Annotated in this window: 41 protein-coding genes and 1 pseudogene; 15 read left to right on the forward strand and 27 right to left on the reverse strand. The window is 51.2% G+C overall.

The genetic code is table 11. From position 1 onward, the window contains the following. The 17 genes from AKG43_RS08235 to AKG43_RS08315 all read right to left on the reverse strand — a co-directional run. The coding region (locus tag AKG43_RS08235) for a type VI secretion system Vgr family protein (RefSeq protein WP_156300647.1) at positions 1-988 on the reverse strand (988 nt) is incomplete at its 3' end. A gap of 145 nt (positions 989-1,133) precedes the next feature. Further along, positions 1,134-2,111, reverse strand: coding sequence for a GTP 3',8-cyclase MoaA (gene moaA, locus AKG43_RS08240; RefSeq protein WP_054600092.1), 978 nt, complete (start codon positions 2,109-2,111; stop codon positions 1,134-1,136). Then, the gene (gene glp / locus AKG43_RS08245; protein ID WP_054600093.1) at positions 2,108-3,334 is read right to left on the reverse strand and encodes a gephyrin-like molybdotransferase Glp; all 1,227 of its coding nucleotides are present in this window, start codon (positions 3,332-3,334) and stop codon (positions 2,108-2,110) included. The genes moaA and glp overlap by 4 nt, the downstream gene beginning before the upstream one ends. A gap of 357 nt (positions 3,335-3,691) precedes the next feature. Continuing rightward, positions 3,692-5,074 carry a NarK family nitrate/nitrite MFS transporter gene (locus AKG43_RS08250; RefSeq protein ID WP_054600094.1) on the reverse strand — a complete coding sequence of 461 codons (1,383 nt, stop codon included), beginning with the start codon at positions 5,072-5,074 and terminating at the stop codon, positions 3,692-3,694. Positions 5,075-5,153: 79 nt separating this feature from the next. After that, positions 5,154-6,410: a nitrate/nitrite transporter gene (locus AKG43_RS08255; RefSeq protein ID WP_054600095.1), complete on the reverse strand. Its 1,257-nt coding sequence runs from the start codon at positions 6,408-6,410 to the stop codon at positions 5,154-5,156. A gap of 249 nt (positions 6,411-6,659) precedes the next feature. Further along, the gene (locus AKG43_RS08260) at positions 6,660-7,085 is read right to left on the reverse strand and encodes a molybdopterin-binding protein (protein WP_054600096.1); all 426 of its coding nucleotides are present in this window, start codon (positions 7,083-7,085) and stop codon (positions 6,660-6,662) included. A gap of 72 nt (positions 7,086-7,157) precedes the next feature. Continuing rightward, on the reverse strand, positions 7,158-7,823 hold the full coding sequence (locus AKG43_RS08265; protein ID WP_054600097.1) for a response regulator: 666 nt from the start codon (positions 7,821-7,823) through the stop codon (positions 7,158-7,160). Between the two features lies 1 nt (position 7,824). After that, a complete protein-coding gene (locus AKG43_RS08270; protein WP_369799572.1) occupies positions 7,825-9,723 on the reverse strand; it encodes a type IV pili methyl-accepting chemotaxis transducer N-terminal domain-containing protein in 1,899 nt (632 codons plus the stop codon). A gap of 312 nt (positions 9,724-10,035) precedes the next feature. Next, positions 10,036-10,719 carry a respiratory nitrate reductase subunit gamma gene (narI, locus tag AKG43_RS08275; RefSeq protein ID WP_054600099.1) on the reverse strand — a complete coding sequence of 228 codons (684 nt, stop codon included), beginning with the start codon at positions 10,717-10,719 and terminating at the stop codon, positions 10,036-10,038. Further along, positions 10,716-11,390, reverse strand: a complete 675-nt coding sequence (narJ, locus tag AKG43_RS08280; protein WP_054600100.1) for a nitrate reductase molybdenum cofactor assembly chaperone — start codon at positions 11,388-11,390, stop codon at positions 10,716-10,718. Before narJ ends, narI begins: the two co-directional genes overlap by 4 nt. Further along, complete coding sequence (gene narH / locus AKG43_RS08285) at positions 11,390-12,946, reverse strand: nitrate reductase subunit beta (RefSeq protein ID WP_054600101.1); 1,557 nt, start codon at positions 12,944-12,946, stop codon at positions 11,390-11,392. Before narH ends, narJ begins: the two co-directional genes overlap by 1 nt. A 356-nt stretch (positions 12,947-13,302) precedes the next feature. Next, positions 13,303-14,256 (reverse strand): nucleoside hydrolase, encoded by a 954-nt coding sequence (locus tag AKG43_RS08290; protein ID WP_054600102.1) that lies wholly within the window; start codon positions 14,254-14,256, stop codon positions 13,303-13,305. Between the two features lie 160 nt (positions 14,257-14,416). Beyond that, complete coding sequence (locus AKG43_RS08295) at positions 14,417-15,106, reverse strand: hypothetical protein (protein ID WP_054600103.1); 690 nt, start codon at positions 15,104-15,106, stop codon at positions 14,417-14,419. Between the two features lie 182 nt (positions 15,107-15,288). Beyond that, on the reverse strand, positions 15,289-15,792 hold the full coding sequence (gene hscB / locus AKG43_RS08300; protein WP_054600126.1) for a Fe-S protein assembly co-chaperone HscB: 504 nt from the start codon (positions 15,790-15,792) through the stop codon (positions 15,289-15,291). Between the two features lie 85 nt (positions 15,793-15,877). Further along, a complete protein-coding gene (gene nudB, locus AKG43_RS08305; RefSeq protein ID WP_054600127.1) occupies positions 15,878-16,324 on the reverse strand; it encodes a dihydroneopterin triphosphate diphosphatase in 447 nt (148 codons plus the stop codon). A 7-nt stretch (positions 16,325-16,331) separates the two neighbouring features. Continuing rightward, the gene (locus AKG43_RS08310) at positions 16,332-17,714 is read right to left on the reverse strand and encodes a mechanosensitive ion channel family protein (protein ID WP_054600128.1); all 1,383 of its coding nucleotides are present in this window, start codon (positions 17,712-17,714) and stop codon (positions 16,332-16,334) included. A 214-nt stretch (positions 17,715-17,928) separates the two neighbouring features. Further along, a complete protein-coding gene (locus AKG43_RS08315) occupies positions 17,929-18,474 on the reverse strand; it encodes an RDD family protein (protein ID WP_054600104.1) in 546 nt (181 codons plus the stop codon). A gap of 112 nt (positions 18,475-18,586) precedes the next feature. On the opposite strand from AKG43_RS08315, the gene AKG43_RS08320 reads away from it, so the two are divergent. Both AKG43_RS08320 and serC read left to right on the forward strand, forming a co-directional pair. Further along, positions 18,587-19,357: a TatD family hydrolase gene (locus tag AKG43_RS08320; RefSeq protein ID WP_054600129.1), complete on the forward strand. Its 771-nt coding sequence runs from the start codon at positions 18,587-18,589 to the stop codon at positions 19,355-19,357. Positions 19,358-19,680: 323 nt separating this feature from the next. Further along, positions 19,681-20,787: a phosphoserine transaminase gene (gene serC / locus AKG43_RS08325; protein WP_054600105.1), complete on the forward strand. Its 1,107-nt coding sequence runs from the start codon at positions 19,681-19,683 to the stop codon at positions 20,785-20,787. Between the two features lie 92 nt (positions 20,788-20,879). Here the strand turns inward: serC and recX are convergent, their stop codons facing one another. The 5 genes from recX to AKG43_RS08350 form a co-directional block, all read right to left on the reverse strand. Further along, the gene (recX, locus tag AKG43_RS08330) at positions 20,880-21,329 is read right to left on the reverse strand and encodes a recombination regulator RecX (protein ID WP_054600106.1); all 450 of its coding nucleotides are present in this window, start codon (positions 21,327-21,329) and stop codon (positions 20,880-20,882) included. A gap of 73 nt (positions 21,330-21,402) precedes the next feature. Beyond that, a complete protein-coding gene (locus tag AKG43_RS08335; protein WP_054600107.1) occupies positions 21,403-22,116 on the reverse strand; it encodes a phosphoglycolate phosphatase in 714 nt (237 codons plus the stop codon). 432 nt (positions 22,117-22,548) lie between these two features. Then, a complete protein-coding gene (locus AKG43_RS08340; RefSeq protein ID WP_054600108.1) occupies positions 22,549-22,959 on the reverse strand; it encodes a YidB family protein in 411 nt (136 codons plus the stop codon). A gap of 114 nt (positions 22,960-23,073) precedes the next feature. Further along, complete coding sequence (gene ruvX / locus AKG43_RS08345; RefSeq protein ID WP_054600109.1) at positions 23,074-23,544, reverse strand: Holliday junction resolvase RuvX; 471 nt, start codon at positions 23,542-23,544, stop codon at positions 23,074-23,076. Beyond that, on the reverse strand, positions 23,537-24,085 hold the full coding sequence (locus AKG43_RS08350) for a YqgE/AlgH family protein (RefSeq protein WP_054600110.1): 549 nt from the start codon (positions 24,083-24,085) through the stop codon (positions 23,537-23,539). The genes ruvX and AKG43_RS08350 overlap by 8 nt, the downstream gene beginning before the upstream one ends. A 266-nt stretch (positions 24,086-24,351) precedes the next feature. Here AKG43_RS08350 and ppx point away from each other — a divergent pair, with 266 nt between their 5' ends. Beyond that, positions 24,352-25,851 (forward strand): exopolyphosphatase, encoded by a 1,500-nt coding sequence (gene ppx, locus AKG43_RS08355; protein WP_054600111.1) that lies wholly within the window; start codon positions 24,352-24,354, stop codon positions 25,849-25,851. An 85-nt stretch (positions 25,852-25,936) separates the two neighbouring features. Next, positions 25,937-26,569, forward strand: a complete 633-nt coding sequence (pdxH, locus tag AKG43_RS08360) for a pyridoxamine 5'-phosphate oxidase (protein WP_054600112.1) — start codon at positions 25,937-25,939, stop codon at positions 26,567-26,569. 56 nt (positions 26,570-26,625) lie between these two features. Here pdxH and AKG43_RS08365 read toward each other — a convergent pair whose 3' ends face one another. Continuing rightward, positions 26,626-27,678 (reverse strand): histone deacetylase family protein, encoded by a 1,053-nt coding sequence (locus AKG43_RS08365; RefSeq protein ID WP_054600113.1) that lies wholly within the window; start codon positions 27,676-27,678, stop codon positions 26,626-26,628. 186 nt (positions 27,679-27,864) lie between these two features. Between AKG43_RS08365 and yajC the strand changes: the two genes are divergently transcribed. The 5 genes from yajC to rpiA all read left to right on the forward strand — a co-directional run bounded on the left by yajC (position 27,865) and on the right by rpiA (position 32,635). Continuing rightward, the gene (gene yajC / locus AKG43_RS08370; RefSeq protein ID WP_054600114.1) at positions 27,865-28,158 is read left to right on the forward strand and encodes a preprotein translocase subunit YajC; all 294 of its coding nucleotides are present in this window, start codon (positions 27,865-27,867) and stop codon (positions 28,156-28,158) included. Between the two features lie 68 nt (positions 28,159-28,226). Next, on the forward strand, positions 28,227-30,077 hold the full coding sequence (gene secD / locus AKG43_RS08375; protein WP_054600115.1) for a protein translocase subunit SecD: 1,851 nt from the start codon (positions 28,227-28,229) through the stop codon (positions 30,075-30,077). Between the two features lie 5 nt (positions 30,078-30,082). Continuing rightward, positions 30,083-31,021 (forward strand): protein translocase subunit SecF, encoded by a 939-nt coding sequence (gene secF / locus AKG43_RS08380; RefSeq protein ID WP_054600116.1) that lies wholly within the window; start codon positions 30,083-30,085, stop codon positions 31,019-31,021. A gap of 385 nt (positions 31,022-31,406) precedes the next feature. Beyond that, entirely contained in the window at positions 31,407-31,886 is a 480-nt protein-coding gene (ispF, locus tag AKG43_RS08385; RefSeq protein ID WP_054600117.1) for a 2-C-methyl-D-erythritol 2,4-cyclodiphosphate synthase, read from the forward strand. An 83-nt stretch (positions 31,887-31,969) separates the two neighbouring features. Beyond that, a complete protein-coding gene (gene rpiA, locus AKG43_RS08390) occupies positions 31,970-32,635 on the forward strand; it encodes a ribose-5-phosphate isomerase RpiA (RefSeq protein ID WP_054600118.1) in 666 nt (221 codons plus the stop codon). Between the two features lie 187 nt (positions 32,636-32,822). Here rpiA and AKG43_RS08395 read toward each other — a convergent pair whose 3' ends face one another. From AKG43_RS08395 to AKG43_RS08405, 3 genes are all read right to left on the reverse strand, one after another. After that, the gene (locus AKG43_RS08395; protein WP_054600130.1) at positions 32,823-33,380 is read right to left on the reverse strand and encodes a hypothetical protein; all 558 of its coding nucleotides are present in this window, start codon (positions 33,378-33,380) and stop codon (positions 32,823-32,825) included. Between the two features lie 383 nt (positions 33,381-33,763). After that, positions 33,764-34,678 carry a c-type cytochrome gene (locus tag AKG43_RS08400; RefSeq protein ID WP_054600119.1) on the reverse strand — a complete coding sequence of 305 codons (915 nt, stop codon included), beginning with the start codon at positions 34,676-34,678 and terminating at the stop codon, positions 33,764-33,766. Continuing rightward, entirely contained in the window at positions 34,671-36,023 is a 1,353-nt protein-coding gene (locus AKG43_RS08405) for a cytochrome c (protein ID WP_054600120.1), read from the reverse strand. Before AKG43_RS08405 ends, AKG43_RS08400 begins: the two co-directional genes overlap by 8 nt. Positions 36,024-36,209: 186 nt before the next feature. On the opposite strand from AKG43_RS08405, the gene AKG43_RS08410 reads away from it, so the two are divergent. The 6 genes from AKG43_RS08410 to AKG43_RS08435 all read left to right on the forward strand — a co-directional run bounded on the left by AKG43_RS08410 (position 36,210) and on the right by AKG43_RS08435 (position 45,402). Continuing rightward, on the forward strand, positions 36,210-37,934 hold the full coding sequence (locus tag AKG43_RS08410) for a PhnD/SsuA/transferrin family substrate-binding protein (protein ID WP_054600121.1): 1,725 nt from the start codon (positions 36,210-36,212) through the stop codon (positions 37,932-37,934). After that, the gene (locus AKG43_RS08415; protein WP_054600122.1) at positions 37,927-38,526 is read left to right on the forward strand and encodes a response regulator; all 600 of its coding nucleotides are present in this window, start codon (positions 37,927-37,929) and stop codon (positions 38,524-38,526) included. The genes AKG43_RS08410 and AKG43_RS08415 overlap by 8 nt, the downstream gene beginning before the upstream one ends. 220 nt (positions 38,527-38,746) lie before the next feature. Next, the gene (locus AKG43_RS08420; RefSeq protein WP_054600123.1) at positions 38,747-40,009 is read left to right on the forward strand and encodes a putative DNA modification/repair radical SAM protein; all 1,263 of its coding nucleotides are present in this window, start codon (positions 38,747-38,749) and stop codon (positions 40,007-40,009) included. A 106-nt stretch (positions 40,010-40,115) separates the two neighbouring features. Then, a complete protein-coding gene (locus AKG43_RS08425) occupies positions 40,116-40,880 on the forward strand; it encodes a TIGR03915 family putative DNA repair protein (RefSeq protein WP_054600124.1) in 765 nt (254 codons plus the stop codon). Positions 40,881-41,127: 247 nt separating this feature from the next. Further along, positions 41,128-43,416: a Tex family protein gene (locus AKG43_RS08430; protein ID WP_054600125.1), complete on the forward strand. Its 2,289-nt coding sequence runs from the start codon at positions 41,128-41,130 to the stop codon at positions 43,414-43,416. A gap of 96 nt (positions 43,417-43,512) precedes the next feature. Then, positions 43,513-45,402: an N-6 DNA methylase gene (locus AKG43_RS08435; protein ID WP_231718140.1), complete on the forward strand. Its 1,890-nt coding sequence runs from the start codon at positions 43,513-43,515 to the stop codon at positions 45,400-45,402. 135 nt (positions 45,403-45,537) lie between these two features. On the opposite strand, the pseudogene AKG43_RS12790 reads toward AKG43_RS08435, so the two are convergent. Next, positions 45,538-45,644 (reverse strand): annotated as a pseudogene (locus AKG43_RS12790) (IS5/IS1182 family transposase); the annotation flags it as partial.

A 45,644-nucleotide genomic window follows, 5' to 3' on the forward strand; every position in this document is an offset into this window, starting at 1 on the left:
GCGCTTCGCTGAAGCTCGGGGCCGTCTGAAACACTTGGCCGGGGCTGAGGGCGGTAATGTTGCCGCTGCCGGAGGCAACAATACGGCGGCTGTGGTTGAGCTGTTGCAGTAAGGCCGTCTGAAGTTGGGCTTCTGCGGGTGTCTTTTGATGCAAACCCCAATGGCTGTCGCTGCCGAGTAAGACGCTGCTATCGCTTTCCTTATCCTTCGCCGTTACTTGGGACGACAAATCGGTATCGGCATCGCGGTAGTTGTAATCGCCGACGCGGATGGATTCGAGAATCGGGTTGTGCTTCACCTGTAAGGCGAACACCGCTTCTTCGCCGATACTCTCCAACCCACCATGGGGGCGGTAGGGATACGGATGACGGTTGTCGCGAAAATAATGGGCGGCATCGTCACCGAATACCGCCACATCGCCATATTGAGCGTTCTGCTCGAAGGCGTACCAAATCCCTTCTTCTTCGCACAGCCGGTTGATAAAGGCGAAGTCGCTTTCCTGATACTGGGTCACATATTCGCGTACACCGTATTCGCGGGAAGTGTTGAAACGGAAATCGACGCCGGCAAAACCGTGGTGTTTCAGCAGCGATGAAATAATGTCGGGAACGTTTTGGTTTTGAAACAGCCGCGAAGTGCGATGGTGCTTCAATGCGGCGATGCGCGGTTCCAATACCATGCGGTAACGGGTTTCGTCGGCCGATACCGACAGCTTCTCGCAGGATGTGATGATGCCGCTCCATTCCTTCAACGCTTGGGGAGCCAACATCCCGTCAATCAAACCCAACGCATCAGAGCTTACCGGCGTTACCGTAAACTTAGCCGCTTGGTTGATGTACGACGACAGCGGTAGGTCGGCATCGGCGGAGGTGAGTTCGATGTCGAGACGGTAGGCGCTGTTGAGTGTCTCAGAAGCGGTGAAGGAGACGACGGAGAGGGGCGGGCTGAAGCGGGAGAAGCTGAGGTGGTAGGATTGGGTTTGAGTCATCGCAGGTGTTCCAAAGCGGTGTGTATAAAGGGAAATTATGTTTTAGAAATATAGCAGAACAGATATTTATTTTCCATTTGCATATGACAAAAGGCCGTCTGAAAGTTTCAGACGGCCTAACAACATGCTCTGCAGGGTATTGTTCCTATCCGCCAATCATTGAAAGGTCGCGTATCAAGCCGAATTTTTTGTTGTGCAGGAAGTGATGTTCCGGCTTTTCCACCATCAGTTCGTGCAAGTGCTGCTGCAATCCTTGTGTGTCACCGCTTTGTAACCATGGGCGGAGGTCGTAGGCGGTGCCGCCGAACAGGCACAGGTGCATTTTGCCTTGGGCGCTGACGCGCAATCGGTTGCAGCTGCGGCAGAAATCTTTGCTGTACGGGGCGATAAAGCCGATGCTGCCGGCAAAATCGCGATGCCAGTATTCGCGGGCAGGGCCGGCGTGTGCTTGGCGCGGCATCAGTTGCCAGCCTTGTGCCTGTAAATCGGCTTCCAATCCTGCGGCGGAAAGGTGTTGTGCGTTGAAGAGTGAAAAATTATCGCGGGTTTGCATCAGTTCGATAAAACGCAGCGTAACGGGGCGGTGGCGCACGAACTCTAGTGCGTCGGCGAGCGTTCTGTCGATGTAGCGGCGCATTAATAAGGTGTTCACTTTTATCGAGTAGAAACCTTCGGCCAAAATATCGTCTAATGCGCGCAAGATATTGCGGCATTCGCGCTTGCCGGTGATTTGGTAAAACACTTCGGGGTCGAAGCTGTCGATGCTGATGTTGAGTTTGTCTAAGCCTGCCGCGCGGTAGGCGGGGAAAAGTTTGGCGAGCTTGAAAGCGTTGGTGGTCAGGGCAACTTGTTCGATTTCGGGCTGTGCTTTGCAGATGGCAATGATGTCGGCCAAGTCGCGGCGCAAGGTCGGCTCGCCGCCGGTAAGACGGATTTTGCGCGTGCCGTTACGGGCGAATGTTTGCACCAGTGTTTCGATTTCGCGCAGGCTCAGTTCGTCGGGTTTAGCCTTGCCTTGATAACCGTCGGGCAGGCAATACACGCAGCGGTAGTTGCACAAATCGGTAACGGACAAACGCAGGTAAGTCAGACGGCGTTGGAAAGGGTCGGTCAGTGCGTTCATAAGAAAGCCTCCGTAAAAGGCTGGACGGTTACGAGCGTGCCGGCGGGCAAATCGCCTGCCTCACACGGCAGAATCATGTAGCCGTTGGCGCGGCTCACGCCCCATACGCGGTGGGAATCCTGTGCGCCGGAGGGTGAGGCCGACCAGCTTCCGTCGGCTTCTTGCTGCAAAAGCGCGCGCTGGATGTCGGTGCGGCCGGGCGATTTTTTCACGGGCTGGGTTAAGACGGCCGAAAAACGCAATGGCTGCGGCACATCTGTTGCGCCGCACAGCAGCCACAAGGCTTCTTTGATGAAGAGGTCGAAGCCCACAAAGCCGGACACGGGGTTGCCGGGCAAACCGAAATACCAAGTGTTTAGCATTTTGCCGAACACAAAAGGCTTTCCGGGCTTCACGGCCACTTTGTAATGATGAATGGCGCCCAAACGCAATACGGCTTCGCGAACGTAATCATAATCGCCCACGGATACGCCGCCTGAAGTGATGACCACATCGGCTTGCTGGGCGGCTTCGTCGAGCACATGCAGCACGCCTTCCAAATCGTCGGCGGCCTGCCCCAAATCGAGCACTTCCACCGGCAGCAGGTTCAGCCGCGCCATCAGCGTGTGGCGGTTGCTGTCGTACACTTGGTCGGGTCTGCCCACCGGTGTGCCGGGTTCGTGCAGTTCGTCGCCGGTGGATAACACCGCCACTTTGATTTTGCGGTACACCGGCACTTCGCCGACGCCCAGCGCAGCCAGCAGCATGATATCGGCCGTGCGCAGAATACGCCCAGCTTGCAGCACGGTATTGCCGATGGCGACTTCTTCGCCGCAATAGCGGATATTGTCGCCTGCGCGGGCGGTTTGGTTGAGCACGATGCTGTTTTCTTCGACGGTTACGTTTTCTTTCAATACCACGCACGCGCCGCCTGTCGGCACAACCGCACCGGTCATAATCCGAACGCATCCGCCTTCGGGCACATTGCCTGCAAACGGTTTGCCCGCCGCCGATTCTCCCGCCACCTGCCAACGGCTGCCCGCTTCGGCTGCGGCCGGCAAAGTGTAGCCGTCCATAGCGGAAATATCGGCACACGGAATATTCAAGGGCGACGTAATGTCTTGCGCCAAAACGCGTCCTGCGGCACGGGCAACGGCTACGGTTTCAATCTCGGGGCGGTATTTGCTTTTATCGATATGCGCCCGAATCAGGGTTTGCAGTTCGGTAACGGATGTGAGCGACATGGTTTATCCTTGATTGCAAAATAAAAATAACAGCGAGCGGTATGCCGGATGATATACCAAGACAGGTTGCGCTTTATATGTTTTTGGCGCAACGGCATACGGCGGTGTGATGCGGTGTGTACCCGCCCACTTGAGGGTTTGCGGGTAATGACATCATAAAGCCGTGATAGCGCATGCAGAATGCCCCTAAAGCATGAACCCAAACCGCAAAGGCATAGCCCGTATGCTACTTTGGGAGTATTTCCTCCCTATCCGAGGGATTAGTTGCCCGCTGCCGTGAAAAGTTTGCACAAGGCATTAAGGCCGCCTGAAAAAGGCCGTCTGAACTTTTTCAGACGGCCTCATATGCTTCATTGATCAGCACTTGGCTTCCGCACCTTTACGGGCGTAGTACCACCAGTTCAACACCAAACAAATAGCATAGAAAATGATGAAGCCGATCAAAGCCGCGTTCACGCCGCCGGTGAGGTCGATAGACGTGCCGTAGCTTTTCGGGATGAAGAAACCGCCGTAAGCCGCAAATGCCGCCGTAAAACCGATCACCGCCGCACCTTCTTTGGTAGCGTCCAGACGCGCCTGCTCTTCGCTGACCTTGCCTTCGTCGGCAAACTTTTGGTGCATATTGAGGAAAATTACCGGCACCTGCATAAAGGTTGAACCGTTGCCGATGCCCGTCAGCGCAAACAAGGCCAAGAAGCAGGCGAAGAAGCCCCAGAAATTGCCGCCCTGCCCGTTGCTCGGCAGAAAAGCGATCACACCGAACACGGCGATAATCATGCCTGCGAATACGATTTGGGTAACCGCCGCGCCACTCTTGATTTTATCGGAAATCCAACCGCCGAACGGACGTGCTAGCGCACCCACCAACGGCCCCAAGAAGGCGTATTTCACCGGGTCGATGCCGGTAAACTGGCTTTTAATCAGCAGCGGGAAACCTGCCGCGAAGCCGATAAACGAACCGAACGTGCCCAAATAGAGAATGCACATAATCCAGTTGTGCTTGCGGCTGAAAATAATGGCTTGGTCTTTAAAGCTGGCTTTCGCGCTGGCCAAATCGTTCATGCCGAACCATGCCGCCAAAGTGGAAAGAATGATAAACGGCACCCAAATAAAGCCCGCATTTTGCAGCCACATTTGCTTGGTAACGTCGCCTTTGACCCAAGTTTGCGGTTCGCCGCCAAACGCACCGAAAATGCCGGCGGTAATCACCAGCGGCACGACAAATTGAACGGTGGAAACGCCCAAATTACCCAAGCCCGCGTTCAAGCCCAGAGCTGTGCCTTTTTCCGCTTTGGGATAGAAAAAGCTGATATTGGCCATGCTCGACGAGAAGTTGCCGCCGCCGAAGCCGCATAGTAAGGCCAACACCATCATGGTGATGTAGTCGGTATCGGGGTTTTGCACGGCGAAGCCCAAGCCGATGGCGGGCAGCAACAGGCTGGCTGTCGATAAAGCCGTCCATTTGCGTCCGCCGAATATCGGCACCATAAACGAGTAAAAAATACGCAGGGTCGCGCCGGAAAGCGCAGGCAACGCCGCCAGCCAGAAAAGCTGGTTTTCGCTGTATTTAAAGCCGATATTGGGCAGGTTAACCACCGCCACGCTCCACACCTGCCAAATGGCAAAGGCCAGCAGAAGGGCGGGAATGGAAATCCACAGGTTGCGGGTGGCGATTTTTTTACCGGTTTTCTGCCAGAATGCTTTGTCTTCCGGCTGCCAGTGTTCGATCAAATGCGACATAACGATACTCCGTAAAAAGAAACCTGTTGAGGCCGTCTAAAAAAAAACCGCTGCGCTTTCAGACGGCCTGATATAAGGATTACGACTGTTTCTGATTCAAGGCTTTCAATTCTTGGTCGCGCTTGGCTTTAAACGAGAAGTGCATCCAAATCAGCGATACGCACACCGTGCCGTAAAGCAGCATGAACGATGTCGAACGGATGCCCGTCCAGTCTTCCAGCGCGCCAAACATAATCGGCAGCAGAAATCCGCCCATACCGCCGGCCAAGCCCACGATGCCAGATACTGCGCCGATGTTGTCGGGGTAGTCGTCGGCCACGAATTTGAACACCGAGGCTTTGCCCACCGCCGTCGCCACGCCCACGGTAAACATCAGCACGGTAAACAGGGTAACGCCCAAGCCGATGTGCATACTCAAGGGGCCGTTTTTGGTTTGGATAACCAAGTCGGTTTGCGGGTAAGAAAGCAGGAAGAAGCACACCCAGCACACCCACATCACCGCCCACGTTACCTTATACGCACCGAATTTGTCGGAAAGATAGCCGCCGAACGCACGCAGCACGCCGCCGGGCAGCGAGAAACACGCCGCCAGAAACGCCGCCGTTTTCAGCTCCATGCCGTATTCGCCCACATAATATTTGGTCATCCACAAGGCCAGCGCCACATAGCCGCCGAACACCACCGAATAATATTGGCTGTAACGCAGCACGCCGGGGTCTTTCAGCAAAGCAAGCTGCTCTCGAAGCGTCACGCTCGACGACACCAAATGCTTGGGATCATGATAGCTGGTGAACCAGAAAATAATTGCCATGGCCAGCATAATCGCCGAATACACGGTAGGCACGATCTGCCAAGTGCCGTAAGTGGTGATTAGCCAAGCGGCCAAAAATTTGTTAACGGCAGAACCCGCGTTGCCCGCGCCGAACACCCCCATCGCCATCCCTTGCTGATGTTTGGGAAACCAGCGCGCCACATAAGGCGTACCCACCGAAAACGAGCCGCCCGCCAAACCCATAAGCAGGCCGATAATCAGAAAATGCCAATATTGGTCGGCATAACTCATCAGAAAAATCGCCGGTACCGAAATCGCCATCAGCGCAAACAGCACCACGCGTCCGCCGTATTTATCGGTAAGAATGCCCAGCGGCACCCGAATCAGCGAGCCTGACAACACCGGCAGCGCAATCAAAATGCCGTATTGGGTTTGGTTGAAGCCCATTTCTTCCTGCACTTTGATGCCGACCACCGCCAGCATCATCCACACCATAAAACACACCGTAAACGAAAGCGTGCTGGATACCAGCACCGAGTAGCGTTTGTAAGTTTCCGAGGCCATCTCGCCGCCCCTCCCTTTCTTATTGAAGTGATCAAAGAAATTTTGCCTACGGTTAAGTTACTCTCTTGATACGCATGGCGCATTCACTTGAAGCATCGGGCATACAAAGCATTGGCATAGCCCCGTATCCGCCGAAATGGGCATCGGAGTAGTTATTTAGTCGTATCTCTTTTGCTGAAAAGCATCAGGCCGTCTGAAATATATTTTCAGACGGCCTGATATGCCCGAATGCGGCAAACGCTGCGGCGGCTAAACCAAAACGCCCAGCATCACTTGGTTGGCATTGAATACGGCAGCGGCCGGTTTGCCCGGCTGCAACGCCAAAGTTTCGCTGCTGTACAGCGTAATTGTGGCGCACAAATGATGGTCGCCGATATCCAGCGTAACCACATTGTTCACCGCGCCCTGCTCCACCCGCTTAACCTTGCCGGGCAAGCAGTTTTCCGCCGACAGCACCATCGGCGCCAAATCGGTGGCAATCACAATCGAAGCCGCCTTCACCATCACCACGACCATGCTGCCCGTTGCCAGTTTCAGACGGCGGCGGCTGAAGCTGCTGATCTGTGCCTGTATCTCGATACCCGAATCCGTTGCCACGGTAACCAAACAGCTGCCGCCCTCTTCTTCGAGCGCGGTCACTTTGCCTACCAATTGGTTGCGCGCACTGCTTTTCATCACATTTCCTTTATCGTTTCGCTAACAGCCCGACCGTTTTTCAGACGGCCTCAAGGCACGATTTGATTGTTTTTAATCGTTAGGTTGCGGCACATTATGCTGCACCGCATACACCGCCGCCTGCACGCGGCTGGTCAGCTCCAGCTTGCGCAAAATGCTCTGCACATGCACTTTGATGGTGGACTCGGCCAAATCCAGCTTGCGGGCAATGATTTTGTTGCTGTGTCCGGCAGCGAGGTGGCCGAGAATTTCCATCTCGCGCGGCGTGAGCGTATCCAAAGCCCCTGCGGCGGCGGGCGCGGCGGGGCGTATCAGCGACTGCACCAGCCGCGCGGTCATTTCGGGCGAAAACACGTTGTCGCCGGCGGCAGCTTTTTTGATGGCATCCACCAAAAACTCGGCGTTGATGTTTTTCAGCAGAAAACCGCGCGCGCCCAAGCGCATACATTCGGTTAAATCTTCGCTGTCTTCGGAGACGGTCAGCATCACCACCGTTTGGTCGGGGCGGCTGCTGAGTATCTGCGCCAATGCTTCGCGGCCGTTCATCACCGGCATGTCCAAATCCAACAGCACCACGTCGGGATTGAGCTGTTCGGCCAACTTTACGCCGCTCAAGCCGTCGGCCGCTTCGCCGACCACTTCGCAATCTTCCTGCCGCGCCAGCAGGGCTTTGATGCCGCTGCGGAACAGCGTGTGGTCGTCCACCAAAATGATGCTGATTTTTTCGTTCGTTTCCATATCAAATCAAAATTCTTTCTTCTTGCGGCAGAGTCAAACGCACTTGCGTATATTGCCCGGGTTGAGATTCCAAATCCAAACGCGCATGAATACGCAATGCCCGTTCGCGCATAATGTTCAGGCCGACATGGCTGCCCGATAAGGTTTCGAGCGAAGCGGTATCGAAGCCGTTGCCGTTGTCGGTAATCGTCATCACAAAATCATGTTCGTTATCCAGCGTAACCTTCACCGAGGTGGCTTGGGCGTGCTTGCGGATATTTGAAAGGCTTTCCTGCAAAATAAAAATAAACTGCAACTGCTGCTCGCTGCTCAAATTGGGGCCGTGGCCGTGCCACACCACTTCGATATCGGTTTGGGTTTGCTGTTTGAAACGTGCGGTAAGCGTTTGCACGGCTTCGGCAAATTCTTTTTTGCTGATTTTGGTGCGGAAATTCAGCAGCAGTTCGCGCACGTCTTCATAGCATTCCTGCACGCCGTCTTTGATGAATTGCAGGTTTTCCGACATCTGTTCCTGATTGCCCGCCGCCATGGCGCTTTCGAGCATCTGTACCTGCAAATTTAAAAAAGTGAGCGTTTGGGCGATGCTGTCGTGCAGCCCCTGCGCCATCAGGTTGCGTTCTTGCAGCACGGCCAACTGGCGGCTTTCGTCGGCCAGACGGATGTTGGTCAGCACCAGTCCCAAAAGGTTGCACAAAGAATCGAGCAGATGGGTGGTGTGGGTGTTAAAAGCGTATTTTTCGTGAAAATACAGAGTCATAATCCCTAAATCATGGTGGTTGTAGCGGATTTTGAATACCTGAAGGTAGTGAAAACCCGATTTCTCGCAACCCGTGGTGTGCATGGCCACCGAAGCCCCCGTCGGCCTGTCGAAATGAATCGGCTGCCAACCGCTCTGCTGCACGCTTTTGCCGCAAAAGCAGTCTTCCAAACGCTGGCAGGCTTCGGCGTTTTGCAGGGTATCGGGCAGGCCGGTATGGGCAACCAAATCCATGCGGTGCCGTCTGAAATCGAGCAGACGTATGCTGCCTGCGCTGGCGGGAATCAGTCTCATGATTTTTTCTAAAAACATATTGCCCGCTTCGGCTGCGGTTTGCGTTTGGTTGAGAAAGCGTGAAAACGAATACAGCGTTTGCAGCGTATAGTTTTTATCGGCCAAGTCGCGGGTTTTTTCATCCACTTCATGCTCGAGATTGGCGTAAAGCTGTTGCAGGCGGCTGCTCATTTGGTTGAAACCGTGGTCGAGCTGGGCAAACTCGGATAACTCGTGAATCGGCACTTGCGTTCCCAATTTGCCGTCGTGAATGCCCAACACTCCGTTTTGCAGCTCTTCCATCGGCCGGATAATCCACAAATACAGCAGCACCACCATCACACCCGCGCCGATCAGCACCATCGCCATCAGCCCGCTTTGAAACAGCCGCAGCCAGTAGGTATGGCGCGAGTTAACGGTTTCTACGGCAGACACCAAGCCGTCGATGGAAGCAACAAATTCGTGCAAACGCTTTTCTTCCACCCCTGTGCGTTGGCGGGCGGCATTTTGCAGCAGCGGCCTGATTTGCCGCCATTCCGATTTCAACCCTTCCATGCGGCTGTTTACTTCGGGCGTATCGGGCAGAAACAGCGGCCGCACCGGATTGCCCGTTTCAAGTTGCTGAACGGTGGTGTCGAAACGGCTGATTCTTTCGCCGATGTCTGCCGGATCATGCTGTTCGCGCAACATCAAGCCCAAGCGGTAAACCTGCATACGCAGGCTGCCGGCATCGTTAATCGCCGCCGCGCTGCCCTCCAGCCGCCACGACAGCAGCAAGGTGAAAATAATCGATGCCAATGCCGCCGAAACCCACATCACCGTGAGAAATTTCAAACGTGCCGACAAGCTGTTGAGAAAAGTAAACCGCAACGCCGTGCTCCGTAAAAACGTAGGGCGCGCACAACCGCCCTTTGATAAAGCTGCTACTATGCGTTATTTTATCCATATCGGAAATAAGCCTACCGCCTTGCCGCCCTAGTCCGTTAGAACTATGCCTGCATATTGCCGTTTCCTTATTGAAGGTTATGACAAAACAAAGTAATAAGTCATAAGGCCGTCTGAAAAAGTTTCAGACGGCCTTATGAATTCTGATTTATATCAAAAATAACCGCTTGGAGTCTTTACACAATCTACATCAGCGGGTTTGTAAAGTTTTCGGTTATCGGGTGCTGCGGCACGTCATCAACGGCGGCGCACCAACTGCCATGCACGGCCTAAGTAGGTTACGCTGGCGAAGCCGCTCCACACATGCACCAAGCGGGTGAAGGGGAAAATCACAAACAAGCCCATACCCATTACCATATGCAGTTTGAACAGGAAGTTCACGTCTTCGATATGGCCGGCGGCATCACCGCGGAAGGTAACGATATGCTGCGCCCAAGTCATCAGTTTCACCATTTCGTGGCCGTCGGTATGCCCCATGCTCACGAAGATGGTCAACAAGCCCAAGCCTAAGGTAATGATGAGCCAAATCAGTACCAGTTTGTCGCGCCAAGTGCTGTTGGCGGCCAAGCGGTCGCATTTCAGACGGCGTTGCAGCAGAATAACCAAACCGATCATCGCCATCACGCCGAAGATGCCGCCCATCACCATTGCAAAAATCTGCTTGGCTCCGTGCGAAATGCCCAGCGCGTCCCAAAACCATAAAGGCGTGAGCAGGCCGAACAAATGCCCGAAAAACACGGCCAAAATGCCGACGTGAAACAAGATGTTGCCCAAGCGCAATTGGCCTTCATACAGGATTTGGCTGGATTCGCTTTTCCACGAATATTGTTCGCGGTCGAAGCGCACGAGGCTGCCGAAAAAGAAAATCGCCAAGGCTATATAGGGAAAAATGCCGAAAAAGAATTGATGCAGGGTGTTCATGTTTGCGCTCCTTTTGTGGCCGTCTGAAAAGCGGCTTTAGGATAAAACTGTACGGTTTCTATGCGGGGTTTCAGCAGCGGCTCGGTGCCGGAAATGTCGGGGCCGAACGTTTCCATCGCTTCGTCCATATCGCGCACGGGCGGCTCGACCAACGGGCGCGCTGCCACCGGGCTGAGTGCGGTAATGCCTTGCAGCAACACAGCGTAAGGCGAACCGCTTTTTTCGAGTTTGCCGCCGATGTGGGCAACCACATGCACGGCATCGCCGAGCAGCTTTTGGGCGTGTTCAGACGGCACTTGGCTTAAATATTCCAGCAGCACGGGCAGGTAATCGGGCAGCTCGTCGTTGCCCAACTCGAAACCGCGGCTGCGGTATTCTTCCAGTAAGTCCACCATCGCGCTGCCGCGGTCGCGGTCTTCGCCGTACACATGCTCGAAAATGTAGAGCGCGTGGTTGCGGTTGCGGTCGAAAGTGGCGACGTAGCGTTCCTGCAATTCGCGCAGGCTGTGGCTGTTCAGGTAGCCCAAAAAGCTGTTCAGACGGCCTGCTTGTGCTTGCAGCTCCGGCCATTCTTGCAAGGCCGTCTGAAATTCGGGCAAGGCTTCAATCAGCTCGGCTTCGGGGTAGCACAGCAGCGCGGAAAACCACCGGTAAACAGGATTTGCGCCCATCAGTGCACTCCTTCTTCGCGGTTTTTCTCGGCATCTTTACGCAGGCCGTGGAAGATAATCGGCGTGCCTTTGCGCTTGCCGAACAGGTTTTCTTCGCCGCCGCCGGAACAGCCGTTCCCGAAAGTAAAGCCGCAGCTCGATTTGTCTTCAAAGCTGTTTTCAACCATTTCTTTGTGCGAAGTCGGAATCACAAAGCGGTCTTCATAATTGGCAATCGCCATGATTTGATACATGTCTTCCACCATTTCGGGCGTGAGGCCGGTGCCTGCCAGCGTTTCCTCCGGCGTTTCGCCGTGCACCACTTGGCCGCGTTTGAAACGGCGCATGGCAATCATGCGCTCCAGCGCGAGTTTAATCGGCTCCACTTTGCCGGCAGTGAGCAGGTTGGCCAGATAACGCAGCGGAATACGCATTTCGTCCACGCTCGGAATGATGCCGTTTTCGCCCACCAAACCGTTTTCGATGGCAGACTGAATCGGCGATAAGGGCGGGATATACCAAACCATCGGCAAGGTGCGGTATTCGGGGTGCAGCGGGAACGCCACTTTCCACTCCATCGCCATTTTGTACACCGGCGATTGTTTGGCCGCATCAATCCAACTTTGGCTGATGCCCTGTTTCAAGGCTTCGCGTTGTACTTCAGGGTCGTGCGGGTTCAAGAACACGCCCAATTGCTGTTCGTACAAATCTTGTGGGTTGGCTACCGAAGCGGCCTGTTCGATTTTGTCTGCGTCATACAGCAGCACGCCCAAATAACGGATGCGGCCTACGCAGGTTTCGGAACACACGGTTGGCTGGCCGCCTTCGATACGCGGGTAGCAGAACGTGCATTTTTCGGCCTTGCCCGAAGTCCAGTTGTAGTAGATTTTTTTGTATGGGCAGCCCGATACGCACATGCGCCAGCCGCGGCATTTGTCTTGGTCGATCAACACGATGCCGTCGTCTTCGCGCTTGTAAATACTACCGGACGGGCAGGAAGCCACACAGGTCGGGTTCAAACAATGCTCGCACAGGCGCGGCAGATACATCATGAAGGTTTGCTCGAACGCGGCGTGCATGTCTTTCTGAATGCCTTCAAACAGCACGTCTTTCGCCCGCTTCTCAAACTCGCCCGCCAAATCGTCTTCCCAGTTCGGGCCCCATTCCACCTTGTCCATTTTTTTGCCGGTGAGCACGGAAATCGGACGCGCGGTCGGCGGTGTCGGCATTTTCGGCGCGTTTTGCAGATGCTCGTAATCGTAGGTGAACGGCTCGTAGTAGTCGTCGATTTTCGGCATATTCGGGTTGGCAAAAATGTTTGCCAAAATCTTCAACTTGCCGCCCTGCTTCGGCACCAGCTTGCCGTCGGGCTTGCGCACCCAGCCGCCGTTCCATTTATTTTGGTCTTCCCAGTTTTTCGGAAATCCGATGCCGGGCTTGGTTTCCACGTTGTTAAACCACGCATATTCCACGCCGTCGCGCGAAGTCCACACGTTTTTACAGGTAACGGAGCAGGTATGGCAGCCGATACATTTGTCCAAGTTCAGAACCATGCCGACTTGTGCTCTGATTTTCATGATGGTGTTCCTTTTGGTTTGGCTGTTCAGACGGCCTCTCAAACAGGCTTCAAGGCCGTCTGAACAACAACTTCGTCAAGTGGTTGCTGTCGTTGTTGTAAAACTTTTTCACAGATAGAAGCTTAGTGGATGGCACGCAATAAAAATATGCGCCGAAAGCGCAAATAAAGGCAGCAAAGGAATGTATGGCAGCTGGCTGAAAGGGGGACGGAGATAGTTATTTGGGAGTATGGCTGTGAAGAAAAACGGTAGGAATCATGCAAAAGGCCGTCTGAAAATACAATTTTCAGACGGCCTCCACGCCATAACCGGCAATATCAAATCAATATATTGTGCCGGTAATCGATATTTTGAATTTAAGGCAATGCTTCAATAGACTTGGCTAATTCCTCAAACATTCTATCGGCATCAACTTCCGTGATCCAATTCACATTTGCAGGCTTACCGGTTGTTCCCCACCAATCAACCACGCACGCGCCCATTGTCAATTCACTCTGTGTTTCAACCGCAACATGACAGGCTTTGCCGGTAAACAGTTCGGGGAACATCGCATAAGTAACGGCACAAGGATCGTGCAACGGGCCGCCCTCCAAGCCGAATTTCTGCGTATCGAAACGCTCGTAACTTTGCAGAATATTGGCCAAACGCTTACCGTTGGTATTGTTTTGACGGCGCAACACATCCATACGCGGCGTTGTGATACAGGCTTTATGCGTTACATCCAAAGGTAAAGCGGTAATCGGCACACCGCTTTGCAGTACAATTTGCGCAGCATGGGGATCGACATAAAAATTAAATTCGGCCGCAGGGGTAATATTACCCGCCTCGAAATAATTGCCGCCCATTAAAACAATGTGTTTAATGGCGCGCGCAATATCGGGAGCCAATGTTAGGGCTTGGGCGATATTGGTCAACGGCCCGATCGGGCAAATCGTGATGCTCGCATCATCTGCTTTACGCAAAGTATCAATCAAATACGGCACGGCATGCACCGGTTGCAACGGGCATTCGGGATCATGCAATTCAGCACCGTCCAAACCCGTTTTGCCGTGAACTTCTTCAGCCGTTACCAGCGTGCGCAACAAAGGTTTGCCTGCCCCCGCATAAACGGGAAACTCTTTTTCTCCGGCCCAATCGCAGATAATCCGTGCATTATTGGCGGTGTGGTGCAGGCCCACATTCCCAGCAACCACAGTTAAAGCCATAAAATCAACCAAGCCGCGCTTGGCAAGGCCATGCGCCATCAAAATGGCTGCTGCATCATCCTGACCGGGGTCGGTATCGATAATCAGGCGGATTTTTTCAGTCATACAAACCTTTCTTGCCCATTTAAGTAGCAAACAAAAAACCAAATAATCATGTAATAAGGCTTGTTGAAGGTACTACACTGAGTACGACAAATCAAGCCGGTATTATGATTATTTGGTTTGCCGGAATAAAGCGGAGCAGTTGTGCGCCGCTTATTCCTGTTTATTTGAAAATATTGTTTTTAAAAGAGTTAGCTGCTTTATCTGCATCGTATTTTTCTTGTTCTTCATCTGTAAAACCATTGAGGTTCAATAAATTGATTTTACTTTGCGCAGATTGGAATTCGGCTTTGGAAAGCTTGCTTTGGCTGATCATCCAATAAGTGTAACCCTTTTCTTTAACCGGCTTGGCTGTCCACAAACCTTCTTTGTGGAAATGAGTCAATACGCTTTGAGCCAAAACTTTGATATTGGCTTCGGGATTGGCGGCACCGATGGTTCTTCCTATGCGGTTGTTACGCAAGTCAACGGCTTGATCGGCAGCAAAACGGCTGAAATATTTGGTTTTTCTTTCGCGAATAGAAGCATCGTCTTCATTGGCATCCCCTACTTTTTTAGCAATGTCTGTGCCAAAACGCGATGCTACTGCCGCCTGCCACAAAGCATGACGGAATGCGTTCACCTGAGTGCCCCTGCCTTCACCGTTGGCTTTATTGTCCAAACCGGTTTTCTCTGCGAAACGGGTCGAATTGCTGGTGATATTGATGGAATCTTCGCCTTTCAAACCGATAGCTTTGGCGGCAACCGGATGGCTGGCCGCAAAACGCAACAGTTTGTTACGGCGGCTTTCGTCCGTATGTATATGACAGGCACTGAGTAAAAGCGCAGCAAAAAGTAAAGTAATGTGTTTCATGGTTTCCACTTTATTTTAAATTTAACTTGCCCATAACTAAATGAAGAATGGGTATACCGTTTATGTTTCTATCACTCCTCTTAAAATGATATATCCGCCAACCGATAAATAGCCAAATTGAAACTGTTTGCCTGAATATCGGCTGCATTTTGTCGGCAATGAAGCTTAATCACAACAACCATTTAAGGCATTGCCGCCTGTATTTCCTGCAACATCTTATCTAAAAAACGCCCTTGCCTTACTTGAACGGCGGCCTCTTCATAAGCATGGTTGGCAAAATCTTGTTGCAGCTGCATGTAAAGCTGTTTTTGTTGCTCGATAATTTCTTCTTTGAGTTTGATAAGCGCCGGTTCGTCGTGTTTTGCGCGTGCTTCTGCCAAAGTCTCCCGCCATTCCATCTGCTGCATGAGAAATTCAGGGTCAAAAGCCGTGTGCTCGGGTGCATCGGCATCTATTCCCTGCTCTTTGAGCAGATAAGCCGAGCGGTCGATGGGGTTTTTAAGCACCCGATAAGCTTCATTCACCGTAGAAGCCATCATAACAGCCTGCTTCTGTTCAAATACCGAAGCCGCCGCAAATTTGTCGGGGTGAAATTGGGCAGCCAGGGTGCGGTAGGTTTGATCAAGAACACTTTCATCAATATCAAAAGCAACCGGCAGATTAAACAACGTAAAGTATTGGCTCATAATTTTATCTAATATAATCAGGCTACTTAACAGCAAAGCCTCCAGCTTGCTTTACATTACTTTAAATTATCCTACAAATTCAAATTTAAAACAAATGCTTATGCAAATTTAAAATAGCTTCTTTATTTGAAGGGGAAAACACCTTTTCTGCAGCTTGCTCCACAGGTACCCATTCGAATGCCAAATGCTCGGAACGGTTGAGTTTAATAGGCGTTTCACGAGCTATCTTTGCCGAAAATACGTGTTCCGTATTGTGTGTTACCCCTTCAGGATACCGGTGGCGCCAGTGTTCATAAATCTCGTACACATTACTCTCATACCAATTTATAAGCTGGCCGCCTGAAAGATAAACCCCTGTTTCTTCTGCAACTTCTCGTAATGCTGCCGCTTCCGGCTCCTCATCCGGCTCTAAGCTGCCGGTAACAGACTGCCAAAAGTTTTTTCGGTCTGCGCGCTCTATTAACAATACATTATTGTTGCCGTCGTGCAACACTACAAGAATAGAAACCGGCCGTTTGAGAGATCGGGTCATAACTGCCTCAAATATGCTGTCGGGTAGTGTGTTCTGAAGCATTTTGGTTTTGCACACCTTTTTGTTCTGCTTCAATCGGCAAGTTTAAATTTTCCGGCAAAGGTTGGTCATTCAAAATACGAACTTCGCGCTGAGGGTAAGGAAATTCGATGCCTTCTTCGTTAAACCGTTTCCAAATTGAAAAAAATATGTTTGAAAACAATACCACAAAACCGTTTTCAGGGTCTTTCACCCAAAACCCTATCGACAAATCAATGCCGTTGTCGCCAAATCCGGTGATAACCGCTTTGGGCGGCGGGGAAGCATCAACGCGTTCTTGCTCTGCTGCAACCTCTTCTAAAATTTTTAAGGCTACGGCCAAATCCGTGTTATAGCCTACCTGAACGTTCAAACTTTGGCGTAGAGAAGCATTGGTATACGATTCGTTAATCACCGTTGATGTCACAAATGTTTCGTTCGGTATCAACGCTTCTGAACCGGAAGTATTGGAAAGCACAACAAAACGCGAGGTAATTTTGGTTACATAGCCGGTAAAGTTATCAACCGTTAAGCGGTCGCCGGGGCGGATAGACCGATCACCCAAGATGATAAAGCCCGAAATATAGTTACTGGCGACTTTCTGCAAACCGAAACCGATACCGACACCCAATGCACCGCCGAATACCGATAACACGGTTAAATCTATACCTACCAAAGGCAAGGCAATTAAAACAGATAACGCCACCATAACCGTTTTAACTACTTTAGATAAAACGATACGCAAATTCAGGTCAAGACGTTGGCTCGACATTAAGCGGTTGTCGATAAAGCGGGCCAGCCACAAGGCCACGACCATCAATATCACAATCCACAAAATACCGGTAACAATGGTAAACAGATTGAGCCTTACCGAGCCTATCGGAAACTCGAGCGCTTTCATTCCGTTGATGATGATGTCGTCAATACCGGAAACCCACAGCACAAAAGCAAACCAAAGCACGGCAGAGAGAAAACGCTCCAGCCAATCTGTGAACTTACTCGAAGGTAAGGCTGCGTGAACCACCGCCAAGGCAAAGCGGATAAGAATCATCCAGCGCGAAGCCATCGCCAGCAGTTGCAGCCATACGGCGTTGTATCCGTTTAAATTCCAAATATACAAAGCCACGATTGCCGATATCAGCATCATAATCGGCCAGAGAATGCGCTGGGCAATATGGCGGGCGAAGCCCCAGCGGTTAGATTCTTGAACGGGGTGTTTCTTTATCCAATAGGCCGACAACCAGAATGTGAATGCCATAATGGCAGCCACGACTCCCAATTCCAACCAGCCTATCGGATTGTTGAAGCTGCGCTCCAATAACTGTGATGCAAACTCTTGGCGGGCAAACAAACCCGAAAAGAAATCGGCAATCCCGGAACTTTCAATCAATTTGTTGCCGGTAGAAGAAAAATCAGACATGGTGTGTAAAAATATAATATGTTAGAAAATCGAAATGAATTATAACCTAAATTAATTCGGTCTTTTTAAGTTCGTGATTCAGACTGATCAGGCAGCCCAAGTAAAGATCTCGATACATCAACTGCCGTTTGCAGGCAAACTATGCAGCGGCCGTCTGAAAAAACATTTATTCAGACGGCTTGTTTTGATTTGCTTTGAAGGATTGCTCGTTCAAATCAACCAATCTTGTTCCTGCAAGAAAATCGTATAAGAACTGCCGGTCGGGATTGAGAAAAGCGAAGCCCCACGGCAAAATCCACCAAATCAAGGCAACGCCAAAGGCCGGCTTGGGCGGGATACCGTTAAAATGGCGCACGGCCGCATAAACCAACATCGGAATAAACACGATAAACACGCATGCCCACATAAAGCGCAAACGCAACTGAGGCAGCGGCGGCCTGCTGCCCGCCGCATTGGTCAAACCGATTTTCCATACCCTCATCGGCAGTGTTTGGCCTTTTTTATGCCAATTGGCTTTGAAATAGAGCCACCAAACTGCCAGCAGAATCAGCGTTGCCGCCAAGCTGGACAATATGTGCGAAACAGGGTTAAGCGCCATTGCGGCCATTCCGGCCACCAAAGCGGCACCCATGCTCACCGCTCCGACGAGCAAAGCCTCGTAAAGCAGTGCTGCAATACGGCGCTTGAAAGAAACAGTAGGAAAATGGTGCATAATGTATGCGCGTATCAAATGTAAACAACGCCGCATTATAACCAAAAGACCATGATCAAGCCTATTGCATTGCCCCGGCCTGTCTCTTTGATTCTGAAAGACCGTTGATATGATTTCACTTACCGACAGCCATTGCCATCTTGCCGATGCCGCATTACGGCAACACTTATCCGACGTTATAGAAGAAGCGGACAAAGCACGGGTGTGCCGTTTTATCGTTCCGGCGACACAACGCGGTGATTTTCACGACGTGCTGGCTTTGGAAAACAACCAAACCATACACATCGGATTGGGTATTCATCCCTGGTATGCGGAAACGGCTGGAGAAAAAGATTTCACAGAGCTTGAAACCCTGCTCATTGCACATCCTCGGGCTTGGGTCGGCGAGATAGGTTTGGATTTTTACGATAAAAACCAAACCGAAGCGCAGAGGCACATACAAAAAAGCTGCTTTATCCGGCAACTTGAATTGGCACAAGCACTGCGCCGGCCGGTGATCGTACACAACCTCAAAGCAACTTCTGCCGTGATAGATGCCGTGAAACAAGCCCGGTTTTGCCAAGGCGGTATTGCGCACGCTTTCTCGGGGAGCTTGGAAGAAGCAAGAACATTAATTTCGGCAGGTTTCAAAATCGGAATAGGTTCCCTGCTGCTGAATCCTACCGCGAAAAAAGCCCGCGAAGCTGCCGCAACCTTGCCATTGGAAAACATTGTTTTGGAAACCGACAGCCCGTTTATGTTGAAAAACAAGGTGAATAAGCCCGTAAACGTACGCGAAATAGCGGAAATCACAGCCGGTTTGCGCGGCATCAGCATAGAAGAAGTGGCCTCGCAAACCGAAGCCAATATTGATGAGCTTCTCAGCAAAATAAGATATTCATGAATTGCCGAAATAATGAAGGCGTGTTTGACGGCTGGAGCCAACATGAGCAAAACACAGGCACAGCCATTAAACTAGGGTTTATCACTAAAATAAATGGAAATAGCAGTTAAAAATAATTTGAAATCATCTGAAATACATCATTTTTAAAAATATCCACTACAAGGCCGTCTGAAAAATATCTTCAAAAAAGTGGTTTTGTGCCTTGCGGAAAGCAAGTGGCGGGACTAGAATCCAGCGTTAACTTATGTATGTTTTCAAATGTATGTTTTCAAACAACACCGCCCTGCAAACAGGGTTTGTTTCGATTAAAAGGCACAACCACCATGCTACCCACACCGATTTACAATTTTTCAGCCGGCCCTGCCATCTTGCCCGAATCCGTATTACGCACCGCTCAAAGCGAAATGTTCGACTACAACGGAACGGGCTTTTCTGTTATGACCATGAGCCACCGCTCCGACGTATTTATGAGCATTCTCTATCACGCCGAGCAGGATTTGCGCCAGCTGATGGATATACCCGACAACTATAAGGTTCTGTTTTTGCAAGGCGGAGCAAGTTCGCAATTCAATATGGTGGTGATGAATTTCGCCAACGGTTTCAAACGGGTTGATTCTGTGGTAACCGGCAACTGGTCGGCGATTGCCCACTCTCAAATGGGCAAACTTTCCGATGTCGAAATCCACTTGGCTGCCGACGGCGGCAAACAGTTCAACTACACCAATCTGCCGCCCGTCAGCTCTTGGGATATCGATAAAAACTCCGCGTTTGTACATTTTGTGATCAACGAAACCGTACACGGCCTGCAATACCGCGAAGTGCCTAAACTGGAAGACGGCATGCCGCCTTTGATTTGCGATATGTCGAGCGAAATTCTTTCGCGAAAAATCAACGTAAGCGATTTCGGCGTGATTTATGCGGGCGCTCAAAAAAACATCGGCCCTTCGGGCGCAACCATCGTGATTATTCGCGAAGACCTGCTGGAACGCTGTTCCGACCGTATTCCAGATGTTTGGAACTACAAATCGCACATTGAAAAACAAGGCATGTACAACACGCCGGCCACTTATCCGATTTACATTTCCGGCTTGGTGTTCCGCTGGCTGCAATCGCAAGGCGGCGTGGCACAGATGGAAACCATCAACACATTGAAAGCCAAAACGCTTTACGAAGCCATCGACAACAGCGGCGGCTTCTATATCAACAATGTCCATCCCGGCGCACGCTCTAAAATGAACGTGATTTTCACCACCGGTGATAAAGATTTAGACGAGCTCTTCGCCCAAGAATCCACCACCCGCGGCCTGCAACTGCTGCGCGGCTATAAATCGATGGGCGGTATGCGCGCCAGCATCTACAACGCCATGACCCTGCAAGGCGTGGAAGCACTGATTGACTTTATGAAAGAGTTCCAACGCCGTTACGGTTAACGGAAATAAAAAACCTGTTTCCCCGCTTATGTTTCAAGCAAGGAAACAGGCATCAAAACCTTTGCATAACTCTTCGGTTAGCAAAGGTTTTTTTATTCATCGTCATAACGGCAGTTTTTCAAGGCCGTCTGAATCGTATCCATATCAAAACCCCGATAAGCAAGAAAACGGATCTGTTTTTGTTTTTCTTTCATATCTGCGGCAGGTTGTTTGAATTTCTTCTTTAACACAGCCATTGCGGTATCCAACTCGCTTTCGCGCGAAGGCAGAAATTCACGCACGGTTTCTTCATCCACGCCTTTGGCTTGCAATGCTTGTTTCAAACGCAGTGTGCCGTGTTGCCTGCTTTTGCTGTGGATATAGGCTTCTGCAAAGCGTTGGTCTGATTGCCAATGGCGATCGGCAAATTCGTCTAAAAGCTTGTCCAACTCGTTTTCATGCTCGGCATACGGCGCAAGCTTGCGCTTGAGTTCGGCGCGACTGATTTCTTGTCGCGCAAGTATATCTAAAGCTCGGGCGCGTAGGGATTTTTGCGGTTTCATCGGCATCGTGTTTCATGAGGAAACGGGAATATACGGATGAGGCCGTCTGAACAGTTTTCAGACGGCCTCAGTATTATGCTTCTTCTTGTTCTTTCTGCGGTTGCAGGTTTTCAAAAATTTCAGGCAGCGAGCCGATAATCCAGTCGGGCTTGGTGGCAGCGTCTTGCGACAGCATGGTCATGTCGCCGTAGCCGAACGTTACGCCCACACTCAAGCAGCCCGCCGCTTTGGCGGCCAGAATATCATTCTGCGAATCACCCACCATCATCATATTGGCCGGATCGATATTCAGCACTTCGGCGGCATGCAGCAAAGGTATGGGGCTGGGTTTTTTCTCGGGCAAGCTATCGCCGCCTAAGATCAGGCTGAAATAATCAGCAAGACCGAGCTGTTTCAGCAACTCTGCCGCCAGAATTTCGTTTTTATTGGTAATAACCACTAACGGAATACCTAAAGTTTTGAGCAAACCCAGTCCGGCCTCGGTTTCCGGATACGCGCGGGTATGGTCGCTTAAATGGTCGCGGTAATAGCGGATGTAAAAAGTAAACGCTTTTTCCCATTCTTCCTGCTCCGCCATGCCGTCGCGGCTATCTGTCAGTACCCGGTGAACAAGGTTTGCCAAGCCGTCGCCTACATAGCTTTCTACTACGTCAACGGGTAAGGGCTGCAGGCCCATATGCTCGCGGGTAGCATTGGCGGCTGCGGCCAAATCCGGCACGGAATCGCAAAGCGTGCCGTCCAAATCAAAAGCAATGGCTTGAACGTGTTCGATAGCAGGTGTGGTCATCGTATTTTCATCATCAGAAAAAAAGAAAGCGTTTATTGTATAGCAAAGCAACCGGAATATTCTAGCGCGTGCCATGATTTAAGCTGTGCTATTAGAAAACTGGAAAACCAGTTATGAAGGCCGTCTGAACACGCTTTTGGTGTATCGTCAATCAACCTAAATTTTGCCGCGACGTTGCTACACCTTTACTCCATGCGGCTTGCTGCCTTACATCAAAATTAAGCTGATTGACTGTAACCAACCGTTTAAACGAAGCAAGTGTGATCAGCCGTTTCGGAAAATTGAATAACTATCCATTAAACTACTAATAAAAAACACTTGGTTATCGACACCAAGTGTTTTTTAATGAAATCCGCCCAATCATCCGAGCCGATCCGGATTTTTACAATTTTGACGTTCATTGCCGGCCGACAATCAGCTTTATCATTGGAATTATTTAATCAAATTTTTCAACACCAAAGCAGCCAAATCATCCAAACCAAAGCCGTCGGCATCTTGGGCAGAACCGTTGGGCGTGGCACTGTCAACCAAATTCGGCAAATATTGCGCCAACAAATCGCTGGCCTGGCTGCCGTTCATGCCGAATTTCGAAGCAATTTGCTCAATCAGCCCGCTGCCTAAAGCAGATTGCAGGTCGTTGCCTGATACGCTTTCATTGCTTCCGTTGGAAATCCAGCTTTCCAATGCGCTGCCCAAACCGCCCTGCTGCAACTGGTTAATCAGGTTGCCGACGCCGCCGCTTTGACGCACCAAATCCAAAGCCATTTGAACGGCGGTATTTTGCTGGTTGCTGCCGCCGATGGCCGATGCGGCCGCATTAATCAATGAATCCATTAAAGCCATGATGTGTTCTTTCTTGTGTTGGAATAAAAAATAAGTGTAGCAAATTATGGGCCAAGAAGATGTTGCTTTATTCGATTTCACACAAGCCGTCTGAAAAATAACATAAACCCGTTTTCAGACGGCCTCTGTGCCTTCTTCCTGCCCATTAAAGTATTCCACCGCCCCACCTTCGAAAAAGCCCTGCAAAATGGCTTGCGCCGCCACTTGGTCAAGCACTTGTTTCTGTTTTCTGCCGAACACCTGCGCTTCGGCCAACAGGCTTTCGGCATAGAGCGACGACATGCGCTCGTCCACCCAATAAACAGGCAAATTGAAGCGCCCGTGCAATCTGCGGCCGAATTTACGGCTTAGGCGGGTAAGCTCGTGTTCGGTGCCGTCGTTATAAACAGGCAGACCGACCACCAAATGCTTGGGCTGCCATTCTTTAATCAGCTTGGCAATGGCAGCGAACTTGGCATCATTGCTTTCCCCCGTAACCGTGCTGATCGGGTGCGCAGTACCGACTTCGGCATCTCCCTCTGCCACACCGATGCGCGTTTCGCCGAAATCAAACGCCAGCGTTGTGCCGTTCGGCGCTTTAAGCATGACCGGCACCGTTCATGATCAAATTAGGATTAATGCCTACTTTGGCAAATGCGGCTTCATAGCGTTCGGCATACGGCAGGTCAAACAGAATACGGGTATCTGCCGGAACGGTCAGCCATGCGTTTTCCGCCAGTTCTTGCTCCAGTTGGCCGGCTTCCCAGCTGGCATAGCCTATGCTTACCACAGCTTTGTCCACAGCATCGGGCTGTGCAAGGTTTTCGATGATGTCGCGGGAAGTAGTGAGTGCAACCTGATTATTCACAATCAGGCTGTTTTGCCAATTGCCTACCGGAGTGTGCACCACATAGCCACGGTCGATTTGCACCGGCCCGCCCATCATTACCCATTCGTTTTGAAAACGCTCGGGAATATTGGTATCGGCGGCGGCAAAAATCAGATCCATCGTTACCGGAGAAGGTTTGTTGATGACAATGCCCATTGCGCCTTCTTCGTTATGCTGGCACAAATACACAACGCTGCCTTCAAAAAACGGATCGTCCATTGACGGCATGGCTACCAGAAAATGGTCTGAGAGATTCATGTTATCGCTCGTTGAAGTAAGTGAATGGAAACAAAAATGGGGTTCATGTGCTTTTTTACAAGGCACTACATCTGCAAAATAAGCGCCGCAGTCAATCGTCTTAACTTTCACTACTACGGCGTTTTAAAAGCAAAACCAAGCAAATCAAACCATGCACTTATAATTTAATTAATAAGTTACAAATACTTATTTGATACACAGATGACAGCCCAAGTTGCACACGGTAACATTTGCACTTCTTAATCTTTCTACCCTTTTCTTCCGATATGACCACCCCCAATGTACTCGCCTCGGTGGACTTAGGCTCCAACAGCTTCCGCCTGCAAATCTGCGAAATCAACAACGGCCAGCTCAAAGTAATTGATTCATTGAAACAAATGGTTCGCTTTGCCGCAGGCTTAGACAGCCAGAAAAATCTCGACCAAGCTTCTCAGGAACGCGCTTTGGAATGCTTGGCAAAATTCGGCGAGCGTTTAAAAGGTTTCGAACCTGAACAGGTGCGTGCCGTGGCAACCAATACTTTCCGCGTGGCCAAAAACATTGATGCCTTTATTCCCAAAGCAGAGGCCGCATTGGGCTTTCCCATCGAAGTGATTGCCGGACGTGAAGAAGCCCGCTTGATTTACACCGGCGTGGTACACACCTTACCGCCCAACGGCGACAAAATGCTGGTAATCGATATCGGCGGCGGTTCGACAGAATTTGTAATCGGTTCCGATTTGCAACCCACGCTTACCGAAAGTTTGGCCTTGGGCTGCGTCACTTACAGCATACGTTTTTTCCAAAACAAAATCAGCCACAAAGACTTTCAGGCGGCCATCACCGCCGCCCGCAACGAAATCCAACGTATCAGCAAGTTGATGAAACGCACCGGCTGGGATTTTGCCGTCGGCACATCCGGTTCCGCCAAGTCTATCCGCGATGTTATTGCGGCCGAAAACCCTCAAGAAGCCGATATTACCTACGCAGGCATGAAAAAGCTGGCTGATAGAATCGTGAGCGCGGGCAGTGTGAAAAAAGCACGCTTCGAGGGCATGAAGCCAGAGCGCGTAGAAGTTTTTGCCGGCGGACTCGCCGTTATGATGGCAGCTTTTGAAGAACTCGGTATCGAAAAAATGACCGTAACCGAAGCGGCTTTGCGCGACGGTGTGTTTTACGATTTGATCGGCCGCCAGTTAAACGAAGACATGCGCGACCAAACCACGGCCGAGTTCCAAAAACGCTACCATGTCAGCAAAAACCAAGCTTCGCGCGTTGCTGCTGCGGCACAAAAAATTATGGAAAGCATCTGCCATACCCAAAACACCCCCGTACAGGAATTGGCATATTGGAAACAATACATCAACTGGGCGGGCATGCTTCACGAAATCGGCATAGATATTGCCCATACCGGCTACCACAAACATTCTGCCTACATTCTCGAAAATGCCGATATGCCCGGTTTTTCGCGCAAAGAACAGAATATTTTGTCGCTGCTGGTGCTCGGCCACCGCGGCGACGTGCGTAAGATGATTCCTTTGGTGGAAGACAAAATGATGTGGTTTGCTATTTTATCGCTGCGCTTGGGCGCATTGTTCTGCCGCAACCGGCTGCCGCTCGAACTGCCTTTGCACACCCAATTGCGCAGCAACGATAACGGTAAAGGCTTCACCCTGCGCATCAACAAACAATGGCTCGACGAACATCCCCTGATTGCCGGCGCGTTGGACTACGAAAGCGAGCAATGGGAAAAAGTCGATATGCCGTTTATCGTGCAACCGCAATAAACAAAGATACAGGCCGTCTGAATTTTTTTCAGACGGCCTCATCTAAATCTTTATCCCGTAAACCATATTTTAAGCAGACCAAAAGATGGACTTACACCATATCCGTGAAGATTACAGCAAACAAGAGCTTTCCGAAACCGATTGCGATGCCAGCCCTCTTGCACAATTTGAACGCTGGCTGAACGAAGCCATAAAAGCCGAAGCCAACGAACCCACCGCCATGAATATCGCCACCGTCGGTTCAGACGGCAGGCCGCAGAGCAGACAGGTGCTGTTAAAAGAAGTGAACGCCGAAGGTTTTGTATTTTTTACCAATTACCACAGCAGAAAAGGAAGGGCACTCGAAGCCAACCCTTTTGCCGCACTCACTTTCTTTTGGCCCGAACTGGAACGCCAAGTGCGCATTGAAGGCCGGGTCGAGCAATTGGATGCCGCCGCATCCGACGAATATTTTGAAAGCAGACCCTACACCAGCCGCATCGGCGCATGGGCAAGCGAACAAAGCCAAGTGATTTCAGGCAAATCGATTTTGGTTGCACGCGCGGCAGCCGTTGGCGTAAAACACCCGCTGCATGTGCCGAGACCCCCGCATTGGGGAGGTTATGTGGTGATTCCCGACCGTGTCGAATTTTGGCAAGGCCGCCCCAGTCGTCTGCACGACCGCATCCAATACCGGCTGGAAAACGGAACATGGCTGAAAGAAAGATTGTCGCCCTAACCCATAAGGCCGTCTGAAAAACCCTGCAATCCGCCACCTGCGCAGATTGCAGGGTTTTACCTTTGCAACCCTGTTTCCATCTTCAAAAACTTATCATAAATCACAGCGCATTCCGGTTTGCCGAGACCGGCCAAAACATACACATGCGCGGCGGATGATTTTGCCAAACTCTCCAAAGTATAGCCGCCTTCCAAAACAGAAACGATTTTACCTTTGCAGCTTGAGGCCGTCTGAATAATCTTGTGCGTTAACCAAGCATAATCGGCCTCATGAAGATTCAAACGGCCTGTTTCATCTGATTTGTGGCCGTCAAATCCGGCTGAGAGTAAAACCAGCTCAGGCTTGAAAGCCGACAGCTTGGGCAACCATTGTTCGCGCACGGCTTCTCTAAAATCACGGCTGCCGCTGTTTGGCGCAAAGGCAAGGTTAACGGCGTAAGCCGAAGCTTTTTCCGTATCCTGCTGTTGGGGAAACGGAAACAAATCCTGCTCATAGCTATTGAGAAAAAGAACGCGGGGGTCGTCTTTAAAAATTTCTGCCGTTCCGTCGCCGTGATGAACGTCGAAATCAATAACCGCCACCCTTTGCACCCGAAAACGCGCAATCGCATGCATCACGCCTACGGCAACATTGTTGATCAGGCAAAACCCCCCTGCCTGATCGCTTTTGGCATGATGCCCCGGCGGGCGGATGGCACAAAAAGCATGGTAAGCATCCCCCTTCATCACCATTTCCACCGCCGAAACCACCGCACCGGCCGCATAACGTGCCGCAGCCAGCGATTCACTGCCCATCACCGTATCATCATCAATGCGGTAGATTTTGCCCGGTTGCGGCTGTACCGATTCCAAAAAACGCAGATATTTGCGCGGATGCACCAAAGCCAGCTGGCTGTCGGATACCTCACACGCATCAGCATGCCGGAACACATCCCAAAACCCCTGCTTTTTTACTTCTGCTTCAATCGCTTTAATCCGATCCGCTGATTCAGGATGCCCCTTTCCGCACCCGTAACGTAAAAACACAGGATGGCTTATCCAAGCCGCTCTTGCCTGCCGCCCGAGCAGGCGGCGTAACTGCAAACGCATATAGCGCACTACTTTGTTCATTGCCGTTTTCTGTGCCCATCTTCAGATTTGCACACCCCGAAAGCCGCTATATTTAAACGGCTTATGCTAAATATGGTTAACCGATACGGAAATTTCTTGGAAAAATCCGCCCTGCCCTTTAGAATAGCTTATTTAAGACGGCAATCCAAATCATTTGCCGCCCCATCAAAAAAGGAATGGAAAACTATGATCGATTTCGCTTATGCCGCCGATGCCGCACAACCCAGCGTTTTAATGCAGTTTGCACCGTTGATTCTGATTATCGTGGTGTTTTACTTCTTAATCATGCGCCCGCAGCAAAAGAAATTTAAGGCCCATCAAGCCATGATTGCCGAATTGAAAGTGGGTGATAAAGTGTTGCTGGCCTCCGGCTTCAAAGGCACGGTAAAAAGAGTGGGCGAGCAGTTTTTCACTGTTGAAATCGCCCGCGGCGTAGAAGTAGAAGTAGAACGCAACGCCGTTGCCAGCAAAGTAGCCTAATTTATTCAGCCCCAAGAGCCGCCGCATCCTGCTGCGGCTGTTTGTATTTATAAAATAAAGGTTTAATCATGAACCGTTATCCGCTTTGGAAATACCTGCTGATTGCCTTCACCATTATTTTGGGCATTGTTTACACCTTGCCCAATCTGTTTGGCGAAACGCCCGCAGTGCAAATCTCAACCAACCGCCAGTCTATCGTTATCAACGAGCAAACCGAAGCACGCGTAGCCTCCGCCCTTCAGACGGCCAACATTGCTACCGACGGAATGTTTATTGCGGGAAACTCACTGAAAGTACGTTTTAAAGACACCGAAACCCAGCTCAAAGCACGCGATGTGATTGAAAAAACATTGGGCGACGGTTATATCACCGCACTCAACCTGTTGGCCGACAGCCCCGAATGGATGTCTAAAATCAATGCCAATCCCATGTTTTTGGGCTTAGACTTACGCGGCGGTGTGCATTTCACCATGCAGGTGGATATGAAAGCCGCCATGCAGAAAACCTTTGACCGCTACGCCGGCGACATCCGCCGCGAACTGCGCCGTCAAAAAATCCGCACCGGCACCATCCGCCAAGTTGAAAACAGCCTGACCGTACCGTTTCAAGATGCTTCAGATCTGCAAAAAGCACTCGCCCAACTGCAAAGCTTTTTTCCTGAAGCCACGCTGACTCCCCAAGGTAACGAACTGGTGCTTACCCTTTCAGAAGAAGCAGTAAACAAAGTACGCACCGACGCACTCAAACAAAATATCGCCACTTTACACAACCGCGTAAACGAACTGGGTGTGGCCGAGCCTGTTATCCAGCAGGCAGGTGCCGAGCGCATCGTAGTACAGCTGCCCGGCGTTCAGGATACCGCCAAAGCCAAAGACATTATCGGCCGTACCGCCACTTTGGAAGTGCGTATGGTTTCCGATGATCCGGCACAAGTTCAGGCGGCCTTATCGGGCAACGTGCCGAGCGGCTACGAATTGCTTTACACCGCCGGCGAACACCCCCAGCCTACTCTTGTGAACAAACAGGTGGAGCTTACGGGTGACAACATCAACGATGCGCAACCCGGTTTCGACGATAAAGGCGCACCTGCCGTCAACATCAATTTGGACAGCGCAGGCGGCAGCATTTTTGCAGATTTAACCGCGCAAAACGTGAACAAACGCATGGCAATGGTTTTGATTGACCAAGGCAAAGCCGAAGTGGTTACCGCGCCCGTTATCCGCTCCGCCATTACGGGCGGCCGCGTACAGATTTCCGGCAGCATGTCGACGGCAGAAGCCAACGATACCTCTCTTCTGCTGCGCGCCGGCTCTTTGGCCGCACCTATGGAAATCGTGGAAGAACGTACCATCGGCCCTTCTTTGGGTAAAGAAAACATTGAAAAAGGCTTTAATTCGACCTTGTGGGGTTTTGCAGCCGTTGCGGTGTTTATGATTCTTTACTACCGCTTGTTCGGTGTGTTCTCCGTTATCGCGCTTTCCAGCAATATTCTGTTCCTGATTGCCATTTTATCGGCTCTCCAAGCCACTTTAACCCTACCGGGCATTGCAGCCTTGGCCTTAACCCTCGGTATGGCGATCGACTCCAACGTATTGATTAACGAACGTATCCGTGAGGAGCTGCGTGCAGGCGTGCCGCCCCAACAGGCCATCAATTTAGGCTACCAACACGCTTGGGCAACGATTGTCGATTCCAATATCACCTCGTTAATTGCCGGTATCGCCCTGCTGATTTTCGGCTCGGGGCCGGTTCGCGGCTTTGCCGTCGTGCACTGCTTGGGCATTCTTACGTCGATGTATTCTTCGGTTGTCGTATCCCGTGCGATGGTTAACCTTTGGTATGGCGGCCGCCGCAAACTGCAACACATTTCCATCGGTTCCGTATGGAAACCCAATACCGAAACGGCCGCTAAGGAGTAAACAATATGGAATTATTTAAAATCAAACGCGATATTCCGTTTATGAGTTACGGCAAGCTGACGACTTTTATCTCGTTGGTTACCTTTATTGCTGCCGTATTTTTTCTTGTTACCAAAGGTTTGAATTTTTCAGTGGAATTTACCGGCGGTACGGTAATGGAAGTTCAATACCAGCAAGGTGCCGATGTCAACAAGGTTCGCCAACGCCTTGATACGCTCAAGCTCGGCGACATTCAAGTGCAGGCACTCGGCACCAACAAACACATTATGATCCGCCTGCCCAACAAAGAAGGCGTGCCTTCGGCACAGCTCTCCAACAATGTAATGGACTTATTGAAACAGGATAGCTCGGATACGATTACGCTGCGCCAAGTCGAATTTATCGGCCCGCAAGTGGGTGAAGAGTTGGTCAATAACGGCCTGCTGGCATTGGGCATGGTGATTGTCGGCATCATTATTTACCTCTCCGTGCGTTTCGAATGGCGCTTTGCGGTAGCGGCGATTATTGCCAATATGCACGACGTTATCATTATTTTGGGATTTTTCTCCCTGTTCCAATGGGAGTTTTCCCTCACCGTGCTTGCCGGTATTCTGGCCGTATTGGGCTACTCGGTGAACGAGTCGGTTGTGGTATTCGACCGTATCCGCGAAAACTTCCGCAAGCCTCACATGCGCAATAAAACCGTTCCGCAAATCATCGACAATGCGATTACCGCAACCATGAGCCGCACCGCCATTACGCACGGTTCTACCGAAGCCATGGTGCTTTCCATGTTGATTTTCGGCGGTGCAGCTTTGCACGGCTTCTCTTTGGCCTTAACCATCGGTATCGTATTCGGCATTTATTCTTCGGTATTGGTTGCCAGCCCGTTGCTGCTGATGTTCGGCCTTAACCGTGACAATTTAGCCAAACAACAAAAACAAAAAGAAGAAGTGGTGGTGTGATTTGGCACCGCCCAAAAACCAAACAGGCCGTCTGAAAATAAATTGATCGCTGCAAATGCGGCAGTTTAATCAAGCGGCTTGCAAAGACCGACTCCCACTCAACAATAGGAGTCGGTCTTTTTTATTGCAAACATTCCGATACTTTAAAAACCCGCTTTGAGTGTACGGTTAAGCATATTCAGACGGCCTCAAACCTTTTTGTGTACAATACCGACCTGACCGCAGCAGAGCAAAGCGGAAAACACCACATACTAACCGGCAACTTCCCATTTATCCCTGTTCAGACGGCCTCGCGACAGATTCAATTAACAACCTGCCGGAAGGCCGTCTGAAAGCGAACCTAAACGCTTTGCCAAAACCATTATTCCGTTTTTGAAGGACCATTATGAATATCCGTGTAGGACAAGGTTATGACGTTCACCAACTCGTTGAAGGCCGCCCGCTGATTCTCGGCGGCGTGACCATTCCCTTCCACAAAGGCCTGCTCGGCCACTCCGACGCCGACGCCCTGCTCCACGCCCTAACCGATGCCCTGTTGGGCGCGGCAGGTTTGGGCGACATCGGCAGCCATTTTCCCGACACCGCCGCCGAATTCAAAGATGCCGACAGCCGCGTACTGCTGCGCGAAGCCTATAAAAGCGTACAGGCAGCCGGTTGGCGCGTAGTGAATGTCGATACCACCATCATCGCCCAGCAGCCCAAGCTCGCCCCGCACATCCCCGCCATGCGCGCCAATATCGCCGCCGATTTGGGATTGCCCGAACAAGCCGTCAACATCAAAGGCAAAACCAACGAAAAGCTCGGCTATCTCGGCAGACAAGAAGGCATCGAAGCCCAAGCCGCCGTGCTGTTGCAGGCCGTCTGAATACTGCATATCCCGCAGAAAGCTGTTACTATACCCCCGTTTGCAATTTGTTTATTCCCGTTTATTTTATGGAGAGAGAAAACATGGCATCACAAGATGAATTGAAACGCATTGCGGCAGAAAAAGCGGTAGAGTTTGTACCCGAAAACGAATACATCGGCATCGGCACCGGCTCTACCGTTAACCTGTTTATCGAAGCCCTGGGTAACAGCGGCAAAAAAATCAAAGGCGCGGTTTCTACCTCTAAAGCCACTTCCGAACTGTTGGCGCGCTATGGAATCCCCGAAGTGCAAATGAACGAAGTTTCGCACCTTACCGTGTATATCGACGGTGCCGACGAAATCAACCACTCGCTCCAAATGATCAAAGGCGGCGGCGGCGCGCACTTAAACGAAAAAATCGTGGCCAGCATTGCCGACAAATTCGTGTGCATCGCCGACGAAAGCAAATACGTTTCGCGCTTGGGCAAATTCCCGCTGCCCGTAGAAGTGATTCCGATGGCCCGCTCCATGGTTTCGCGCAAACTGGTGGCTTTGGGCGGCCAACCCGAATTGCGTATGGGCTTCATCACGTTTAACGGCCACCAAATCGTTGACGTACACGGCTTGAACATCAATCTGCCGGTGACTATGGAAGACGAAATCAATAAAATTCCCGGCGTGGTGGAAAACGGCTTGTTCGGCCACAACGCCGCCGATGTTTTGGTACTCGGCACCCGCGACGGCGTGAAAGTGATTACACCGAACTAATATCTGCTGCCGATTCGGCTTTATCGTATGAAGACTAAAGGCCGTCTGAAAATGTTTTTCAGTCGGCCTTTTATATTTAGTGAGAGTTTACTTACCTTCGGCTCGAATCAAAAACTGCCAACCCAACATTTGATTACTTTTGCGGAAGTATTGGAGCCGTTTAGCGTCGAAGTAGAAAAAAGTTTGGTTAAAGACCCAAAGTTGTTTTTAATAGTGTAACCAAAGAAGCAGCAGGAAGAGCATCAATGGCATTTTCAGTTAATTTGCCTAATGCAGCATCTTTAATTTTGCCCAACTCCGTTTTCAGACGGCCTTTTTCCGCTTCAGTAATATCAGCTTGGTCAATTTTGGCTGCGAGCAATTCTTGAATAGTGTCGCTATGTAATTTGACGGTTACAACACCGAGAATAGCGGAAAGGCCACCATCTTGTTGCAAGAAATCTATTCCTTTATGAGTTATTTGAATATACAGCATCCAACTATCAAATCCATTTATCTCGGTTTCAATTAATCCATGTTGTGTCAGATAAAGGATATTCTTTATGAATTTATCTGCAAATTCATCGGGATCATCTTGAATAACTCCTAGAATCTGAGCCTGCTTTTCATTCATTTGAATAGCAAAATTCATTTGCTTTTCTGGCCACATAAATTTACCTAATTCCATTTGTGAAATTGACTGTCCATAAAACTCCATTAATGATTCTAAAATTGCTTTTTGCATTCCCCGATCAACCCAATTCATTATATTCTCCATAAAAAATAGAGACTTATTCAATTCTTTTTACCGCTTGAATACTTCAATCTAAACTAAATCATAGAAAAAACAGTCTACTTTCACGCATTACCTTTTACTGCAGGCAAAAGAATTGGCTCCGTAAGTGGTTACGAATATTTCACCAATAATTACCTAGGTTATTATGTGTACTTGACCAATAAATATCAACTACATGAATGCTTGTTTACGCTACGTCGAGCAATCCAACAAGCCAAACTATGGTTAGCTAAAACTATGTTGCCATTTAGCGGTTTTTAACACCAGCCTTCCCAAAAACAAACCGCCACACCCAAAACTTCACTCGGGCATGGCGGTACGTTTACTAAACAAGTTGTTCAGAAATATCTAACTCAATACCGTGCGTCTTTCGGTTTGTCGCCGTTGGGCCAGTCTTTAACCTTGCCGGCAAAGTCCGGGCGCGGTTGGTGGGTGAAATATTCGGCGATGTCCACGGCTTCTTGGTCGGTCAAGACTTTGCCTTCGCCCCACATGCCGTGCATTTGTGCGCCCATGGGCATGGCGGCTTTGATGAAGGCCGCGGCTTTGTAGGTGCGCGCCATGCCTGCGCCGATATTGAAGGATTCGTCGCCCCACAGCGGCGGGAAGGCATAGACGCCGGTGCCGTCTTTTTTACCTTCGCCGTTGCTGCCGTGGCATGCGGCGCAATGTTGGGCATACAGTTTTTTGCCGCGTTCGGGATTGGGCACGAGGTTGGTGTCTATCTTCACGGCGTTTACGATATCCACTTGCCGGCCTTTGGGTACGCCTTGTCCGACCCATTTGATACAGGCCACCATCGCCTGCATGGCTTCGCTGTCTTTCGGCAGCGGTTTGCCGTTCATGGAGCGTTGGAAGCAGCCGTTGATGCGGCCGACCAAGTCGATTTCTTTACCCGGGCGGGGCATCACGCGGGGGTAGCGGTTGTAGGTGTTGATGTAGGGGTTGCCGCCCGGCACTTTGCCTTGTGCGATGTGGCAGCTGCTGCAGTTCATTTTGCTGCCGACATGCTCGGGAAGCAGGCGCGGGGTTTCGTTCATCAAGCGTTGGCCGTAGCGGATTTGCTCGGCATTCGGCTCTTTTTCGATGTCGCTGTCGGCCGGTACGGTGTATTGGCCGACTACTTTTTTCTGGTCGCCCTTGCCGGTTACAATCGGATAGGTGTAGGGGTGTTCGGCTGTTTTTTCAGACGGCCTCTCGTTGCAGCCTGCCAATCCGAAAAGAGCCGCGCCGACGGTCATGCCCAATAAAGCGAGTGTTTTATTCATGATGGTCTCCCGATGCGGTTTGAGGCACGATGTTGGGTGCTTTGGTGTTGACAAAACGGCGGATTTCGGCAATGTCGCCCGCTTTGACTTCCGGAGCTTGGTTGTGCCAGCTGTTGCGGACGAAATTCACGACTTCGGCGATGTCTTCGTCGCTCAAGTGCCTGAATCTGGGCATGGTAAACGCCATAGTGTCGTGCTTGGTGTGCGGCGTGCGCCCGCCTTCGAGCGTCACTTGAATCACGGATTGGGCGTTGTTGGCGTAAACCGCGCTGTTTTTATTCAACGCTGGGAAAATGCGCGCCATGCCGTTGCCGTCGGCACGGTGGCAGGCGATACAGTGTTCGGCATACAGCATGGCACCGCGGCTGTTGTATTTGCCGCTTTTCAGCATGGCTGTGGTCGTGTCTTCACGTTTGGGCAGCCCTTGTGCTTTATCGGGCGATGCGGACAGGGTTTTCAAATAAGCCGACATGGCTTTCAAGTCTTCGTCCGTCCAATATTGCGTGCTGTGTTCGACCACTTCGGCCATAGCGCCGAATGCAGCGGTGGTGTCGTTGCGGCCGCTGGCAAAGAAATCCTGCAACTCGGCTTCGCTCCATGTGCCTAAGCCGCGTTCTTCGCCGCGTAGGCTTTTCGCACGCCAGCCATCAATCACGGCACCGCTCAAGAAATGGCGTTTATCGTCGCTCAAGGCTTTTTCCTGATAAGCCACGCCGCGGGGCGTATGGCAGGCGCCGCAGTGTCCGGGGCCTTCGACTAGATATTTGCCGCGGTTGATGCGGGCATCAAAACGGCGGTCGGCTTCAAACTGCCGCTGCGGTGCAAACATCGCTTGCCAATACGCGAGAGGCCAGCGCCAATTCAATACGGGCGGCAGGGTGCTGTCGGCATTTTTTTGGGATACCGGCTCCACTCCGTGCATAAAATAAGCATACATTGCGCGCATATCGTCGTCGGGCATAATCGCATAAGACGGATAAGGCATGGCGGGATACAGCGGTGTGCCGTCTGAACGGATGCCGTGCTGCACGGCGTTTTTGAATTGGGCGTAAGTATAATTGCCGATGCCACTTTCTTTATCCGGCGTGATATTGGTGCTGTACACCGCGCCCAAAGGCGTTTGCATCGCCAAACCGCCCGCATAGGGTTTGCCTTTGGGTGCGGTGTGGCAGGCAAAGCAGTCCGACAAACGGGCAACGTATTCGCCGTGCCTGATTAAATCTTTATTTGCCTGAACAACCGCGGCGTCTTGGCTGCTGCGGCTGTGCACAAGCCATTTGGCACCTCCGTACGAGATGCCCAGCAATACCGCTACCGCCAATGCCGTTTTGGTAAGGGTTTTCATATATGCTCCTTCTGCGCACTATCGGGCGTTGTTATATTTACAGTTTAATAAATGTGTGTTTTGATACATGAGAAATATTTATTTATGCTTGAACACATTGTCGGCCACAGGGCATAACGGCTCTATTGTGGAAAACCACATAAAAAAACCATATTTGACATAAAGCAATAAAACATAGGGATAAGCATGGGCATCCGGCTGCTTTTCTGCATCATCCTGCTGGCCGTATCCAGCGTTTCGGCGAAAACATGGTATGTCGGCGTGTTGGCGCCGCAAGGTGCGGCAGTTGCGCGCAACCAATGGCAGCCGTGGTTGGATTGGCTGGGTAAGAAGCAGAACGGCGAACAGTTTGTGCTCGTTCCTTTAAGTTTGAACAATTGGCAGAAAGAGCTGTCTTCACAGCGGATTGATTTCGCATTGGGGCCGCAGGCGCAGTTTGTCGCCCTGCCCGACACGCAGGGCTGGCGTTGGCTGGTAACGGCACGTTTTCCCAGCGGACATAAGCCGAAAGCGGCGGAGCAAGTGGGCAGCGCGATTTGGGTGCGCGCCGATTCGGGGTTGAGCAGCGAAACTGACTTGCGCGGCTTAACCGTTGCCGCCGTTGACGTTCAGGCGTTCGGCGGGTTTATGCTGGCAGAATCCGCGCTGCTCAAGAAAGGCTTACGCTCGGGAAAAGATTATCAGATTGTCTTTACCGGTTATCCGGTAGAACAAACCTTAACTGCTTTGCAGAAAAAAGAGGTCGATGCAGCCATTGCACCTTTGTGTTTAATGGAAGAGTGGCGCGCGCAGCAAGGTTTGTCCGAGCATGTTTTCAAACCCTTATCCGTGCACAGTATCGTTAACAACTGCATCTCCGGCACGCCCGTTTTCCCGTATTGGATGCTGGCCGCCCTGCCCTCCGTGCCCGAACAAACCGCCTCGCAAATCGCGGCCTTGCTACTCGGCAGCACCGCAACATCCGATATGCCTTCTTGGTCTCCGCCCGTTTCTTTTGTAGAAGCCGAACAGGTTTTGGCAGGCTTGGGGCGGCATCCGCTTCATTCAAACTGGCAAACACAATGGCGAAACTGGCTGTTTGAAAACACCATGCTCGTCGGTGCCATTGCCTTGATGCTGGCGATTTCCCTCATCAACTACGGCTGGATGGGCTGGCTGGCCTACCGCCGCCGCAAAAAGCTCGAACAAGCCTACCGTCAATTATTAGAGCGCGACCGCCTGCTGGCACACGCCGACCGCATGAATATCGCCGGCGAAATGGCGGCCGGTCTTGCGCACGAACTCAACCAGCCGATGGCCGCCATCCATTACTACGCCGAAGCCTGCCTGCAATTATTGGAAGCCGGCAAACAACCCGAATCCATACGCAAAGCCCTGCACAACATCATCCAAACCACCGAGCGCGGCAGCCGCATCATCCGCAATTTGCGGCAATGGAGCAAAACGCCCGAACACGTTTATACCGACGCGCGCATAGAAGACATCCTGCAACACTGTGCCGACTGGCTTTCCTGCCAAAAAAACGCGCCGCAACTGCATTGGCACAATCAAAGCGGCCAATCTTCCATCTGCACCGTATCCGGCATTGTCGAACAAGTTTTGATGAACTGCCTGCTCAATTGCCAACAACAACAAGCCAAGCGGATCGACATCACCGTTTTCAGACGGCCTGAATCCGAAGAACTGATGATCCGTATTGAAGACGATGCCGGCGGTTTTAACCAAGATATTTTGGCCCAGCCCTTTATTCCGTTCCGCAGCACCAAACCCGACGGCTTGGGTTTAGGCTTGGTCATCTGCGACCGTTTGCTGCGCGGCATCGGCGGCAGCATCACATTAAACAACCATGATAACGGTATCTCCGGCGCCCGAATCGACATTTCTTTACCAGAAAGGAACACCGATGCCTGAACTCGCCATTCACGTTGTCGACGACGACGCAGCTGTGCTGGATGCCTGCGGCTTTCTACTGGAAAGCCTAGACTACCGCCCTACACTCTGGAGCGACCCTAAAATATTTCTCGAGCAAGCCGAGCTGGATCAACCCGGTATCGTACTCACCGACTGGAACATGCCGTGGCTCAACGGCCAGCAACTCCAACAAGCCTTAATCCAACGCGAAAGCCCTCTAGCCGTGATTGTGATGACCGCTTTCGGCGACGTGCCGCTGGCAGTCGATATGCTGCAACAAGGCGCGGTGGACTTTTTAGAAAAACCCGTTTCGCTCCACCGCCTCCAAAGCGCCCTAAACACTGCCACCAAGCAAACACTCGACAACTACGCCCAATGGCAAAGCAAACAACGCTTCAAGCTCTTGAGCACAAAAGAACAAGCCATCGCCGCATATCTGGTGAAAGGCTACACCAATAAACAGATGGCCGACGAATTAAACGTTGCCGTGCGAACAATAGAAGTCCACCGTGCCAATGTGATGCAAAAAATGCAGGCAAACAGCTTGGCCGACCTGCTCCATCAGTTAATTTCTTTAAAAACAGACAGGTAATTTATCGTGTTCACATCTGAGGCCGTCTGAACATGCTTTTCAGACGGCTTCAGAACTCTGTGTTACCCAATGTAAGTGATTCTGTAGAAATGCACCGCAGACGGGGGTTTTGCAAAATCCTCCGCCTCCTCAACCCAAAACTAAACAAAAATTTAGCTGACTAAATAAAATCTCATCATTATAATAATGAAACACGATTTCATTTAACAAAACAAAAGCTATGGATTACCAAAAACTCAGCCGCAAGCTGGAAATCTTAGCCGATGCGGCCAAATACGACGTTTCCTGCTCGTCTAGCGGCGGCTCGCGCGGCAACAACGGTCAGGGGTTGGGCAATTCTTCCCGTGCGGGCATCTGCCACAGTTTTACCGAAGACGGCCGCTGCGTATCGCTGCTGAAAATCCTGCTGACCAACCACTGCATCTACGATTGCGCCTACTGTACCTCGCGCCGCAGCAACGACATCCCCCGGGCAGCGTTTACGGTAGATGAAGTGGTGGATTTAACCATGAGCTTTTACCGCCGCAACTACATCGAAGGGCTGTTTTTAAGCTCCGGCATTTTCAAAAACGCCGACTACACCATGGAACGTTTGGTACGCATTGCCAAAAAACTGCGCGAAGAACACCGCTTTCACGGCTACATCCACCTGAAAACCATTCCCAAAGCCTCGCCCGAAATCCTGCACGAGGCCGGGCTGTATGCCGACCGCCTCAGCGTCAACATGGAAATTCCTACCGTTTCCGGCCTGAAGCTGCTCGCCCCCGAAAAAAACCACAGCGACATGACGCAGCCGATGGCATTTGTGCGTAACGAAATCACGGCTTTTGCCGACAGCCGCAAAACCATCAAATCCACACCCAAGTTCGCCCCGGCCGGACAAAGCACGCAGTTCATTATCGGAGCGGCAGGCGAAACCGACCGCCAAATCATCCGTGCCGCCGGCGGTTTTTACCGTAATTACGGCCTCAAACGCGTGTATTACTCAGGTTATGTGCCCGTATTGGAAGACAAACGCCTGCCGCCCTTATCGGCACAAGTGCCGCTACGGAGGGAAAACCGGCTCTATCAGGCCGACTGGCTGATGCGTTTTTACGGCTTTTCCGACCATGAAATTTTAGACGACCAACAACCTTTTCTCGACCTTGACTTCGACCCCAAACTGGCGTGGGCATTACGGCACCGAGAATGGTTTCCCGTTCCGCTGCAACATGCCCCGCTGGAGGCCATCTTGCGCGTACCCGGTATCGGCGTGAAGTCCGCCCGCAGAATCGTGCAGGCCCGCCGCTTCCGCATGATTACCATGGCTCAGCTGCGCAAAATGGGTGTGGCCTTAAACCGTGCCCGCTATTTCATTACCCTGCCCGAACCCAACCGCTACGCCGACTTAATCGACAGCACGCAATTGCGCGGCTTATTGCTCCACAATACCCGTTCCAAATTCGAACGCAGCGATACCCGACAAGGCGAGCTGTTCGGTTAAGCCCGCCCGTCTCTTTCCGCTTGAAAACAGCACGGCTGTTTCAGCTTAAATACCGACATACGCACCGCAGCAAGTTAAATTTATCGGCGATACAAAGGCAAACACGATGCACACCACCTTATATTACGACGGCAGTTTCGACGGCCTGTTAAGCGCGGTATTCCGCGTTTATGCCGGCAAATATGCGCCCGATGCCGTACACATTACCCACAACACGCAAGACACCGATTTGTTCAGCCGCCAAGAAACCGTTGCCACCTCAAGCGAACACGCCCAACGCGTATTCAAACGGCTCGAACGGCAAATCGGCCGTAAAGGTATGATCAAATTACTGTATGGCTTTTTAATCGCCCTGCCCGAAATGCCCGACACCTTCCTGCGTCTCGTCCGCCTGATATTGGCACGCCCTGCCCGCACAGACGTACTCAGCGATTACGGCCATTTCGACGTTATGCAATGGGCGCAATGGGTTAAAACCGTGGGTCACGAAAAACACCGCATGGAGGCATTTGTGCGTTTTGAAGAACTTTCAGACGGCCTCTATATCGCCCGCATAGAACCGCAATACGACGTATTGCCGCTGATTGTGCGCCACTTCCGCCAACGCTATCCCCAACAACCGTGGGCCATATTCGACGTGCAGCGCGGTTACGGCATCTTCAGCCGTTCAGACGGCCTCCACCCTATCAACCATTTGGAACACAACCGCATTCCGTCCGAACATGCCGCGCACGAGCGTGATTACCAACATCTCTGGCAGCGTTACTTCAACAGCAGCACCATCTTATCCCGGCGCAACCCGAACCTGCACCGCAGGCAAATGCCGCAACGCTACTGGAAATACCTAACCGAAAAACAGCCGATGCTCTGATTCAGACGGCCTCCCCTATTTTATTGGTCAATATGAATGATTTTTTAAACCCGGCTCCAAGCAGTCAAAGCATAATCCGCTGTATCCGCAGAAGCTTTTATCCGCCACGGCAGGCCTCTGCTTTCGAGGCCGTCTGAAACACAATTCCCATTCCTGGAAAACCCTGTTTTCAGACGGCCTTTTCCTTTGCCAAACCCTCCCAAAACCGCTATCCTTTTCCCTTTTTTTCAGCTTCAAAATCTTTGCTATGAACATCATTTCCACCCTTGCATCAGAATTAAACGCCACCGCCGCCCAAATCCAAGCCGCCGTCGAACTATTCGACGACGGCGCCACCGTGCCCTTTATCGCCCGCTACCGCAAAGAAGTAACCGGCGGACTGGACGACACCCAACTGCGCCACCTTGCCGAGCGTCTGCAATACCTGCGCGAATTGGCCGAGCGCAAGCAAACCGTTTTAAAAAGCATTGAAGAACAAGGCAAACTCACGCCCGAACTTCAGACGGCCATCGAAGCGGCCGACAACAAAACCGCGCTCGAAGACCTCTACCTACCCTACAAACCCAAACGCCGCACCAAAGCCCAAATCGCCCGCGAAAACGGTTTGCAGCCTTTGGCGGAATTATTGTTACAAACGCCGTCTAAACAGCCCGAAACCGCCGCCGAAGGCTACCTGAACGAACAAGTACCCGACACCAAAGCCGCGCTCGACGGCGCGCGCGCCATTCTGATGGAACAATTCGCCGAAGATGCCGAACTGCTCGGCAACTTGCGTGAAAAACTGTGGAACGAAGCCGAAATCCATGCCCAAGTGGTTGCCGGACAAGAAGAAAGCGGCGAAAAATTCAAAGACTATTTCGACCACCGCGAACCCGTCCGCAGCATGCCCAGCCACCGCGCACTGGCCGTATTGCGCGGCCGCAACGAAGGCGTGCTGCAAGTCGCCCTCAAATACCAGCCCGACGAAACCCCGATTACCGAGCAGAGCGAATACGAAAAAATCATCGCCAAACATTTCGGCATCGCCGATCAAGGCCGCCCTGCCGACAAATGGTTGCGCGACACCGTACGCCTCACATGGCGCGCCAAAATCTTCCTCTCGCTGGAGCTTGAAGCCTTAGGCCGTCTGAAAGAAGCCGCCGACACCGACGCCATTACCGTGTTCGCCCGCAACCTCAAAGACCTGCTGCTCGCCGCCCCAGCCGGCCGCCTCGCCACAATGGGTCTCGACCCCGGCTTCCGCACCGGCATCAAAGTGGCCGTAGTGGACGATACCGGCAAACTGCTCGACACCGCCGTTGCCTATCTGCACCAAGAAAACAACGCCTTAGCCACCCTTGCCCGCCTCATCAAACAACACGGCGTGAAACTGATCGCCATCGGCAACGGCACCGCCAGCCGCGAAACCGACAAACTCGCCGGCGAATTGGTCAAAGGCCTGCCTGAAATGGGACTGCACAAAATCGTGGTCAGCGAAGCCGGCGCATCCGTTTATTCCGCCTCCGAACTGGCCGCCAAAGAATTCCCCGGGCTAGACGTTTCCCTGCGCGGCGCCGTCTCCATTGCCCGTCGCCTGCAAGACCCGCTGGCCGAATTAGTGAAAATCGACCCCAAATCCATCGGCGTCGGCCAATACCAGCACGATGTCAACCAAAGCCAACTCGCCAAATCGCTGGATGCCGTGGTGGAAGACTGCGTGAACGCCGTCGGCGTGGACGTGAACACCGCCTCCGCCCCTCTGCTCGCGCGCATTTCCGGCCTCAACAGCACGCTGGCGCAAAACATCGTTGCCTACCGCGACGAAAACGGCGCATTCGACAGCCGCAAAAAACTCCTCAAAGTACCGCGTCTCGGCGAAAAAACCTACGAGCAGGCCGCCGGCTTCTTGCGCATCAACGGCGGCAAAGAACCGCTGGACGCATCCGCCGTCCACCCCGAAGCCTACCCCGTTGTCGCCAAAATGCTCGACGACCTGCACATCAAAGCCGCCGATCTCATCGGCAACCGCGAAAAAATCAAACAAATCAAGCCCACCAGCTACACCACCGACCAATTCGGCCTGCCTACCATCATGGACATCCTCGCCGAACTCGAAAAACCCGGCCGCGACCCGCGCGGCGAATTTCAGACGGCCACCTTTGCCGAAGGTATCAACGAAATCAGCGATTTACAAGTCGGTATGATTTTAGAAGGCGTCGTGAGCAACGTCGCCAACTTCGGCGCATTCGTCGACATCGGCGTACACCAAGACGGCCTAGTCCACATCTCCGCCTTGTCGAACCGGTTCGTTCAAGACCCGCGCGAAGTCGTCAAAGCCGGCGACGTCGTCAAAGTAAAAGTGCTGGAAGTCGATGCCGCCCGCAAACGCATCGCCCTCACCATGCGCTTGGATGATGAAACGGGCAGCGGTTCAGCAAGAAGCGGCAGGCCGTCTGAAAACCGACGCAATGATAGCGGTAGAAGCCAGCGTAATCAGCGGGAGCAGGCACCGGCTAATTCGGCGATGGTGGATGCGTTTGCGAAGTTGAAGCGGTAAAGCGTTATAAGGTGATAAAGGGCTGTCTGAAAGACTATACTTTAAGAAACAATTCAGACGGCCTAGAAGAAACAAATTTTTAAGAGAAATAAGAAAATGGCTAAAGCTCAATCTATCGAACCCAATATTGCCGACCTTGCCAACGGTTGGATGAAATCCTACGGACTGGATTACAAACTGGAACAAGAGTCTTTAAACACGGAAATAGACAAAGCACTTCAAGAATATTATTCCAAAAACGGCGGTGCCGGAGCCAACCGACCTGATACCAAATTATTATTGCGCAGTCAAAAAACCGGGCAGGATTTTCCGATTTTGATCGAATATAAAGGCTACAAAGACAAGTTGGTCAAATTAGACAACGATGGCAATGTAGAAAACCGCAATGCCAAAAACGAGCCCATTTTCAAAAACATCAACAGTTATGCCGTAAACGGCGCAGTGCACTATGCCAATGCTGTGCTGCACCACACCGCCTACACCGACATTATCGCTATCGGTGTTACAGGACATAAAGATGAAAATACAGGAAAAATCCATCATCAAATCGGCGTGTATCACGTTGCCAAAAGCAATTTGGGTGTAGGGCAAAAAGTCGGTGAGTTTACCGATTTATCGTTTTTAGCTCCGCAACATTTTGATGATTTTGTCGAACAAGTAAAAGCACTTACGCTCACGCCGGAAGAGTTGGACAAAATCAAAGCGAAGCGCGAGCAAGAAATCGATGTCAGTCTGAAGAAGTTGAACAACGACATCTACCAAAACGAAAAAGGCTTAGGCGAAAACGACCGCGTTTACTTGGTTGCTGCTTCGATTATTGCCACTATCGGCATAGCAGGAAAAGTACCGCCATTGGAAAAAGGCGATTTGAAATCAATCAATATGCAAGGCAACCGTGATGGCGATATTCTTATCCGTCACATTGAGGCTTTTTTGCAGGAAAAGAACTTACCCAAACCCAAGCAAGACCTCATTGTCCGCACCCTTTCCAATACCCTGCTCACCGACAACATCAACAAAGTGCAAAATGGTGAAAGCCAACTCAAACGTGTATTCGGAAAAATCGTGGATGATTTGGGCATCTACTACAAAATCGGTTTGACCACAGATTTCACTGGAAAGCTGTTTAACGAAATGTACTCATGGTTAGGCTTTACCCAAGATAAGCTTAATGATGTTGTGCTCACTCCGTCTTACGTTGCCACGCTACTTGCCAAACTTGCGCGCGTTAATAAAGACAGCTACGTTTGGGACTTCGCCACAGGCTCCGCAGGCCTACTGGTAGCCGCCATGAACGAAATGCTGATCGATGCCAAAAACAGCATTGCCTCACCCGAAGAGTTGAAACTAAAAGAAGCCAAAATCAAAGCGGAACAATTGCTTGGCTTAGAATTATTGTCCAGCGTGTATATGTTGGCTATTTTGAATATGATTTTGATGGGCGATGGCAGTTCCAACATATTAAACAAAGATTCGCTTGCCGATTTTGACGGAAAATACGGCTTCGGCAAAACTGATGAAGCCTTTCCCGCCGATGCTTTTATTTTGAACCCTCCGTATTCGCAAGTAGGCAACGGCATGGTGTTTGTGGAAAAAGCCTTAAGTATGATGAAAAAAGGTTATGCCGCCATTATTATTCAGAATTCCGCCGGTTCAGGGCGGGCAAAAGAAATCAACCGCCGTATTTTGCAGAGCAACACCCTGATTGCCAGCATTAAAATGCCGATAGATTTGTTTATCGGAAAATCCAGTGTGCAAACCAATATCTATGTATTCAAAGTGGGCGAAAAACACGAAGCCGACGAAACCGTGAAATTCATCGATTTTTCCAACGACGGTTACACCCGCACCAACCGCAAAAAAGCCAGTAATAATCTTAAAGACACCGATAATGCCCGCGAACGTTACGAAGAGTTGGTAAATCTTGTACGCTTTGGCAAAAAGAAACTCAATATTTTCAGCAATAAAGAATATTACGAAGGCTGAGACCTTTGCAAAACCCCACGCCAACAAACAGCCGGAACATGCTTCATCATGTTCCGGCTGTTTTTGCGTAAAAAGTAGACAAGCTACCCCTAAAGTCCCCTTAAAGTGCCTCATTATGAGGCACTGCCTGCCTGTTCAGGCAGCAACAGGCACACCTATCCTGTTGGCCGCCTTCAACAGGTTCACACACATCGCCTTCAGGTGGCTTTGCGCCCTCACTTTGCCCAACCCGAAATAGGCTG

Origin of the sequence: Neisseria sp. 74A18, from assembly GCF_001308005.1 — a bacterium.
GTDB lineage: Bacteria > Pseudomonadota > Gammaproteobacteria > Burkholderiales > Neisseriaceae > Neisseria > Neisseria dumasiana.

Coding starts and splice junctions, on each gene's coding strand:
- AKG43_RS08420 (WP_054600123.1), top strand. CDS start 38,747: ATGGATTACCAAAAACTCAGCCGCAAGCTGGAAATCTTAGCCGATGCG.
- AKG43_RS08295 (WP_054600103.1), bottom strand. CDS start 15,106: ATGAAACACATTACTTTACTTTTTGCTGCGCTTTTACTCAGTGCCTGT.
- rpiA (WP_054600118.1), top strand. CDS start 31,970: ATGGCATCACAAGATGAATTGAAACGCATTGCGGCAGAAAAAGCGGTA.
- AKG43_RS08250 (WP_054600094.1), bottom strand. CDS start 5,074: ATGTCGCATTTGATCGAACACTGGCAGCCGGAAGACAAAGCATTCTGG.
- AKG43_RS08255 (WP_054600095.1), bottom strand. CDS start 6,410: ATGGCCTCGGAAACTTACAAACGCTACTCGGTGCTGGTATCCAGCACG.
- narJ (WP_054600100.1), bottom strand. CDS start 11,390: ATGGGCGCAAATCCTGTTTACCGGTGGTTTTCCGCGCTGCTGTGCTAC.
- recX (WP_054600106.1), bottom strand. CDS start 21,329: ATGAAACCGCAAAAATCCCTACGCGCCCGAGCTTTAGATATACTTGCG.
- AKG43_RS08405 (WP_054600120.1), bottom strand. CDS start 36,023: ATGAAAACCCTTACCAAAACGGCATTGGCGGTAGCGGTATTGCTGGGC.
- AKG43_RS08410 (WP_054600121.1), top strand. CDS start 36,210: ATGGGCATCCGGCTGCTTTTCTGCATCATCCTGCTGGCCGTATCCAGC.
- AKG43_RS08265 (WP_054600097.1), bottom strand. CDS start 7,823: ATGGAAACGAACGAAAAAATCAGCATCATTTTGGTGGACGACCACACG.
- AKG43_RS08335 (WP_054600107.1), bottom strand. CDS start 22,116: ATGACCACACCTGCTATCGAACACGTTCAAGCCATTGCTTTTGATTTG.
- AKG43_RS08425 (WP_054600124.1), top strand. CDS start 40,116: ATGCACACCACCTTATATTACGACGGCAGTTTCGACGGCCTGTTAAGC.
- AKG43_RS08350 (WP_054600110.1), bottom strand. CDS start 24,085: ATGAATCTCTCAGACCATTTTCTGGTAGCCATGCCGTCAATGGACGAT.
- AKG43_RS08260 (WP_054600096.1), bottom strand. CDS start 7,085: ATGAAAAGCAGTGCGCGCAACCAATTGGTAGGCAAAGTGACCGCGCTC.
- ruvX (WP_054600109.1), bottom strand. CDS start 23,544: ATGCTTAAAGCGCCGAACGGCACAACGCTGGCGTTTGATTTCGGCGAA.
- AKG43_RS08435 (WP_231718140.1), top strand. CDS start 43,513: ATGGCTAAAGCTCAATCTATCGAACCCAATATTGCCGACCTTGCCAAC.
- AKG43_RS08315 (WP_054600104.1), bottom strand. CDS start 18,474: ATGCACCATTTTCCTACTGTTTCTTTCAAGCGCCGTATTGCAGCACTG.
- AKG43_RS08400 (WP_054600119.1), bottom strand. CDS start 34,678: ATGAATAAAACACTCGCTTTATTGGGCATGACCGTCGGCGCGGCTCTT.
- AKG43_RS08340 (WP_054600108.1), bottom strand. CDS start 22,959: ATGGCTTTAATGGATTCATTGATTAATGCGGCCGCATCGGCCATCGGC.
- ispF (WP_054600117.1), top strand. CDS start 31,407: ATGAATATCCGTGTAGGACAAGGTTATGACGTTCACCAACTCGTTGAA.
- narH (WP_054600101.1), bottom strand. CDS start 12,946: ATGAAAATCAGAGCACAAGTCGGCATGGTTCTGAACTTGGACAAATGT.
- serC (WP_054600105.1), top strand. CDS start 19,681: ATGCTACCCACACCGATTTACAATTTTTCAGCCGGCCCTGCCATCTTG.
- yajC (WP_054600114.1), top strand. CDS start 27,865: ATGATCGATTTCGCTTATGCCGCCGATGCCGCACAACCCAGCGTTTTA.
- AKG43_RS08430 (WP_054600125.1), top strand. CDS start 41,128: ATGAACATCATTTCCACCCTTGCATCAGAATTAAACGCCACCGCCGCC.
- AKG43_RS08415 (WP_054600122.1), top strand. CDS start 37,927: ATGCCTGAACTCGCCATTCACGTTGTCGACGACGACGCAGCTGTGCTG.
- AKG43_RS08290 (WP_054600102.1), bottom strand. CDS start 14,256: ATGACTGAAAAAATCCGCCTGATTATCGATACCGACCCCGGTCAGGAT.
- AKG43_RS08395 (WP_054600130.1), bottom strand. CDS start 33,380: ATGAATTGGGTTGATCGGGGAATGCAAAAAGCAATTTTAGAATCATTA.
- glp (WP_054600093.1), bottom strand. CDS start 3,334: ATGTCGCTCACATCCGTTACCGAACTGCAAACCCTGATTCGGGCGCAT.
- secF (WP_054600116.1), top strand. CDS start 30,083: ATGGAATTATTTAAAATCAAACGCGATATTCCGTTTATGAGTTACGGC.
- pdxH (WP_054600112.1), top strand. CDS start 25,937: ATGGACTTACACCATATCCGTGAAGATTACAGCAAACAAGAGCTTTCC.
- narI (WP_054600099.1), bottom strand. CDS start 10,719: ATGAACACCCTGCATCAATTCTTTTTCGGCATTTTTCCCTATATAGCC.
- hscB (WP_054600126.1), bottom strand. CDS start 15,792: ATGAGCCAATACTTTACGTTGTTTAATCTGCCGGTTGCTTTTGATATT.
- secD (WP_054600115.1), top strand. CDS start 28,227: ATGAACCGTTATCCGCTTTGGAAATACCTGCTGATTGCCTTCACCATT.
- moaA (WP_054600092.1), bottom strand. CDS start 2,111: ATGAACGCACTGACCGACCCTTTCCAACGCCGTCTGACTTACCTGCGT.
- ppx (WP_054600111.1), top strand. CDS start 24,352: ATGACCACCCCCAATGTACTCGCCTCGGTGGACTTAGGCTCCAACAGC.
- nudB (WP_054600127.1), bottom strand. CDS start 16,324: ATGACCCGATCTCTCAAACGGCCGGTTTCTATTCTTGTAGTGTTGCAC.
- AKG43_RS08365 (WP_054600113.1), bottom strand. CDS start 27,678: ATGAACAAAGTAGTGCGCTATATGCGTTTGCAGTTACGCCGCCTGCTC.